The sequence below is a fragment of the Bradyrhizobium ottawaense genome, assembly GCF_900099825.1.
In the GTDB taxonomy this organism is placed as follows: Bacteria; Pseudomonadota; Alphaproteobacteria; order Rhizobiales; family Xanthobacteraceae; genus Bradyrhizobium; species Bradyrhizobium ottawaense_A.
Window position 1 is genome coordinate 5540926 of the sequence record NZ_LT629693.1, and the last position, 57106, is coordinate 5598031.

Genomic DNA, 57106 nt, shown 5'->3' on the forward strand with positions numbered 1-57106 from the left:
CCGGATATGCGGTGGCGGAGAAGCAACCCTGCGCGCCGGCGCTGGTGCTGCCGATGCTGGCGCTGTTCGTCGCCGTCATCACGCTGCTGCGTTACGACGTCGGCGCCGGCAATGGCTTGTTCACGGCTATACCGATGCACGAGCAAACCACTGTCGGTGTCCCGACCGAGGGCCCGAGCTGGATCGGGTTGTTGCACGAGGGCGGACCGGTCTACCTGTTGCTGGCGATGAGCTTCGTGCTCTGCGCCTGTATCTGCTATCCGGTCGGCCAGCTCTGCGGCAAGTTGCTTCACAGCGCCGACGCGCTGAAGGCCTACGGCCTCAACCTGATCGGCAGCATAATCGGCGTCGTGGTGCTGTGCGCGATGAGCCTGTTCTGGCTACCCCCAGTGGTCTGGTTCACCGCGGTCGGCGGCATCCTGCTGTTTTTCGTGCTCTCGCGCGATACGCGACTGCCCTTGGGGGTGGCCAGTTTTTGTCTGCTGCTCACGGTGCTGTCATGGCCGGTTCAGCCTGAAATCCAGCGGATCTATTCGCCCTATCAATTGCTGGAGCGGATGGCCAAGTCCGACGGGCTGATGAACCTGCTGTCGGGCGGCGCCTATTATCAGAAGGTCTTCAACCTTTCGGAGAGCAATCGCGGCCACGAGCCGGAAGAGGATCGCTACGTCCGCGCCTATTACGAGTTTCCGTTCAGCTTCAAGAAGAAGCCCGAGCGTGTCGCCATTGTCGGCGCCGGCAGCGGCAACGACGTGGCGGCGGCGCTGCGCATGGGCGCTTCGCATGTCGATGCGATCGAGATCGATCCCGCCATTGCCGATCTCGGCAAGCACTATCATCCCGAGCACCCCTACGACGATCCGCGCGTCACGCTGCGCATCAACGATGCCCGCAACTTCTTTCGCACGGCCCACCAGCAATACGACCTGATCATCTATGGCGTGCTGGATTCCCATACCGCGCTCAGCCACGCCTCCAACCTCCGGGTCGATTCCTACGTCTATACGCGGGAGGGAATCGAGGAGGCATTCAAGCTGCTGAAGCCCGATGGCGTGATGTCGGTGGCATTTGCGCTGCCGAATGAATCGCTCGGCTTCAAGCTGTCTCACATCCTTCAGGATATCCCCGGCGCCGGAAAGCCGCTGGCGGTTCGCGTGCGTTATGATGCGAGCACGACCACGGCGTTCATCACCCAGAAGGGCAGCAACGTCGCCATGCCCGAAATCGGCGACCTCGCCGCGATCGGATTCACCGACGTCTCCGCCCACTTCGCGCAGCCCTATCCGGCAGCCAGCGTCCCGACCGACGACTGGCCGTTCTTCTACATGATCGAGCGCACCTATCCGGTGAGCTACATGATCGCGCTCGGAATGGTGCTGGTGTTGAGCTTCATGTTCGTGCGCAAGACCATCGGCCTGCGCGGTACGGTCGAGCGCGGCTACCTGCCGTTCTTCTTTCTCGGCGCCGGCTTCATGCTGGTGGAGACCAAGGCGATCACCGAACTGGGGCTGCATCTCGGCGGCACCTGGTTTGTCATCGCCGCGACCATCATCCTGGTTCTGGGCATGGCATTCCTCGCCAATCTGATGGTGCGCGGAAAGGTCTTTCAGCAGGCCGGGCTTGCCTATTTCGGGTTGCTGGTCAGTCTGCTCGTCGGATATTTCTACGCCCGCAACCACGGGCTTGTCGTTTTCGGTTCGCCGCTGGCCAGTCTGGCGCTCAGTTGCGTGCTGCTGACGCTGCCGTTGTTCTTTTCCGGTATCGTTTTCTCGAGCCTGATCGGCAGATCCGACGTCAACATCTCGACCGCGCTTGCCTACAACTTGATGGGCGCGCTGTTCGGCGGCCTGATGGAATACAACTCGATGTATTTCGGATTTGCCTTCCTTTATCTGCTCGCCATGGGATTCTACTTCCTCGCCTGGATGCTGTCGTGGAATCCGGCGGCGGTGTGGACGCGGCGGCGGCTGGGTCTTCTCGGCGAGGGCTCGGTGCCCTAGCGTTTTTGATGACTAACGTCGCGTCATCGGCTATTTGAGGCCATGACCGACACCCCACTGATCCTTCTGGCCGCCGGCGGCACCGGCGGCCATCTGTTTCCGGCCGAGGCGCTCGGCGTCGAACTGATCCGGCGCGGGCTGCGTGTGCGGCTGGCGACCGACGCGCGCGCGCTGCGCTACAGCGGGCTGTTCACCCCTGACAATATCGACGTGGTGCCGAGCGAAACCGTGCGCGGCCGCGATCCGGTGTCGCTCGCGCGCACCGCCTTCATGCTCGGCTACGGCACGCTGGTTGCTGCCAAACTGGTGCGGCGGCTGAAGCCATCAGCCGTGGTCGGTTTCGGCGGTTATCCGACGGTGCCACCATTGATGGCTGCAAAACTGCTCGGCGTATACAGCGTCATTCACGACGCCAACGCCGTGCTCGGCCGCGCCAATCGCTTTCTCTCGGGCCGCGTCGACGCAATCGCGACCTCGCTGCCCGGCGTGCTCGATCGCGATCCGTCGTTGGCAAGCAAGACCACCACCGTCGGCACGCCGATGCGCCCCGCCGTCCTTGCCGCCGCCGCGGTGCCGTTTGCCTCGCCTGAGGCGAACGGGCCGCTGCGTCTGCTTGTCGTCGGCGGCAGCCAGGGCGCGCGGGTGATGAGCGACATCGTGCCATCAGCCGTCGAGCGGCTGGAGCCGACATTGTGGAGCCGTCTGATCCTGACGCAGCAGGTGCGTGACGAAGACATGGCGCGGGTGCGCGCGGTCTATGACCGGCTCAAGATCAACGCCGAACTGGCGCCGTTCTTCAGCGATCTGCCGGCGCGGCTGGCGTCGAGCCATCTGGTGGTGTCACGCTCCGGCGCCGGCACGGTGGCCGAACTCGCCGCGATCGGCCGGCCTTCGATCCTGGTGCCGCTGCCCGGCGCGATCGATCAGGACCAGTTCGCCAATGCCGGCGTGTTGTCGCAGGCCGATGCGGCCTTGCGGATTCCGCAGAACGAATTCACGCCCGACCGGCTGGCGTCTGAAATCTCGGCACTGGCCGCCGAGCCGGCGCGGCTGGCCGCGATGGCGACCAAGGCCCGCAACGTCGGCCGGCTCGATGCCGCCGAGCGGCTGGCCGATCTGGTGATGAAAGTGGCCGGAATCTGACGTCTCGTCGTTCCGGACAGGCCGCGAAGCGGACTGATCCGGAATCTCGAGATTCCCCGGGGTGCAATTGCACCCCTGAGGTTCGATGCTTCGCATCGCCCCGGAATGACCGGAAAAAGCCCTTGTCATGCCCCGCGAAAGCGGGGCATCCAGTACTCCGCGCAGCTGATTTGAGCTTCGGCTTCGCGGAATGCTGGATCGGCCGCCCTGGTGCGCAAGGGCGCACAAGGCGGACGATGACGACAGGAAATGCACCATGAGACTGCCGCGCGAGATCGGACCCATTCACTTCGTCGGGATCGGCGGCATCGGCATGAGCGGCATCGCCGAGGTGTTGTGCAATTTGGGCTATACCGTGCAGGGCTCGGACGCGTCCGAAAGCGGCAACGTCGCGCGGTTGCGCGAGAAGGGCGTCAAGGTTTCGGTCGGCCACAAGGCCGAGAATGTCGACGGCGCCGACGTCGTCGTGGTCTCGACCGCGATCAAGCGCGACAATCCGGAATTGATGGCGGCGCGCGCCCAGCGCATTCCGGTGGTGCGACGCGCCGAAATGCTGGCCGAACTGATGCGGCTGAAGAGCTGCGTCGCGATTGCCGGCACCCATGGCAAGACCACGACGACCACGATGGTGGCAACCCTGCTCGGTGGTCTCGATCCGACCGTCATCAACGGCGGCATCATCAATGCCTATGGCTCCAATGCGCGCCTCGGCGCCGGTGACTGGATGGTGGTGGAGGCCGACGAAAGCGACGGCACGTTCCTGAAGCTGCCGTCCGACGTCGTCATCGTCACCAATATCGACCCCGAGCACCTCGACCACTTCAAGACGTTCGAAGCTATACAGGACGCGTTCCGTAATTTTGTCGAGAACGTGCCGTTCTACGGCTTTGCGGTGATGTGCATCGATCATCCCGTGGTGCAGACTCTCGTCGGCAAGATCGAGGACCGCCGCATCATTACCTATGGCGAAAACCCGCAGGCCGATGCGCGGCTGGTCGATCTGACGCCGATGGGCGGCGGCTCCAAATTCAAGGTCGTGTTCCGCAACCGCAAGACCGACGCCACGCACGAAATCGCAGACATCGTGCTGCCGATGCCGGGACGGCACAACGCCTTGAACGCGACCGCGGCGATCGCCGTCGCCCGCGAGCTCGGCGTTTCCGACGACGCCATCTGCAAGGCGCTTGCGGGCTTTGGCGGCGTCAAACGGCGTTTTACCAAGACCGGCGAATGGAACGGCGTTAAGGTCATTGATGACTATGGTCACCACCCCGTCGAGATCGCGGCGGTGTTGAAGGCGGCGCGCGAATCGACCGACGGCAAGATCGTCGCCGTGGTGCAGCCGCATCGCTACACCCGCCTGCAATCGCTGTTCGAGGAATTCTGCACCTGCTTCAACGATGCCGACGCGGTCGTGGTCGCCGACGTCTATCCGGCGGGCGAGGCGCCGATCCCGGGCATCGACCGCGACCATTTCGTGCTGGGTTTGCGCGCGCACGGTCATCGCGAAGTGATCCCGCTGCCGAACGCGGGCGAACTCGCCAAGGTGGTTCATGGCCTTGCCGGCCGCGGCGATCTCGTGGTCTGCCTCGGCGCCGGCAACATCACGCAATGGGCCTACGCGCTGCCGGGCGAATTGAAGGCGCTGGGCTAGCCGTGGCTTTTCCCGACATCACGCCCGACCTCAAAGCCGCGATGCCGCAATTGCGCGGGCGGCTGCTGGCGAACCAGCAGCTTTCGGAGTTGACCTGGTTTCGCGTCGGCGGTCCGGCGCAGGTGCTGTTCACGCCGGCGGATGAGGGCGACCTCGCTTACTTCCTGAAGCATCTGCCGAAGGAGTTGGCGGTCTACGTCGTCGGCGTCGGCTCCAACCTGATCGTGCGCGACGGCGGCATCGCAGGCGTCGTGATCCGGCTGTCGCCGCGCGCGTTCGGCGAGACCAGCGCCGAGGGCGACACCGTCAGTGCAGGCACGGCCGCGCTCGACAAGCGGGTGGCGGAAACTGCGGCGGCCGCCGGTATCGGCGGCATGGAATTCTTCTTCGGCATTCCCGGCACCATCGGCGGCGCGCTGCGCATGAACGCCGGCGCCAACGGAAGCGAGACCAAGGACGTCCTGATCGAGGCGGTCGGCATCGGCCGCGACGGCGCCCGGCACGTCTTCGGCAATGCCGACATGAAATTCGTCTATCGCAACAGCGGCGTCGATCCCTCGATCATCTTTGCTTCCGCGCGATTTCGCGGAGCCATCACCGATCCCGAGATCATTCGCGCGCGGATGAACGAGGTGCAGACCCATCGCGAAACCGCGCAGCCGATCCGTGAAAAGACCGGCGGTTCGACCTTCAAGAATCCGCCCGGCCATAGCGCATGGAAACTGGTCGATGCCGCCGGCTGCCGCGGCATGCGCGTCGGCGGTGCGCAGGTTTCGGAAATGCACTGCAATTTCCTCATCAACACTGGCAACGCCACCGGGCATGATATTGAAACACTGGGCGAAACCGTACGTGAACGGGTTAAAGCTAATTCCGGAATCGAGTTACATTGGGAAATCAAGCGGATCGGGAATTTCAAATGACTGTCATTCCGGGGCGATGCGCAGCATCGAACCCGGAATCTCGAGATTCCGGGTCTGGTGCTAGCGCACCATCCCGGAATGACGACAGAACCTAATCAGCGGAAAGACACGATGCGGACGACCATTCTCTTCGGCGGCACCAACAAGGAGCGTCTGGTCTCGGTGGCGAGCGCGCAGGCGCTGCACCGGGCGTTGCCGGAGGCCGACCTCTGGTTCTGGCACGCGGCCGACACCGTGCATGAGGTGAAATCCGAGACCCTGCTCAATCACAAGCGACCGTTCGAGGACGCGTTCGAGCCCGGCCATCGCGGCGTCGGATTCGAAGCTGCGCTCGACCAGGCCAAAGCCGAAGGTCGCCTGCTGGTGCTCGGCCTGCATGGCGGCAGGGCGGAGAATGGCGAGCTGCAGGCGGCGTGCGAAATGCGCGGCATTCCGTTCACGGGATCCGGTTCGGCGTCCTCGAATCTCGCCTTCGACAAGACCGCGGCCAAGCGCTTTGCGGCGATTGCCGGCGTCATGGCGCCGGAGGGCATCGCGCTGGAAGATATCGACGCGGCGTTTGCCGAATACGGCAGACTGATTGCGAAACCGGCGCGGGACGGATCGAGCTACGGCCTGATTTTCGTCAACGCCAGGCAGGATCTTGTTGCCGTCCGCAATGCGGCGAAAACCGAAGAGTATCTGATCGAGCCGTTCGTCTCCGGTGTGGAAGCCACCTGCGGCGTGCTGGAGCGCTCGGACGGCACTATCCTGTCGCTGCCGCCGGTCGAGATCATTCCGGGGGAGGGCGCGTTCGACTACACCGCCAAATACCTGCTGAAGTCGACCCAGGAGATCTGCCCGGGACGATTTCCCCCCGACGTCAGCGCCGCGATCATGGAGCAGGCGCTGCGGGCGCACCGGGCACTGTCCTGCAGCGGCTATTCCCGCACCGACTTCATCATCTCGGCCAAGGGGCCGGTCTATCTGGAAACCAATACCCTGCCGGGTCTGACGGCGGCCTCGCTCTATCCCAAGGCGCTGAAGGCGCAGGGGATCGAATTCGCGGATTTCCTGCGCGACCAGATCGTTCTGGCCGAAAAGCGCAGCCGGGAGCGGATTTGACCACGGCGCCAAGGCCTTAACAGGACCTTGGGCCGGGAACCGGCCCGGCCATGAGAATTATTACTAAAATCCTAACCAATGTCCGGCAAACTACTCAGAAGACGGACCAAAACGCGCGTCCATCGCCCCCAATTTACCCTTTGTTTACCAGGAAGTCCGAAGGTTAACGCTGGCGGCGCATGTGGCGCTTGGCTGCCGGGGCGTTCGCTGTTCCGACTTTAAGGTCAGCACTTGAGCCCGGCATCACCGAGAGTCATCTGCGCCAGAACTCGCAAAAATGCTTGCGGGAACAACACTTGACGAGCTCGTGCAATGGATGGTGCAGGACGCCTCGCTCGATCGCTGAGATCGCTGGGGCCCCAAGCTGACCTGAAAGCCGCCGCCATCGGAGCGGTGGTGTTGCTGCGCGAGCGGTTGGGCCTTCGTGCCCGGACCCGACCCACGATCGATCGCACGCCGCCAAACCGGCTCATCCTGTGGCTGGAGCGCACCCTTCCGAACCGCACCGGCGTCGCCCTGACCGTACTGATGCTGCTCGGCAGCGCCGGCCTCGGGATCGTCAAGGGCGGCCATCTCGACGCACTGACGGCCACGCTCAGCGATACCCGCAATGCGCTGGCCAATTGGGCCGGGTTCCGCATCACCGCGGTTGCCATCAACGGCCGCAAGCAATTGAGCCAGGACGAGGTGCTCGCGATCGGCGGCGTCAACGGCCGTTCCTCGCTGCTGTTCCTCGATGCCACCACCGTGCGCGACAAGCTCAAGGCCAATCCGTGGATCGCCGACGCTACCATCCTGAAGCTCTATCCCGGCCAGCTCCAGATCGACATCGTCGAGCGGTCGGCGTTCGCGCTGTGGCAGCAGGACGGCCGCCTGTCCGTGATCTCCGAGGACGGCGCGGTGCTGGAACCGTTCGTGGCGCGCCGCTTCGTCTCGCTGCCGCTGGTGGTGGGCAAGGGCGCCGACGGCAAGGCGCGTGATTTCCTCGCGCTGCTGGACCGTTACCCGCAGGTCCGTTCGGTGACCAAGGCCGCGATCTTCGTCGGCGAACGGCGCTGGAATTTGCGGCTGAAAGACGGGCTCGACATTCGCCTGCCGGAAAACGACGTCGGCAACGCGCTGGCCGTCCTGAGCAAGCTCGACAAGGACGACAAACTGTTCTCGCGCGACATCACAGCCGTCGACATGCGCCTGCCTGATAGATTGACGGTGCAGCTGTCGGAAGACGCTGCCAAGGCCCGCGACGAACTGTTCAAGGACAAGAAGACCAAGAAAAAGGCCGGTGACGCATGACCGGCCTCGATCGCAACCAGACCCCGAAGACGCGGCCGATGGACCAGAAGCGCACCGCGCTGGTGGCCTCGCTCGATATCGGCACCAGCAAGATCGCCTGCATGATCGCGCGGCTGAAGCCGTGCCCGCCCAATGACGCCCTGCGCGGCCGCAGCCACGCGGTCGAACTGATCGGCTACAGCCAGATCCAGTCGCGCGGCGTCAAGTCGGGCTCGGTGGTCGATCTCGCCGAATGCGAGCAGGCGGTGCGCCAGGCGGTATCGATGGCCGAACGCATGGCCAAGGTTCGCGTCGAGTCGGTGTTGCTGTCGGTTTCCGGCGGCCGACTGCAGGGCCAGCTGGTCGAGGCCGCCGCCGACATCAAGGGTGGCTCGGTCACCTCCGACGACGTCACCCGCGTCACCTCGACCGGGATGCGCCATGCCACCGGCGAGGGCCGCACCGTGCTGCACGCGCTGCCGGTCGGCTATACGCTCGACGGCGTCAAGGGCATCCGCGACCCCAAAGGCATGGTGGCGCGGCAGTTCGGCATCGACATGCAGGTGGTGACGGCGGACGCCACCGTCGCCCGCAACCTGATGCTGGTGGTCGAACGCTGCCACCTCAACGTCGAGGCCATGGCGGCGAGTCCTTATGTCGCGGGCCTTTCGGTCCTGACCGACGACGAGGCCGATTTGGGCGCCGCCGTGGTTGAAATGGGCGCCGGATCGACCACGATCGCGACCTTTTCGGGGGGCCGCTTCGTCCACGCCTCGGGTTTTGCGGTCGGCGGGCAGCACATCACGATGGATCTTGCACGCGGCGTGGGCGCATGCATTGCGGATGCCGAGCGAATCAAGACGTTATACGGCACAGTGCTGACCGGCGGGTCGGACGCGCGCGAGTTGATGTCCGTACCGACGTCAGGCGACGAACGTGACGCGCCGCAGATTGTTTCGCGCGCCACGATCGCAAACATCGTCCGGCATCGCGCCGAGGAGATTTTTGAAATGGTTCGGGACCGGCTCGCGGATTCTCCCTTTGCGGCAGAGCCGAGGGCGCGGGTTGTCTTGAGCGGCGGCGCGTCCCAGCTCACCGGCACCGTCGAGCTCGCCACCCGTATTCTCAACCGGCCGGTCCGGATCGGCCGTCCGCTCGGCTTCGGCCGGCTGCCCAACGAGGCCAAGAGCGCCTCGTTCGCGGTGCCTGCGGGCCTGCTGGTTTATCCGCAATACGCTCATCTTGAGCATGTCGAACCGCGGCATACGCGGCAGGTCAGGACAGGGACTGACGGCTATTTCGGAAAGGTCGGACGATGGCTTCGCGAGGGCTTCTGATGACCGATCCTGTGACCAAACGACTTTCACCAACTCCCGCGGCCGCCGGCCGGGGCGAACCAACGCGCGCGTCGTAATCGAGAGGCAACCATGGCACTCAATCTGACCCCCCCTGACATCAGCGAGCTGAAACCGCGGATCACCGTCTTCGGCGTCGGTGGCGCAGGCGGCAATGCCGTCAACAACATGATCACTGCCGGGTTGCAGGGCGTCGATTTCGTCGTCGCCAATACCGACGCGCAGGCGCTGACCATGTCGAAGGCCCAGCGCATCGTGCAGATGGGCACGCAGGTCACGCAAGGCCTCGGCGCCGGATCGCAGCCCGATGTCGGTGCGGCCGCGGCCCAGGAGGTCATCGATGAACTCCGCGACCATCTCACCGGCGCCAACATGGTGTTCGTCACCGCCGGCATGGGCGGCGGCACCGGCACCGGCGCGGCCCCCGTCATCGCCAAGACCGCGCGCGACATGGGCATCCTCACCGTCGGCGTGGTGACCAAACCGTTCCACTTCGAAGGCCAGCGCCGCATGCGCACCGCCGAGGCCGGCATTGCCGAACTGCACAAGGTGGTCGACACGCTCTTGATCATCCCGAACCAGAACCTGTTCCGGGTCGCCAACGAAAAGACCACTTTCGCCGACGCCTTCGCGATGGCCGACCAGGTGCTCTATTCGGGCGTCGCCTGCATCACCGACCTGATGGTCAAGGAAGGCCTGATCAACCTCGACTTCGCCGACGTGAGGGCGGTGATGAGGGAGATGGGCAAGGCGATGATGGGCACCGGCGAAGCCACCGGCGAGAAGCGCGCGCTGACCGCGGCGGAAGCCGCGATCGCCAACCCGCTGATCGACGATAGCTCGATGAAGGGTGCGCGTGGCCTCTTGATCTCGATCACCGGCGGCAAGGACCTGACCCTGTTCGAAGTCGACGAAGCCGCGACGCGGATTCGCGAGGAAGTCGACCAGGACGCCAACATCATCGTCGGCGCCACCTTCGACGAATCGCTCGACGGCATCATCCGCGTCTCGGTCGTCGCCACCGGCATCGAACAGGCGCTGATCGCCCGCAACGCGACGCCGGCCGCGCCGGCCGTCGCCACCGCAGTGACCTCGGCCCCCGATAGCCGCCTGGCCGAACTGACCGCGCGGCTGCGCGCCGACAATGCCCGGATGGCCGAACGTGCCCAGAAGCTCGAACCCGCGGCTCAGGTCGCAGCTCCCGCACCGGTCCAGCAGCGCCAGTCCAGCAATGTCGAGCGCGCCGCATTGGCCGCCATTGCCGCCGCCGTCGCAGCCCCCGAAGCGCCGCAGCAGGCGCCGCTGCAGTCCGCGTCCTATGGCGACGTCACGGTTCGCCCGATCGCCCAGAAGCCGACCCTGTTCCCGGACCATCACGACGCGCCCCGCGCCGAGACCGAGGAGCCGGTGATGCCTGATACCTTCATCCCGCAGGCGGCCGAACGTGCGCCGGTCCGCACCCCCAGGATGCCGAAGTTCGAGGACCTTCCGATGCCGGCGCAGGCCGAAATCCGGCAGGCCCGCGGCGACGCCGAGGAAGACCATCCCCAGAAGACCCGGCTGTCGCTGCTGCAGCGGCTGGCCAATGTCGGCCTCGGCCGCCGTGACGAAGAGACCGAGCCGCCGATCGCGGCCCGCGCCTCCGGTCCTTCGATGTCGCCGTTGCCGCCGCTCCCCGAGCGCAAGCCGCAGCGCACCGTCTCCCAGCAGATGGGGAACGAGCCGGTATCCGAGTATGCGCGACGTCCCGCACCGCAAGGTTTGGACACCCACGGCCGCCCGGCACCTGTTGCACCGGCGCCACAGGGCGACGACCATCTTGATATCCCGGCCTTCCTGCGCCGGCAGGCCAACTGAAGATTGTTACAATTCTGACGACCCGAAAGGCCCCGGCTGATCCAGCCGGGGCCTTTTTCTTGGGTGTCGCGACGAGGCGTGGCTGGGTAGCCAACCACCTGATTTTAAATCATTAATTATGTATTCCTGATCAGATGGGGCAGCCAGAATGGTGTCCAACCGGTTCGGAATTTGTCTAAGCCTTGGCGCGAATGCGGCAGAGATAGGGTAACAATCGGTAAAAAAGCGTGAGTTGGCGCGCTTTCAGGCTGTGACTATGGTCTGCCGTGACTTGGGGATGCCTAAACTTCGAATCAGCGTGCAAGCGTGGTTCCAGTCTTGGGTTAAGTCGGGTAGTGGGCAGTTATCGTATGAAATTCAGCCGTCAAACCACGCTTCGGTCGCAAGCCACCGTGACTGGCGTCGGCGTACATTCCGGTCTGGCTGTTAATCTCACCATTGGACCTGCACCCATCGATGCAGGTTTTATTTTTGTCCGCACCGGTCTTGAAGATGCCGACCGCGAAGTTCCGGCGGTCGCGGGATCCGTGATCGCCACCGACCTCGCGACCGTTCTCGGCGATAGCGACGGTCCGCTGGTTTCCACCGCCGAACATGTGCTCGCGGCCTTGCGCGGCATGGGCGTCGACAACGCCATCATCGAAGTCGATGGTCCCGAAGTTCCGATCATGGACGGCAGTGCGGCCGCTTTCGTCGCCGCCATCGATCAAGCCGGCATCGTCACCCAGTCCGCAACCCGCCGTTTCATCCAGGTGCTGAAGCCGGTGCAGGTTGTGATCGGCGACAGTTTTGGCGAGTTGCGCCCCCATGCCAGCGGGTTCCGCGCCGAGGTCGAAATCAACTTCGCCAATCCCGCGATCGGCCACCAGAATTTTGCGTTCGATCTCTGTCCCGAAAGCTTCCGCCGCGATGTTTCGCGCGCCCGCACCTTCGGCTTCATGAACGAAGTGGCGCGGCTCTGGAACGCCGGTTTCGCGCGCGGCGCGTCCTTTGAGAATACGGTGGTGTTCGACGAAGCCCGGCTGCACAACGCCGAAGGCCTGCGCTACGCCGACGAATGCGTCCGTCACAAGGTGCTCGACGTGATCGGCGATCTCGCGCTGGCCGGTCTGCCGCTGCAAGGCGTCTATCGCTCGGTGCGTGGCGGCCACAAGCTCAATCACGCCGTGCTGACGGCCCTGCTGGCCGATCACAGTGCCTGGCGAGTGGTCGAAGCCGAACCGGCGCGCCGTTCCCGCAGTCATGCCGAGGCAGGTGCCGGCATGGTGGGCGGCATGATCGCCCCGGCCTACGGCCCGGACGTGTCCTGACTTTCGACTTCGAAATGTCCTGACTTGCGCCTTCGCAATGTCCTGACTTTCGACTTCGAAATGTCCCGACTTGCGCCTTCGCAATGTCCTGACTTTCGGCTTGGAAATGTCCTGACTTTCGATTCTCTGATTCCCTGACTTTCGGCTTCGTGAGGGGCGCCCGCGCGCCCGATCCGGTATGCTCCACCGGACGCATCGACAGGAGCCCCGCCATGCTCGCCTCGATCATTTTCAATGTCGTCATTATCGCCGTCATGGTTTGGTGCGGGCGTTTCAGCGCCAAATACGCGGAGCGACGCGGGCGCGCCCGGCGCCCCTGGTTCCTGCTGGGCGCGCTGTTCTTTCCGATTCCATCGATTGTGCTGGCGCTTTTGCCGCCCCGCGGCGCCCTGTGACGATCTGACGTGGCTGGCGCGTTTTCCGTAGTAACCACAATTGGTAACGATGCGGTCCTGCCGCCTTAATCCGGGCGAATTGGCCCCGTATTCGGTTGGTTAACGATTGTTTTTCGGCTACACAGGCCTTGCGGTTGCGCCATCTCGCGCCGCGAGGCCTTTGAAGAGTTGGGCTTGGGGAATAGGCGTCCATGACCGCGGTTCATGGACGGGCGGGCGGATAGCCGCCGCATCACCATCGACCGCAACAAATGCGACCGCACCAGAGGCGTCAGGTCTTAACTTCATGTCGGCACAGCGTATGACGCTCGAACCACGCAAATCATCCGGCTATTTTGGCTTCGACGGGTCCTTGGCCCGCTCGTTGCGGCTGGCGGCGGGATTGATCGCGCTGGCCATCCCCTTGAGCGGATGCGGCACCGGCGCGCTGTGGGACAAGTTCACCGCCAAGGACGACACCTTCGTCGAGGAACCCGCGGACAAGCTCTACAATGAGGGCTTGTTCCTGATGAACCAGCGCAAGGATAACAAGGCGGCGTCGAAGAAATTCGAGGAAGTCGATCGTCAGCATCCTTATTCCGACTGGGCGCGCAAATCGCTGCTGATGTCGGCCTATGCGTTCTACAATTCCGGCGACTATGACAATTGCATCGGCGCCGCGACCCGTTACGTCACGCTGCATCCCGGCAGCCCCGATTCGGCTTACGCGCAGTATCTGATCGCGGCGTCGCATTACGACCAGATTCCGGATGTTTCCCGCGACCAGGGCCGCACCGAGAAGGCGATCGCGGCGCTGGAAGAGGTGATTCGCAAGTATCCGACCTCGGAATACGCCACCTCCGCCAAGGCCAAGCTGGAAGGCGCGCGCGACCAGCTCGCCGGCAAGGAAATGGACGTCGGCCGCTACTACCTCGAAAAGCACGACTATCCCGCTGCCATCAACCGTTTCAAGACCGTGGTCACCCGCTATCAGACCACGCGGCATGTCGAGGAGGCGCTGGCCCGGCTCACCGAGGCCTATATGGCGATCGGCATCGTCGGCGAGGCGCAGACCGCCGCCGCGGTACTTGGGCACAATTTTCCTGACAGCCGCTGGTACAAGGACGCCTATAATCTTGTAAAGTCCGGTGGTCTCGAGCCGAGCGAGAATCAGGGTTCCTACATTTCCAGGGCCTTCAAGAAGATAGGTCTCGGCTAGGAATTTACTTGGCATGCTGGCCCGTCTGTCGATCCGTGACATCGTCCTGATCGAACGGCTCGATATAGAGTTTTCCCGTGGCCTCGCGGTGCTGACCGGCGAAACCGGCGCGGGCAAATCCATCCTGCTCGATGCGTTCGCGCTGGCGCTCGGCGGCCGCGGCGATCAGGGTTTGGTTCGCCATGGCGCGGAGCAGGGCCAGGTCACCGCGACCTTCGATGTGCCCAAGGACCATCCGGCGGCAAAGATTCTTTCCGAGAACGGCCTCGACGATACCGGTGAAATGATTCTGCGCCGCGTCCAGCTTGCCGACGGCCGCACCCGCGCCTTCATCAACGACCAGTCGATCTCTGTGCAGACCCTGAAGGCGGTCGGCGCGGCGCTGGTCGAGATCCACGGCCAGCATGACGAGCGCGCGCTGGTCGATGCCTCGACGCACCGCCAGTTGCTCGACGCCTTCGCAGGCCTCGAGAAGGAGGTCAGCGCCCTGGAGACGCTCTGGGAGGCGCGGCGCTCCGCCAACACGGTGCTTGAGGCGCATCGCGCCAGCATGGAGCGCGCGGCGCGCGAGGCGGATTACCTGCGCCACGCCTCGGACGAGTTGAAGGCGCTGCGGCCAAAGGACGGCGAGGAGAGCGCGCTGGCCGAACGCCGCACCACGATGATGCAGGGCGAGAAGATCGCCAGCGATTTGCGCGAGGCGCAAGAGGCGGTCGGCGGCAATCATTCGCCGGTGCCGGCGCTGGCCGCCGCGGTTCGCCGGCTCGAACGCCGCGCCGGCAATCTGCCGCATCTGGTCGAACCGGCGGTGAAGGCGATCGATATCGCCATCAATGCGCTGGAAGAGGCCGAACAGCACCTCAACGCCGCTTTGGCCGCCGCCGATTTCGATCCGGCGGAACTGGAACGCATCGAGGAGCGGCTGTTCGCGCTGCGCGCGGCCTCGCGCAAATATTCGACGCCGGTCGATGGCCTCGCAGCGCTGGCTGCGAAATACGCTGCCGACGTGGCGCTGATCGATGCCGGCGCCGGCCAGTTGAAGAAACTGGAAGCGGCGGCGGCCGAGGCCGACAAGCTCTACGGTGCCGCGGCTGCCAAGCTCTCCGCGGCGCGGACCAAATCCGCCGAAAAACTCAACAAGGCCGTCAACGCCGAGCTGGCGCCGCTGAAACTCGAACGCGCCAAATTCATGACGCAGGTCGAGAGCGACGCCAACGCGCCGGGGCCGCAGGGCATCGATCGCGTCGAGTTCTGGGTGCAGACCAATCCCGGCACCAAGCCGGGCCCGATGATGAAAGTCGCGTCCGGTGGCGAACTGTCGCGATTCCTGCTGGCGCTCAAGGTGGTGCTGTCCGATCGGGGTTCGGCGCCCACGCTGGTGTTCGACGAAATCGATACCGGCGTCGGCGGCGCGGTGGCGGATGCCATCGGCGCCCGGCTGGCGCGGCTGGCCGGCAAGGTTCAGGTGATGGCGGTGACGCACGCGCCGCAGGTCGCGGCCCGCGCCAGCCAGCATCTACTGATTTCCAAGGACGCGCTCGACAAGGGAAAGCGCGTCGCCACCCGCGTCAATGCGCTCGCTGCCGACCTCCGCCGCGAGGAAATCGCCCGCATGCTGGCCGGCGCCGAGATCACCGCCGAGGCAAGGGCCGCGGCGGACCGGCTGCTGAAGGCCGCGACGGCGTAACTCTCTCAACGTCATTCCGGGGCGATGCGCAGCATCGAACCCGGAATCTCGAGATCCCGGGTTCGTGCTTCGCACGCCCCGGAATGACAGCCTTAGTTATGGACGGACTCATTGGCAGATCGACTCGTACAAATCATCCCACGCCGGATTCTGCGCCTCGATCAACTGGACCTTCCACGCCCGCTTCCATTTCTTTAGTTCTTTTTCGCGGGAAATTGCGGAAACCGGATCGTCGTAGATTTCGAACCAAACCAGCCGTGTGATATTGTACCTGGATGAGAAGCCGGGGACGGCCTTGGTGCGGTGCTCGTAAATCCGGCGCACAAGGTCGTTCGTTACGCCGATATAGGTCGCTCCGTCCTTTCGGCTCGCCAGGATGTAGACATAGTAGGACATGACTTTTATCGTCGGATTTTCAAACGGTGTCATTCCGGGATGGTCCGAAGGACCAGACCCGGAATCTCGAGATTCCGGGTTCGTGCTTCGCACGCCCCGGAATGACAATTCATAGTTGCATGATGGTCAAATCCAGGAAAGCCGTTCTTCCCGACGTCGCCAAGCTCACCAAGCCGCAGGCCAAGGTGGAGCACATGCGGCTGGCGCTCGAGATCGAGGCGCACAACGAACGCTATTACCAGAAGGACGCGCCGACCGTATCGGATGCGGCCTACGACGCGTTGCGTCAGCGGCTGGAAGCGATCGAGGTGAAATTTCCCGATCTCGTTAGCAAGGATTCGCCGACACAGAAGGTCGGCGCCGCGCCGGCGCGCGGTTTCGCCAAGGTGCAGCATGTCGTTCCCATGCTGTCGCTCGGCAATGCTTTCAGCGACGAGGATGTCACCGAGTTCGTCGAGCGCATCCGGCGTTTCCTCAAGCTCGACGCCGACGAGATGCCTGCGATCACCGCCGAACCCAAGATCGACGGGTTGTCGCTGTCGCTGCGCTACGAGAACGGCGAGCTGGTGCGCGCGGCAACCCGCGGCGACGGGTTTACCGGCGAGGATGTCACCGCCAATGTCCGCACCATCAAGGATATTCCGCACGCGCTGAAGGGCCGTAACATTCCGGCCGCCTGCGAGATGCGCGGCGAAGTCTACATGCTCAAGAAGGATTTTCTTGAGCTGAACTGGAGGCAGGCCGAAGCCGACGAGACGGTGTTCGCCAATCCGCGCAATTCGGCGGCGGGCTCGCTGCGCCAGAAGGACGTCTCGATCACAGCATCCAGGCCGCTGAAGTTCTTTGCCTATACCTGGGGCGAGATGAGCGAGCGGCCGGCCGATACCCAGCACGGCATGCTGGAGTGGATGGACAAAGCAGGCTTTGCCGTCAATCCGCGCACCAAACTGTGCAAGAGCATCGACGATGTCTTGAAGTTCTACCGCAAGATCGGCGACGACCGCGCCTCGCTCGGCTACGATATCGACGGCGTGGTCTACAAGGTCGACCGTCTCGACTGGCAGGACCGCCTCGGCTTCGTGTCGCGCAGCCCGCGCTGGGCGATCGCGCACAAGTTCGCGGCGGAGCAGGCGACGACCGTCCTCAACGGCATCGACATCCAGGTCGGCCGCACCGGCGCGCTGACGCCGGTGGCGCGGCTTGCGCCGGTCACGGTCGGCGGTGTCGTGGTGCAGAACGCCACGCTGCACAATGAGGATTACATCAAGGGGATCGGCAACGACGGTGGCCCGATCCGCGATGGCGTCGATATTCGCGTCGGCGACACCGTGGTGGTGCAACGCGCCGGCGACGTGATTCCGCAGATCGCCAACGTGGTGCTGGACAAGCGGCCGGCCAACGCGAAGCCGTACAAGTTTCCCGAGGTCTGCCCGGTGTGCGGCAGTCATGCCGTCCGCGAGGAGGATGAGGCGGTGCGCCGCTGCACCGGCGCGATGATCTGCCCGGCGCAGGCGACGGAGCGGCTGAAGCATTTCGTCTCCCGGCTGGCGTTCGATATCGACGGCCTCGGCGACAAGCAGATTCAGGAATTCTACGAGGATGGCCTGGTGATGTCGCCGGTCGATATCTTCACGCTGCAAAAGCGCGATGCGCGTTCTTCCAGCAAGCTGATGCAGCGCGAGGGTTATGGCGAGACCTCGGTGCGTAATCTCTTTGCGGCGATCGACGCCCGTCGCAGCATCGAGCTGCACCGGCTGATCTTCGCGCTCGGCATCCGCCACGTCGGCGAGGGCAACGCCAAACTGCTGGCGCGGCATTACGGCACCATCGAGAATTTCCGCGACGCGATGCTGGCCGCCGCCAAGGGAGCTGAGGCCGAGGAAAACGAGACCGAGGCCTATCAGGATCTCAACAATATCGGCGGCATCGGCGAGATCGTCGCCGATGCGGTGGTCGAATTCTTCGCCGAGCCGCGCAACGTCAAGGCGCTGGGCGAACTCCTGCGCGAGATCGAGGTGAAGCCGGCCGAGCAGCCGAAGAAGAGCTCGCCGGTGTCGGACAAAACCGTGGTGTTCACGGGCTCGCTGACCAAGTTCACCCGCGACGAAGCCAAGGCGGTGGCCGAGCGCCTCGGCGCCAAGGTCGCAGGCTCGGTGTCGAAGAAAACCGACTATGTCGTCGCCGGCGAGGACGCCGGCTCCAAGCTCGCCAAGGCGCGCGAGCTCGGCGTGGCGGTGCTGACCGAAGACGACTGGCTGCAGCTGATCGGGGAGTAGCCGTTTACTTTCGTCATTGCGAGCGAAGCGACTTGTTCGCCGAAGCTCAACGAGCGAAGGCGGAAGCAATCCATCGCACGGCGTAAAGAAAGAATGGATTGCTTCGTCGCTGCGCTTCTCGCAATGACGACTAATTCAGCTTCCTCGGCCCGTCACTGACCAGTCTCAGGTCGATCCTGCCGATCAGCTCCGAACGATGAGCCTCGGCGGCGTTGATGGCGGCTGTGGTCTGTTGCAAGGTGCTAGTGTTCGATCCGAGCGACACGATACCGCCCAGCACCGCAGCGATCGATCCGAGGGCAGCGGTGGCGCCGGACCCGAACAGGCCGAGCATCATCACCAGCAGCAAGAGGGCGCCGGCAGCGATCGCTGTCTTCGACACCATGATGATCTTCCGGCAGCGTTCGGCGCGCTCGGCAAGCGCCTCGAGCCGTGCTTCAAGCTGTGAAATCTCGTCGGTCGGGTCGTCTTCTTCAGCCATCATGTCCAGGATTGAGCCCCATTACACGTCATTCCGCGGCAAGCTCCAACGGCGCTTCGCGCGGCATGACGATCGCGTTGTCCTGCCAGATGAAAATGATTTTGCAAATGATTCAATGGGCATTCCCGCTCCCTATGATGCCGCTGTAAGCCGATTGCGTCCGGGCGCGATCCGTCAGATCTCCAGGATTGCGCCGACACATTGTCGCTGCAATAAAATGGGTATAAGATCTCAGTCACTCGGCTTTTTCGGATACCGGCCTTTCGTTCGCTCCTTGGTTGCATCGCAAAAAGGACCACAACATGCCGATTACGACGCTGAAGGTTCTCTCGACTATCCTGCAATTGCATGGACCGGGCGCAACAATCCAGAGCGATCACCAGGGCATCGACGCGTTGCTGAGTGATCTGCGCGGGCAAAATGCTGCAGAGCCGACCCAGGTCTATTTTCGGCGCGGCGGTTTCCTTCGAGGCGGAGGCTACGGCGGCGGCTTTCGCAGAGCGGGATACGGCGGTGGTGGCGGGTTCCGCAGGGGCGGCTTTATCCGTTACTAGGTCTGCTTCGTAGTGGTGTCCCCACCCGGTATCGGCATGTCGGCTGACGCTCAAGATGCTTTGCCAGATGCTTTGGGCTTCCAGGAGCAGCCAATCTCGCAGCTGTTGGTCAAGGTTGCTTCGAGATGCAACATCGACTGCTCTTATTGCTACTGGTTCCGCGACGCGTCGGTTTATGACAAGCCGAAGCTGATGAGTTCTGAGGTGCTGCTTCAGTTGTTGCAGCGCATCGAAGAGCACGTCGCCAGGCATTCCCTGATCGATTTTCCCATCATTCTGCATGGCGGCGAGCCCCTGCTGTGGGGAATCGATAATTTTCACCGCATTGCGGCGGCGTGCGAAGGCATAACGTCACGAACGGGCTGCGACATACCCATCGCGGTGACCACCAATGGCGTGTTGATCGACGATGAGTGGCTGAACTGTTTTGAGGCTCGCAACATCCAGGTCGCGATCAGCCTGGACGGTCCGGAACATATTCACGACCTGCACCGGAAAACGTTTCAAGGCACCGGCACCCACGCCGCGGCAGAGCGAGCCGCCCGGATGCTGGCGTCACGCGACATCGCCATGAGCGCGCTGGCCGTCTGCAATCCCGCTTACCCGCCAAAGGAATACGTCGAATTTTTCGCGAGTTGCGGAATTGCCAACTACGACATCATGATCCCTGATGCGACGGTGGATGAGACCCCCGCATCCGTTGGTTCGTTCTACAAGGGGCTGTTCGATCTGTGGCTGGAGGCCAACCGCAGCAAGCCCACGGTGAATATCCGGATCATTGCCGACATGATCACCGCCATGCTCGGCAACAATTCGCCGACCGAGGGCGTCGGCTACAAACCCATCGAACTCTGCACGGTCATGACTGACGGTTCGGTCGAGGCGCATGATGTGCTGCGGATTGCCGGCGACGGATTCACGACCACGAAGTTCAACATTTTCGAGCATGCGATCGACGACGTCAGGAACGAGCCCCGCTGGAAAGCCGCGCGTGATGCTTCCATCCAGCTTTCCGGGAAATGTCAGCAGTGCAAGTTCATGAACGCCTGCGGCGGCGGCTATCTTCCGCATCGCTTCTCCAGGAAGAACGGATATGACAATCCGTCAGTCTATTGCGACGACCTCTATTCGATGTTCGAGAACATGCAGTCCGTGCTTGAAAGCCACCTTTACGTCAGCAAGCCGGACGGGGAACGTCTCGGCGTGCGGGACGCGCTGGCGGGGCGCGTAGCAGGTTAATCGGGTTCCGTTACGCGTCATTGCGCGGCAAGCTCCGGCGGAGCCTCGCGCGGCACCACGATCCGGATTTTCGTGCCCGCGCCGGGCCTGGTCTCCAGCTGGATCCGGCCACCCAGACGATTGGTCACGATGTTGTGGACGATGTGCAGTCCGAGGCCGGTGCTGCCGTGGTCGCGCCGGGTCGTGAAAAACGGGTCGAACACCTGGCGCCTGACCTCCGGGCTCATGCCGCAGCCGTCGTCGGAAAACAGTACTTCGATGTTGTTCTTGCCCGACGCTTGCGCCGCAATGTGGACGGATCCGCGTTCGCCATCGGGAAAGGCATGCACCGCGGAATTGAGAACCAGGTTGGTGATCACCTGGCCGTAGGGCCCGGGATAGCTGTTCATCGCCAGATCGCCTTCGCATTCGACGTCGACCACAAGGTCTCTGCGCAGGCTGAACCGCAGTCCCTTGACGACCTGTTCGGTGACCTCGCCGAGATCGAAAGCCCTGCGGTCTGAAATGTTGCGATCGGTCGCCACCTGCTTGAACGACTGGATCAGGTCGATGGCATGATTGAGGTTGATCATGACTTGCGATGCCGCTTCCCGGTTCGCGGCGACGAATTCAGTCAGGGTCGAGCGGCGCACGTCGCCCGAGGCGACAACGGCTTCAAATCGATCGGTCTTTTCGATCAGCGTCGAGGCAACCGTCAGGCTGGTGCCGATCGGGGTGTTGATCTCGTGCGCAACACCAGCCACCAGCCGTCCCAGCGCGGCGAGCTTCTCGGTCTGCACCAGACTGTCCTGCGCGGCGCGGAGGTCGTCGAGCGATTGCGTCAGTTGCTGGGTGCGCTCCTGCACCTCGGCGAACAGCCGCGTATTCTCGATCGCGATCACCGCCTGACCGGCAAAGGTCCGCAGCAGTTCGACCTGCGTCTTCGGAAACAGCTGCGGTTCGAGCCGCATCACCGCGATCGCGCCGATCGCGACATCGTCGCGCAGCATCGGCACGACGAGGATGCTGCGATAGCCGGAAGTTCGCTGCAGGTCGCTGTATCCGCCCGAGATCAGCACATCGGGCTCGTGCACGACCCGGCGCTCGCGCAGCGCGACCGAGATCAGGTTCTTGCTGGCGAGCGGGGCAGGGTAGGCCTTCCGCACCGCCGCCACCGATTCCGGAGAGAACTTGTCGTGCGCGACCAGGTGGACCTGCTCGCCGTCGCGGCGATAGACGGCGCTCAACACGCTCTGACAGAGCCGTGCGGCGTTCTTGACGATCCGGTCGAACACCGGCTGCAAATCCGTTGGCGCGTCCGCAATCAGGGTCAGCACCTCGGCCGTCGCGGCCTGCCGCTCCCTGGCCTCCCCGAGTTCGCGGGCAAGCCGTTCAGCGTCGGCCTTCGCAGAACCGCTGATTTTTGCAGGCCGAGACACGCGCGCAGTTTTGGGCGCAACGCTGGGCTTTCGCGTCGTCGTCTTGCGGCTCCGCGATTTGTTGGGTCCGCCGGCTGCTTTCATTGCCTCCCCCGAGTCGAGCCAGGCTATGATTCGGGATATCGTAGCGGACGAACTGGCCATGGGAAATGGGTTCGCGGCCGGCATCTGGGGGCTGCACCGCCCAACCCGTAGACTGTCCGACGGGCAAATCACCCCCGGATATGGGTCCAGCCCTTCGCAAAAAAATAAATCGCTGGCGCCGTCGGGCAAATCAGTCGTTCAACTCCCGCCATCCTGTCCCACCAGAGCAACTGTGCTGAAGTAGACCGGTGATCGGCTGGCCTCAAGGCTGGCGCGAGGCGCGCCCCCGCCTTCGGCGGCTTACGGCCTTGACGCCGTCCGCTCCCCGGTCTGTTGGCTAGGCATGCGCTCGGTCGAGGACCGAGCGCGGTGAAGTGCGCTCGCTCAATTCAGTGCGTAACGGCTGGGATCCCATTTCTGCCGGCGTGCGATCATTGTGTTGAGGATGATGATCAGCTTTCGCATGCAGGCGACGAGCGCAACCTTCGGCTCCTTCCCCTTGGCAAGTAGCCGTTGATAGTAGGCCTTGAAGACAGGATTGTTCTGTGTGGCCGCGCCGAGGCACGGCATGTAGAGGGCGTTTCGGACCCAACGGCGGCCGCCCTTGATGTGGCGTTCGCCGCGGCGCTTTCCGCTATCATCGTCATAAGGGGCAACGCCTAACAACGCCGCGGCGATCTCGTCGCTCACTTGGCCAAGCTCCGGCATTCCAGCAATGAGGTTCGCTGAGCTCGTTTCGGCAAAGCCCGGCACGCTCTCGACGATCTCGGCGCGTTCGGCAAGATGAGGTGTGGCCCTGACCTGGGCCGAGATCGCGACTTCGAGCTTGGCAATTTCCTCGAGCAAGCTCTTCAAGATACGGGTCCGCGCTTTCCGAGCCTGTCCTGGTGCAGCATGCTCGTTTTGAGCTTCCAGTCGTATCTTGAGATCGACCAGATTGAGACGAGCTTTCACCAGCGCCTGCAGCTCTTCGCGCGCGGCATCGTGCACTTGGCCCGGCGCCTCGCTGAACGTCTCTGCGAACCAAGCGATCATCTCTGCATCAATCGTATCGTTCTTGGCCAGGCGTCCGGCCGACTGCGCAAAGCTGCGGACTCGCTTGGGGTCGACGATCCGTACGGCGATGCCGGCCAGACGGAGCACCTTCCCCCAATCGCGCTCATAGCCGCCGCTGGCCTCCATCACCGCCCTGTTCACCTTGTGCTTGCGAAGCCAGGCAACCAGCTTGCGATGACCCTGGGCAGTGCTCGGATACGTCTGCCGCAGCGCCAACTCGCGAATGCACGCATCGACCTTGTCCTTTGCTACATCGATGCCGACGACAACGAGACCATTTTGTGCCATCATCCACTCCCTTCCTTGCTCGGTACGGGCTCAACGGCCCTTGCAACTGTTCGGGTTGAGGAAGACACCGGAGCTGTCCCTCGCTCTCATACAGGCTCTGCCGCTTTGGGGCGTTACGGGCTCAGTTCCAGCAACGGGCGGTTCTGCTTCAACCGCCCGTTCGCACATTCTGCCAGTTTTTGCCGACACAAGGGGCGTTGGCCATCGTCGCGAACGAGGGGCGGGGAGCGGTGGACGTGAGGCAGCGACTGACGAGCGCGGCACTTGCGTACGGCGAAATCGTTTGGGTCCGACGCCCCGGTGCTGGCGTCAAGTTGGCGGAAGCGAAAGCTGAAGCTGATGATGGTGGCAAGAAAGCCGGTCACCAGGACGATCTCGTATAAGCCGTAAAGCCATTGCGCAGGGAAGGCCGGGTGTTCTCCGCTGAACCTGTATGCTCGTGTGCAGCATTCCTTGATGCACATTGCACGCGAGACCGCGGGTGCAGCGCGCATCCGGTCTTCCCTGCGCCCTCTGATTTCGAGGGCAAGGTTTTCTTGCAAAACTCCGGGCGCACCGCGCCGCGAGAATGCAGACGCTTACCCTCCCCTGGTGGGGTCCGAGACGAGCGAAGCTCGCTCGTGGGTCGACGTCGCGAACAGTGCCCGAGTGGAGAGATCACCCCACCCCGTCGAGCATTGCGCTTCGCTTCATGCTCGCCGACCCTCCCCCTCCAGGGGAGGGTGAAGCAAGGCGAGAAACGATGGCTCTACAGCATCCCCGACTCTTCCTCCTCCGCCTGCTCGATCAACGCCTCGCTGACGATCACGGTCCGTCGCGGCACGATGAAGATCATGGTCGAGGCGCAGGCGATCGAGATGACGAAGATCGCGGCCGTCAGCGGCAGCGTGGTGGTGGAGTGGCCGCCAAGATAGGCGCCGAATTGCGAGACCAGGGCGCCTACGCCCTGTTGCAGGAATCCCATGGCGCCGGAGGCGGTGCCGGCGGCTTCGGGGCGGACGCTGATGGCGCCGGCCGCGGAATTCGCCATCACGAAGGCATTGGCGACCATCACGATCATCTGGGTGCCGAACAGGATCGACGGCGCCTGGTTGATCCCGGTGACGCTCCAGACGACGTTGAGCAGGCTGCCGCCGAGCTGCAGCGCCAGTCCGAACCAGATCAGCCGTTCCAGCGCGTGGCGCGGCGCGAAACGCACGCAGAACAGATTGCCGACCAGATAGGCAAATGCCGTGGTCGCAAACCACGCGCCATATTCGGCGCTGTTGCGGCCCATCTGCGTCACCACGATGTAGGGCCCGCCGCCGGCAAAGGCGAAGATGATCTGCGACGCCAGCACCTGGCACAGCACATAGCCGATGAAGGCGCGGCTTCGGATCAGGCTGCCGACGTCGCCGCGAAAGCTGGAGCCGTCGATGCGGTTGCGGCGGGTTTCCGGCAGCATGAATGCGATCATGATCGTGATCGTCAGCGACGCCGCGGTGATCAGATAGAAGATCGCGCGCCAGCCGAACGCGGTTTCCAACAGGCCGCCGGTCAGCGGCGACAGCATCTGCGCGATCATCATGACCGCGATGACGAGGCTGATCATGGAAGAGATGCGGTCGCGGCTGTAGAGATCGCGGATGATGGCGCGGCTCACCACCATGCCGGAAGCGCCGCCGAGCGCCTGCAGGAAGCGGGCGGCGATCAGTTGTGGCAGCGTCTCGGCGAAAATGCAGGCCGCACTGGCGGCGACCATCAGGCCGATGCCGCCCAGCAGCACCGGGCGGCGGCCGAACCGGTCGGACAACGGTCCCATGATGATCTGCGAGCAGGCGATGCCGACCATAAAGAGCGACACCGTCATCTGTGCGACGGAGATGTCGCGGCCGAACGTGGTCGCCAGTACCGGCAGCGCCGGCACCAGCATGTACAGCGAGATCGGCGCCACGCCCGTCATCAGGACGAGCAGCAGCAGCATGGTCCGGGAATTCGCGGGGCCGCCTGCCTCCGTCGTAGCGCCAGGCGGCTGGCCCATCACGCCATGCATTCAGGTCTGATCCTCTGTGTGGTCAGAACTGTAGCGTTATCGCCGTGGGCGAATACGGCCGTTTCGGCATGCGGGTATGCTGATTTGGGGAGGCGAGGGACGATGTTTCGCCCTGCGCAACATATGCCGATGTCATCACCCGCGAAGGCGGGTGATCCAGTATTCCAGAGGCAGTAGTGATTCAGATCGATAGGCCGCGGCGTACTGGGTCCCCTGCCTTCGTGTTTGGTCCCGGAAGATTGGTTGGACGGAATCGGTGTAGAACGAGGCGTGGCCTTTATCAGGGAGCGCCTCGAGTCATGGAACTGAACCTGCACGCCAATGCTACGACGACGCCAAAGACGCGCGGCTACATCCAGCGCAGCAGGAAATCAGTCGTCCAATTGGCCGCGGAACTCGGGGTTAGCGAGACCACCATTCGTCGCTGGCGCGGACGAACGACGGTCGCGGACCGCTCGCATCAGCCGCGCAACCTGACGACCAGCCTGTCGGCTGTGGAAGAGAGGGCGGTTTGCGAGCTGCGGACGTCGCTGCAATTGCCGCTGGATGACATCGTCGAGGTGATGCAGCGCTGCATTAATGCCAAGCTATCCCGCAGCGCCATCCACCGCTGTCTGCAGCGAAATGGGATTAGTCGGCGTCCCAAGCCGGACAAGCCAAAGGCCGGCGTCTTCGAGACCGCCAGTGTTGGGTTCATCCATATCGACCTCAAGCATCTGCCGGCCCTGCAGCGTCGCACGAGTTATGCCTTTGTCGCCATCGATCGCGCCACTCGCTACGTCTATGTCGAGATCCACTCCAGGCGGGACAGCGAGACTGCGGCCGGCTTCCTCCAGCGCTTCCTGGCCCACTTCCCGCATGATGTTCACACCATCCTGACCGACAATGGCGCCGAGTTCACCGACCGTTTCGCCGTCGACAAGAAGAACAAGCCGCCCGGTCGGCCTTCCGGCAGTCATCCCTTTGATCGGCTCTGCAAGCAACACGGCATCGACCATCGCCTGACCAAGCCCTACCACCCGCAGACCAACGGTTTGGTCGAGCGCTTCAATCGCCGCATCGCCGAAGCCATCGGCCGCGAGGAAAAGCGCGGCAGCGCCCGCCGCACATTCGCCGACCATGCCGATCGCGACGCCTTCCTCGGCAAGTTCGTCCACGATTACAATCGAACCCGCCTCAAATGCCTTGGATACAAGGCCCCCATCCAGGCCCTCACCAATCTTCCGGGACCAAACACCTTCGCAGGGGACGACAGATCCCTAAATCACCAACAGCGCCGCCGTCGCTTCATCCAGCCACAGCTTCGTCGCGTTGTCGTCGAGATGCGGGCGCACCTCGCGGTTAACGCGGCTGTGGTAGTCGTTGAGCCATTTCAGTTCCGTCGGGCTCAACATCGCCACGTCGATCAGGCGGCGATCGATCGGCGCCAGGGTCAGCGTCTCGAAGGCGTTCACCGGCTTCTCGGCACCGACGATATCGGCGCCGACGACGAGTTCCAGGTTCTCGATCCGGATGCCGTAGGCGTCGGTCTTGTAGTAGCCGGGCTCGTTCGACAGGATCATGCCGCGCTTCAGCGGCGTGGTGCCGAGTTTCGAAATCCGCGCCGGGCCTTCGTGGACCGACAGATAGCTGCCGACGCCGTGGCCGGTGCCGTGTTCGAAATCGAGGCCGGCCTGCCAGAGATGTTGCCGCGCGAAACTGTCGAGTTGCGCGCCGGTGGTGCCGTCGGGGAAAACCGCGCGCGCAATCGCGATATGGCCGCGCAGCACGCGGGTGAAACGGTCGCGCATCTCTTCGGTCGGTTCGCCGATCGCGATGGTGCGGGTGACGTCGGTGGTGCCGTCTTCATATTGCGCGCCGGAATCGATCAGCAGCAGATCGCCGGAGACAATCCGCCGGTTGCTCTTGCGGGTGACGCGGTAATGCACGATGGCGCCGTTCGGCCCGGTACCGGCGATGGTGGGGAAAGAAACATCCTTCAGCGCGCAGGTCTGGCGGCGAAAGGTTTCCAGCGCCTCGACGGTGTCGATTTCGGTCAGCGCGCCCGAGGGCGCCTCGCGGTCGATCCAGGCGAGGAACCGCACCAGCGCCACCGCGTCGCGCTGGTGCGCGGTGCGTGTGCCCTCGATCTCGGTGAGGTTCTTCACCGCCTTCAACAGGCTGACCGGATCGTTGCCGCGCACCGGCTTGCCGCCGGCGGCCGCAATCAGGCGGCTCAGCGCATCGGCCGCGGTGGCGGTGTCGAGCGCGATGGCCGCGCCGCGTCTGGCGAGCTCCATCAGCGCCGGCGTCAGCGCCTCGGGGTCGCGGACGTCGGCGGACTGTTCGAGATGATGGCGCGACAGGTTCGACAGCTTGCGGTGATCGACGAACACGGTGGGGCGGCCTTCCTTCGGCACCAGCGCATAGGACAGGGGCAGCGGCGTATGCGAGACGTCGGCGCCGCGGATGTTGAAGGTCCAGGCCACCGCGTGACTGTCCGACAGTACCAGCGCATCGACGCCGAGCTTGTTGATCTCCAGCCGGATCCGCTTGAGCTTCTCGGCTTCGATCTCGCCGGAAAACTGCGTGCCGTGGATGGCGACCGGGCCGAGCGGCGGGGCCGGTCGCTCGGTCCAGACCTGGTCGAGCGGGTTGGTCTCCACCGCCACCAGTTCCGCGCCGGCCTTGGCGCAGGCGGCGGCGAGGCGTTCGGCTGCCGCCGAAGTGTGCAGCCAAGGGTCAAAACCGAGGCGGTCGCCGGCCGAAAGGTGCCGCCCCAGCCAGTGTTCCGGCGGCGGATCGACCAGCGGTTCGATATGCCAGGCCTTGCGGTCGACCTGTTTGGCGGCCTGCAACGTGTATCGGCCGTCGACGAATACCGCCGCCTCATGGGCGAGGGCGATGGCAAGGCCGGCCGAGCCGGTGAAGCCGGTCAGCCAGGCCAGCCGCTCTTCCGAGGGCGCTACATATTCATTCTGCTGCTGATCGGCGCGGGGAATCACGAATCCCGTCAGCTTCCGGCGCGCCAGCTCCTCGCGGAAGGCGGCCAGCCGCGCGCTCAGCGCCACGCCGCTTTCGGGCTCTTCGAATGTCTGGAAATGGGCTTCGAACATGGCCTGAACACTCTAGGGGTGGGGGGAGCGGTCCGCAATCCGATCCAGATCAACTCGATCTGGCATAATCTATGCTTGAATTTTGTGGTCCGCGTTAGATCGGACGGAACGGGTTGCGGTGCAAGCCGTTCGTCTAGGGTACAGGGGGGCTCCAGGAGTGTCTCAACTCAACGAAGAGGGGATACACGATGCCTGCTTTCACGTTTGAGAAGATTTCGCCGCCGGTCCACCGCGCTCCGATTCCGCCGATTGCGAACAAGAAGCAGCGTGGGGTCATCGTCCAGATGCTGGACCGGTTTGTCGAGGCCCGCGTCAAGCGCGGCGTGCCCGATGATAAAAGCGTGCTCGCCCGCAATCCCCACCGACCTCCCGATTAGCGGGAGGCCAATTTCATCATCTGCGAACGTGCGGGTCCGGTTCATGCCGGACCCGTTTCGTTTAGGCCCGGCGCAGTCATTTGACACGGCGCAGCAGCAGGCTGCTCCAGCCATCGATGCGCAGATGCCGCAGCGGGACCAGTCCCCGGGCACGGTACGCGGCGATGACGGCGGGCGCCTGATGCGTCAGCAGGCCCGACAGGATCACCAGCGCCGACGGCGCCAGATGCCGCGCCATCGGCGTCGCCAATTGCCGTAGCGGGTTGGCGAGGATGTTCGCCAGCACCAGGTCGAACGGACCGCGTTGCGCGAATTCGGGTGCAGCGAATCCGGTGGCGTGGATCATCTGCACGAGATGGCCGGTCCGGTTCGCCCGCGCATTCTCGCGTGCGACAACAACCGAGAGCGGGTCGATATCGCTCGCCAGAACGCCCTCCTGCAGCGCCTTGGCCGCAGCAATCGCCAGCACGCCGGTGCCGGTGCCGAGATCGAGCACGCGCCGCGGACGCCAGGCCTTCAGCACATGGTCGAGCAGCAGCAGGCAGCCCCGCGTGGTGCCGTGATGGCCGGTGCCGAACGCCAGCGCCGCCTCGATCTCGATGCCGAGCTTGTTGGGCGCGATGCGGTCGCGGTCGTGCTGGCCGTGGACGACGAAGCGGCCGGCCGGGACCGGGACCAGATCTTCCAGGGTTGCCTTGACCCAGTCCCTGGCTTCGACCGTGTCGAAAACGATGCCGCCTGCGGCCTCGGCACCGGCGGCGTTGGCCACGAGTTCGCGCACCAAAACCTGGTCGGGCGGATCGGCGAAATAGGCCGTAACGTCCCAGCGCCCCTCCGGCCGCTCGAACGCGGCGATTGCGGCTTGGCCTTCAAAAAAAATTTCAGTGAGGACGTCGACCACGCGTTTGGCGGTGGATTCGTCCCCGATCGCAAAGCCGGCGCGATGGGTGGGAGGGGTGGTGTAAGTCATTGGAAAACCGAAAAAAAGTGGAACCGAGATGGAACCGGGAGGGAACCCAAGCAGGCCGTTTGTCTCAAATTTGAGCAAATTTCATTTCGCAATATCCCGAAAAGTTACATGTGCGCCGTTATAGCAACCTTAGATTTCTGGCCGTAGTTTCACGTGCGGAACTTAGGGAACCCTCTGTTCCGAGGCACAAAAAACCGAGGTCGGAACCAGCCATGAAGTCGCTCATTTTGTCTTTCCTCAAGAACGAATCCGGTGCCACGGCCATCGAGTATGGCCTGATTGCAGCCGGCATCGCCATTGCCATCATCACCGCCGTCAAAGGCGTCGGCACCTCGCTGAGCACAACCTTTGACAGCATCAGCACCTCACTGAAATAAACGCATCATTTCGAGACATTCCAGAGACCGGACGCGGCAGCGCCCGGTCTCTTGCTGACAGCCTGTCGGCCGCTCATACAGGGGTTATTCACAGGCTTATACACCAAGGCTCCCCAGGCTCTCGCGCCGGCTTTCCCGCCCCTGCTACCGCCTTGTCCACAGCGTCTTCGAGCGCTTTTCCACACTCCATCCCCGGGATCATCCACAGCCGCCCGCGCAGTGCCGGCCGGGCCAAGACCCTATTCGATCCCTATTCGATCACCTGATCGGCGAGGACCAGCAGGCTTGGCGGAATGGTCAGCCCCAGCGCGCGGGCGGTCCTGAGGTTCACGTTCAACTCGAATTTGGTCGGGAGCTGAATCGGCAGATCACCGGGCTTCTCGCCTTTCAGGATGCGGTCGACATAGCCGGCAGCGCGGCGGAACAGGTCGCCAAGGTCCGCGCCATAGCTGAACAGGGCGCCGGCCCGGGCGATGTCGCCGTACTCGCCTATGACGGCGATGCGGCCATTCAGCCCGGCCTTGCAGATGTCATCCCCGAGCGCGGCCGTCAGGAAGTCGCGGATCACGATCATGGCGGTGCCGCCCTTGTCGGCGAGCTTGCGAAACTGCTCGGCGACCGGCGCGGTTTGCGACGGATCCAGCCCCAGTTGTACCGGTTCGATCCCCTGTTTGCGTGCGTCCTCCATGGTCCGCTCGCCCCAGGCGCGGAACATCGGGTCGGTTGCATTGTGCATCACGCCCAGGGTCTTCAGGCCAGGTAGAATCTCCTTCAGCATCTCGATGCGCTTGGCGGACATCTCTTCGCCAAAGGCCGAGAAGCCGGTCAGGCTGCCGCCGGGATGGGCGAGGCTTGAAAACAACCCGGGCTCGCTTTGCGTGGCCGGCAGCGCGACCGCGACCACGGGGATATCGGTCTTGCGAACAAGGGCGCGAGACACCGCAGGGCCCGGCGAAAGGAAGACGTCGACCGGCAGGGCCACCAATTCGGCGATCAGGGCGTGACCACGGTTGACGTCGCCGTCCGCGTTGCGAGTTTCAAGGATGATCGTGCTGCCCTCGGTGTAGCCGAGTGTTTTGAGGACTTCTCGAAACGGTAAAATGGCTCTGTCGTCTACGGCGGACGAAGCCAGCCCCACAAAGCCGACACGCGGCACGCGCCGGGTGCCCGATTCTCGTTGAGCTCGCGCTCCGAACGGCCACGCCGTTGCTGCGCCGCCAAGTATCGCTATGAAATCGCGCCTTCGCATTCGGTCCTGCTAGCTTTGAAAGACTATATCGCCTGAGATCGGATCGACGAAAGGGCGATTGCGTCATCCAAACAGCGCCCGGTGATCCCCCAAAATCACCCGCGCGGCGTTGTGGCCGGGAGCGCCGGTGACGCCGCCACCGGGATGGGCGCCGGAGCCGCAGTGGTAGAGGCCCTTCAGCGGCCCGCGATAGTCCGCATGGCCCAGCATCGGCCGCGCCGAGAACAATTGATTGAGCGTCAGCGCGCCGTGAAAGATGTCGCCGCCGAGCAGGCCGAACTGCCGCTCCAGATCGAGCGGCGACAGGATCTGGCGCCCGATCACGCTCGCCGCAAAGCCCGGCGCGTATCTGTCGACGGTAGCTATCATGAGATCGGCGACCTCCTCGCGGTGGTCGTCCCATGATTTTCCGTCCGGCAATTCCGGCGCGACATGCTGGCAGAACAGGCTCGCGACATGCTGTCCTGCGGGCGCGAGCGAGTCGTCGAGGGTCGAGGGGATCAGTACCTCGACCACGGGCTCGCGGCTCCAGCCATGGCTGCGGGCATCCTGCCAGGCGCGATCCATATAGGGGAGACTCGGTGCGAGGATGATGCCGGCGGTGAGATGATCGCCCATGCCTGATAGCGCCGAGAAGGAGGGCAGTGCGCTGAGCGCGACATTCATGCGGAACGTTCCGGAGCCGTTGCGCCAGCGTCCGATACGGTCGAGAAATTCCGGCGTCAGCGCGCCCGGCGGCATCAGCCGCGTGTACAGCAATTTCGGATTGACGCCGGATGCCACATATTTCGCGCGGATGGTTGTGCCGTTGTCGAGCACGACGCCGACCGCGCGGCCGCGCTCGACGATCACTTCGCGCACACCGGCGTCGGTTTCGATCTCGGCGCCATGGCCGCGCGCGGCACGCGCCATCGCCTGCGTGATTGCGCCCATGCCGCCGATGGCGTGGCCCCAGACGCCTTTCTTGCCGTTCACTTCGCCGAAGGCGTGGTGCAGCATCACATAGGCGGAGCCTGCGGCATACGGACTCGCATAGTTGCCGACAATGGCGTCGAAGCCGAACAGCGCCTTGACCAGATCGCTTTCAAAGCGATCGTCAAGCATCTCGCCGGCCGAGCAGGTGAACAGATCGAGCAGGTTGCGCTGGGCTTCCAGCCGCAGTGTTCGCAGAATGTTGGCGGTGCCGAGCGCGTTGACGGCCTCGCGAATGGCGCCGACGCCAAGGCCTTCGACGATGTTCGGCGGCGCGCGCAGCACGAATTGCCGCAGCACGTCGGCGATGGTCTCCAACTCGCGCGAGAACGTCTCGATACGGTCGGCATCGCGCGGGCTCAGTTTGGCGACCGACGCGCGGGTGCGGCCTTCGCCGGTCAAGAGATAGCTGCCATCGGGCGCGGGCAGGAAATTCTGGGCGCGGCGCTCGACGATCCGCAGGCCGTGATCGGCCAGTTTCAGGTCGGCGGCGATCTGCGGATTGAGCAGGCTGACGGTATAGGCCGCTACAGAATTGCGGAAGCCGGGGTGGAATTCCTCGGTGACAGCAGCGCCGCCGACCGCCTTGCGGCGCTCGACCACCTTCACGCGCAGCCCGGCCATCGCGAGATAGGCCGCACAAGTGAGGCCGTTATGCCCCGCACCGATAATGACGACGTCCGCTTCGTTCATGTTCGCTTCAAGAAGGTTTGATTAGTGTGGCGCGCGTCATTCCGGGATGGTCCGCAGGACCAGACCCGGAATCTCGATGTTCCCCGGCGGTTCGATGCTGTGCATCGCCCCGGAACGACACGTCTTATCCCGCATTGCTCGGCAAGTTGCCATATGCTCCACTCAAGGCCTCTGGCACAACCCTGCCAAAATTCCCGCCGCCGGCGCCCGCCGGGTTCTAGCCGGAGCTTTCATGACTTCTGAGCCATCTGTCGTCACGGACCAGTCGTCCGCCGCGCGAAACCGGCTGATCCTGGTGGTCTATACCGCCGCGATCTTCGTCAGTGCGCTGCTGCTGTTCTCGGTGCAACCGCTGTTTACCAAGATGGTGCTGCCACGGCTCGGCGGTTCGCCGGCGGTGTGGTCGGTGGCGATGGTGTTCTTCCAGTCGCTGCTGCTCGGCGGCTACGCCTATGCGCATTTCCTGATGCAGATCAAAAACCGCGCGATTCCGGTGGCGGTTCATCTGGTGCTGCTCGCGGTCGCGCTGCTGACACTGCCGCTGTCGATCGCAACCGGGTGGGGCGAGCCGCCGACCTCGGGTTACGCGTTCTGGCTGCTCGGCCTGTTTGCGGTCTCGATCGGGCTGCCGTTCTTTGCGCTCGCTGCCAACAACCCTCTGCTGCAGGCCTGGTTCGTTCGCACCGGTCATCCCAACGGCCCCGATCCTTATTTCCTCTACGCCTCCTCGAACATCGGCAGCTTTCTGGCGCTATTGTCCTATCCGGTGCTGCTGGAGCCGATGTTCACGCTGCGCACGCAAAACCTGATCTGGACCGGCGGCTATGGGCTGCTGATCGTCCTGATCGCGGCGTGCGGCATCCTGCTGCTGCGCTCGCCGGCCAATGCCGCCGCGTTGAACATGCCGGCCGACGACGCCAATGCGCCGGCGCCATCCTGGACGGTGCGCGCGCGCTGGATCTTCCTGGCCGCGGTGCCGTCGGGCCTCCTGATCGCCGTGACCGCGCATATCTCGACCGACGTCGCCGCCGCGCCCTTGCTGTGGGTGTTGCCGCTGTCGCTCTATCTGTTGACCTGGGTGCTGGTGTTCCAGTCACGGCCGCTGCTGCCGCACAAGTGGATGCTGCTGGCGCAGCCGCTGGCGATCGCCGGCGTGGTGATCCTGCTGGCGGTGGGCGGCGAGCAGAATCTACTGCTGACGCTGGGCGGGCATCAGCTCTGCTTCTTCGTCATCGCGATGGCCTGCCATGGCGAACTGGCGCGAACCCGGCCGGCGGCGAAATATCTCACCGGCTTCTATGTCGCGCTGTCGTTCGGCGGCATGGTCGGCGGGTTGTTTGCTGGCCTGATCGCGCCGTTCACCTTCTCCTGGGTCGCCGAATATCCGATCCTGCTGGCACTGGCGGCGTTGTGCCGTCCGTCCGGGAATGAGCGCCTGCCACGCTGGAGCGCCTGGTACTGGCCATTCCTCGCAGTGCTGGCGGTCGCATTGATCGCGCCGTCCTATTCCACCGGCAAACTGTTCAGCTGGATCGATGATCACAGGGTGTGGGTGATCGGCGCGGTCGGCGTGCTCTCGGCGTTGCTGGCGCTCGGCCTCAACGTCAGCCGCTGGAAGATTTTTGCCACCGTCGCCGTCGCCCTGCTGCTGCTGCGGGCCTATCCTTCCGACGACGGGCGGGTGGAAACCGTGCGCAGCTTCTTCGGCGTCCACAAGATCGTGGTGACGCCGAACGGGCAGTATCACGTGCTGATGCACGGCACGACGATACACGGCGCGGAAAAATTCAAGAACGACGACGGCACCCCCGTCACCGGCCGGCCCGAGGCGATCACCTATTACCACAAGGACGGCGGCATCGGTCAGGCGATCACGGCGGTGCGCGAGCGCAAGGGGGCGCCGCTGCGCGTGGCGGTGATCGGGCTCGGGTCGGGCACGCTGACCTGCGCGTCTGAGCCCGGCGAGGACTGGAAGTTTTTCGAGATCGACCAGTCGATGGTCGATACCGCGCGCGATCCGAAATACTTCACCTATATCCAGAACTGCGAGCCGAACCTGAAGCCCGTGATCGGCGATGCGCGCCTGACGTTTGCGCGGGAGCCCAACGGCATCTACGACCTGATCATCGTCGACGCCTATTCGTCGGATGCGATCCCGATTCATCTCGCGACCGAAGAGGCGATGGAAATCTATAAGGAAAAGCTGGCGCCGCAGGGCGCGGTGGTGATGCATGTTTCCAACCGGCATCTGGAACTTGCCAGCGTCATTGTCGGCATTGCCGATGCCAACGAGATGAAGAGCTGGGTCTACAGCGAGGATTCCGGCCGCGACAACGAGTACATCTTCTCGACCTCGGTCGTGGTGTCGGCGCGGGAAGAGGCCGATGTCGGCAAGCTGGCGTCGTCGGACGTGTGGGCGCTGACCGAGGCCGAAGACAACCAGCGGGTCTGGACCGACGACTATTCCAACGTACTCGGTGCGGTCTGGCGGCGGCTGCGCGACGGGGAGCAGTGAACGGCGCAGCCGTTGCAGGCAGCGCGGCCACTGTAAACGGCGTTGCCATTGTACAGGGTGCGCCTATGATTCAGCGGGCCAACCTAACAAACGGAAACCTGCTATGGCCAATTTCACACCCCTGTCGGCCGCGATCGGCGGCGTGCTGATCGGCGTTTCCGCCGTGCTGCTGATGCTGCTGACCGGCCGCATCGCCGGCATCAGCGGCATTTTCAGCGGCCTGCTCAATCTGCGCGGCGAGGACAAAGGCTGGCGCATCGCCTTCATCGCCGGGCTCATCCTGGCACCCATCATCGCCGGCTGGATCGGCTACGGGATGGCGCCGCCCAAACTGCCGGCGAACTGGGTGATCATAACAGCCGCGGGACTGCTGGTCGGCTTCGGCACCCGGCTCGGCGGTGGCTGCACCTCGGGTCACGGCATTTGCGGGATCGGGCGGTTGTCGATGCGCTCGATTGCAGCCACCATCGTCTTCATGGCGACGGCCGTGATCACGGTCGCCATCACGCATCATATTCTGGGAGGTTGAGCCATGTGGATCATTGCGCCTCTGGTGTGCGGTCTGATCTTCGGGGCGGGCCTGCTCATTTCCGGCATGGTGCAGCCGACCAAGGTTCTCGGCTTTCTCGATATCTTCGGCGCGTGGGATCCGAGCCTTGCCGTGGTGATGGCTGCGGCGCTCGCGGTTTCGGTGCCCGGCTTCATGCTGGCCAACCAGCGCCCGCGGCCATGGCTGGCCAAACAATATTTCTGGCCAAGCAAATCGGAGATCGACCTGCCGCTGGTGGCCGGCGCCGCGATGTTCGGTATTGGATGGGGCCTTGTCGGCCTGTGCCCGGGACCAGCGCTGGAAAGTCTCGCGACGCTGTCGCCCGGCGTCATCGTCTTTGTCGTCGCGATGGCCATCGGCATGGCGCTTCACGAAGTCTCGCAGAAATCGCGGCTGACCGCCCAGCGCAACAGCCCGCTTGCGAGCGCGACGGACGGATGAGGTTGCGATCGGAGTGATGCTGCGATCGCTGGGAGTGCAGTCGGCTAGTCCTGATAGGTGAACAGCCCGCGCGGCTGATATTGCGGTCGTGGTTGGTAGTAGCCCTGCGGCGCCGGAGCGTAGCCGCGGTTACCGTAATATTGCTGCTGCTGATAGGATTGAGTGTCGTAGACGCGGCGGCTCGGCGGCGCCGGATAGCGCGCTTCGTTGGAAGAGCCGTCGGCCGGATAGATGTAGCCGTCATCGGCGCGCTGCACCGGCACCGTATCGGCGCGCTGTATCGGCACTATGCGCTGTTGTGGCGTGATCACGACGGGATCGCCGGCGGATTCATATTGCTGGTCGATCTGCGGCTGTGGGTCGCGGCGCGCGACGGCGTTGTTGGTGCGCGGCTTCGGATTGCGCGCCATCGCGACCTGGGCCGAGCCGGTCAGCGTCACCGTGGTGTTGAGCACGCCTTCCTGCTGGACCAGCGCATACAGCGTCGAGGCGTTGTCGCGCGACAGCCGCACACAGCCATGCGAGGCGGGAGTGCCGAGACGGCTCACGGAATCGGTGCCGTGAATGGCATGGCCTTGCTTGGTGAAGAAGATCGAGTGCGGCATCGGCGCGTCGTCGAATTCCTTGGAGAAGTGGTCTTCTTCCATGCGGAAGGCGCGGAAACTGCCGCCCGGCGTCTCACGTGAAGGAATGCCTGACGATACCGGCCAGTGATAACGCTCGACGCCGTCGACGGCGACGGTCATCCGCTGGTTATCCTTGTCGATGGTGATGGCGACTTTGGCCTGCGCGGCGCCCGACGTCAGCAGCGTCAGTGCGGTGAAAGCAATGAGGAAGGAACGCATTTTACCTTTGGCCTCCGGGCCAGCTGCAGCACCGCTTCTCTCCGTCCCCCGGCATCCAATATGCCCGGAATCCGGCTATGTTTCCAGCAGGCTGCAACTGCATCGTTAATGCGTCCCACGGCGCAATCAAGGCGGTGCCGGGGCCGATTGGGGTCGCCGCCGCTGACTTTTTCGCGAGCGGCGAGGCAGTGGCTTCACTTCCCGGGTAGCCGCCGCGCAACTTTTTCGCCTGTCCCGCGTTGGAAAGTCCCGCTTCCCCGGTCGTAAAACGCTGGCTTCCCAAGGAACGAAGATAACGAAGATGAAGAAAATCAGGGTCAAGACGGCAGCGCTGCCTGTGGGCTTACCGGTCAGGTTCTGGCTCGCGATGGCCGCCATTGTCCTCGCGCTATCGGCGCTTCCCCATGCCGGACACGCCCAGGGCATCGTGCGCGGGGCGCAGGAAGGCTCCTACGAAGGTAACCGGGTCGCCGGCCCGGTAGGCGGCGTGGTCGGTGGTGCGGTCGGAGCCGGCGTCGGCGGCGCCATGGGCGCGGTCAAGGGCGTGTTCGGAATACCCGATAGTGGATACCGGCGCGGCTATCGCTGCCGCGGGTACTACAATCGCTACGGTCATTTCCGGTGTTATCGATAATTCAGTCGTCTGTACGCCAAGTAAGATCGTCATGCCCGGGCTTGTCCCGGGCATCCACGTCTTAGAGCAGGCGTAAGGTAAGGCGTGGATGGCCGGGCATAGGCGAGCGGAAGCGACGCCGTCCTCTGGACGGCTATGCCCGGCCATGACGGAGAAATATTCTCGGCGTCAATTCTTCAGCCGGTATCCGGTCTTGAAGATCCACCACACCAGAACCATGCAGATCGCAAGGAAGCCGAGCGTGACGCCGATGCTCAAACCGACGCTGACGTCGGCGATCTCGTAGAAGCTCCAGCGGAAACCCGAGATCAGGTAGACCACCGGATTGAGCAGCGTGATGGTGCGCCAGCCCGACGGCAGCATGTTGACCGAATAGAAGCTGCCGCCGAGGAAGGTCAGCGGCGTCACCACCAGCATCGGGATCATCTGCAGCTTTTCGAAGCCGTCGGCCCAGATGCCGATGATGAAGCCGAACAGGCTGAAAGTCACCGCCGTCAGCACCAGGAAGGTCAGCATCCACCAGGGGTGATGGATCTGCAGCGGTACGAACAGCGCCGCGGTGGCGAGAATGATCAGGCCGAGGATGATCGATTTGGTCGCGGCCGCCCCGACATAGCCGATCACGATCTCGAAATAGGAGATCGGCGCCGACAAGATTTCATAGATGGTGCCGACGAACTTCGGAAAGTAGATTCCGAACGAGGCGTTGGCGATGCTCTGGGTCAGCACCGACAGCATCACCAGCCCCGGCACGATGAAGGTGCCGTAGCTGACGCCTTCGACCTGGGTGATGCGCGAGCCGATCGCGGCGCCGAACACCACGAAATACAGCGAGGTCGACACCACAGGCGAGACGATGCTCTGCAGCAGCGTGCGCCAGGTGCGCGCCATTTCGAACAGATAGATTGCGCGGATCGCCCGGAAATTCATGGCGCCCTCACCAGGCTGACGAAGATGTCTTCAAGCGAGGATTGCCTGGTATCGAGGTCCGAGATCCGGATGCCGGCACTCCTGAGGTCGCTGAGCAGGCTGGTAATGCCGGTGCGATCGCCCTTGGTGTCATAGTCGTAGGTCACCGCGTGGCCGTCATCGGACAGTTCGAGATTGTAGGCGTCGAGCGAAGCGGGGATGGCGTCGATCTTGCTCTGCAGGTGCAGCTTCAATTCCTTTTTGCCGAGCTTCTGCATCAGGCCGGCCTTGTCCTCGACCAGGATGATCTCGCCCTTGTTGATGACGCCGATGCGGTCGGCCATCTCCTCGGCTTCCTCGATGTAATGCGTGGTCAGGATGATGGTGACGCCGGAGGCCTGGAGTGTGCGCACCACCTCCCACATGCCCTTGCGCAATTCGACGTCGACACCTGCGGTCGGTTCGTCGAGAAACAGGATCTGCGGCTCGTGCGACAGCGCTTTCGCGATCATCACGCGGCGCTTCATGCCGCCGGACAGCGTGACGATCTTGTTGTCCTTCTTGTCCCACAGCGAGAGGTCCTTCAGCACCTTCTCGATGTGGGCGGGGTTCTTCGGCTTGCCGAACAGGCCGCGGCTGAAACTGACGGTGGCCCATACCGATTCGAAGGCGTCGGTGTGCAGTTCCTGCGGCACCAGTCCGATCAGCGAGCGCGCGGCGCGATAATCCCGGTTGATGTCATGGCCGTTCACCAAGACCTGGCCTTCGCTCAGGTTGGCGATGCCGCAGATGATGCTGATCAGCGTGGTCTTGCCGGCGCCGTTCGGGCCGAGCAGCGCGAAGATTTCGCCGCGATTGATGTCCAGATTGATGCCGTTCAGCGCCTTGAAGCCGGAGCCGTAGGTTTTTGACAGATTCGAGACAGATATGATGGGGGACATGGAGAGCATGACAATATGAGTCGCAAATGCGGGAAGCGATCAAAAGGCGCGGCAGGCCTGATCTGGGGGCGAGTTTCCACAAATAGGAACTCGGATGCGGCCGCGCAAGCGCCACTCCGCCAGGAAACCGATCCGACAGCAACAGCTTGCCTTACATGAGGGCTGCCACAATTCAGTGCGGTGCAGGCTGTCTGGCCGGCAAAATCCGGGTCTGATATTTCAACGCGCCGCAAGCGCGGGCGTCTTGGTACCGGGGGTGGCATCCCCGGAGGTGTTGCGAGATTGATAGGATTTCAGGACGTCGCGAGATGTCTCGATGTTGAGGCGGCCGAACTCGCCTTCCAGGCCCTTCAATTCTCGCGCGCCGATACGGTAATCCCGGGCGCCCAGAAAAAGCAGGGACATTGTTGTCGCCCACGAAAAGCCGAGGGCTTTGAACAGTACCAGCAGCGTTTCCCGGTTGGTGTCCGACAGGGCGCGCTCGATCGCATCTTCAGGCAGCTTGCTCAGCAGGCCCATACCGATCGTGACTTCTTCAAGCCTGCGGGAGCGTGCATAGCCGGAAATGGTGTTCTCATTCAGCTTGCCCTGTCGATGCAGGGCGGTCACGGCTAGCTTCGCGATGGCGTAACTCTTCGAAGCCGGGCCGAGCTTGGACTGCAGTTCGTTCGCGACATTGGCCACCGTCGACTGAATCGGTTGGACCATATCGGGGCGTTCGCGGTGCAGCCGCTTCTTCACCTCGTCCGACGCTTTTGCGACCAACTGCTCGAAAACATGTCGTGGAATGTCGGCGCGCAGACCGAGCCGCTCGGCGAGAATGGAATCGCTCTCGGCATGCTCGATCATGTGCCGGAACCCGGCCTCAGAGAACCGCGCGCCCTCGTTGGAGGCGACGGAGGTCACGACTTCCTGGTTGCCGTGGGTCACCAGCACATCGGTGACCATCTCCACCAGGGTCTCCCGTTTCGATATCGCGAGCAGATGCATCTGGCTCTTGAGGCAGACATTGGCGACCATCGCATAAGGCTCGAGTCGCTCGGACTCCAGCAGGATGGGAGCGGCCACATTGATCGAATCATCGAAAGCGAGCTTGTGAATGACGTTGATCGGCGCGTCGTTGAAGCGGGCCAGCCGTTTTGCGAGCTGCGCGCGGGCCGCGACCTCGATCTCGTCCGCGAGCCGGCCGATCACGACGCCGAAGGTCCAGATTTCGTCTTCGCTGTAACGGCCCGCCATCATCAGATCGGTCGTATGCCACAACGCCCGCGCCCGGCTTCCCGGGGTGCCGCGCGCGACGACCTCGTCGAGATCGCTGAGAAATGGATTTACCTTGGTCATTTCTTGATAACTCTGATGAACGGACCCAACGATCGCTGGGCCGAAGGCTATTCCGGCACCTGCGAGTTTTCGGTCTAACAATTCATTCAAATGCCGCGCAGTTGGCGGGCTGTTCCGGCCGGGGCGGCCGCGAGGGGGCTACACCCGCTCCACAAAACTATCGACCACCTTCTTCTCGCCGGCCTTCTCGAACGCGATCGTCAGCTTGTTGCCGTCGACCTTCACCACATGGCCGTAGCCGAATTTCTGGTGAAACACGCGGTCGTCGAGCGAGAATTCGGAAACGGTGCCGGTGGATTTCGCGACCAGTTCGCCTTCGATCACCATCGGGCCGCGCTTGTTGCGCGCGAAACCGCCGGTCTCGCCGCGCGAGCTGCCATAGGATGACTGGGCCTCGTCGAAGCCGCCCCGCGCCTGTCCGCCGCCGCCACGATTTTTCGCGCGATTGGCCTGCGCCCGCTGCCAGCCCGGCGTCGTGTAGCTGGAGCCGAAGGATTCGACGTTGTCGAAACGCGAGGCGCCATAGCCGCCGCTGCCGCCCCAGCCGGAGCCGCCCTTGGACTCCGTGATCTCGACATTCGGCGACGGCAATTCGTCGAGGAAGCGCGACGGGATCGTGGTCGACCAGGTCCCGTGAATGCGCCGGTTGGTGGCGAAATACAATTTGGCGCGGCGGCGCGCGCGGGTCAGGCCGACATGGGCGAGGCGCCGCTCTTCCTCGAGGCCGGCGCGGCCCTGTTCGTCGAGCGTGCGCTGGCTCGGAAACAGGCCTTCTTCCCAGCCGGGCAGGAACACGTTGTCGAATTCGAGGCCCTTGGCGGAATGCAGCGTCATCAGCGACACCGCTTCCTCATCCGGCCCGCCGTCGCGGTCCATCACCAGCGAGATATGTTCGAGGAAACCCTGCAGGTTCTCGAACTCCTCCATCGAGCGCACCAGCTCCTTCAGGTTGTCCAGCCGCCCGGCGGCGTCGGCGGAGCGGTCCTTCTGCCACATGTCGGTGTAGCCGCTCTCGTCGAGCACGATTTCGGCGAGCTCGGTATGCGAGGTCACCTCGCGCCGGGCGCGCCAGCGGTCGAAATGCAGGATCAGCTCGCGCAAGGAGCCCCGCGCCTTCGGCTTCAACTCGTCGGTTTCGACCACCGCGCGCGCGGCTTCGAACAGGGGGATGCGACGCTTGCGGGCATGGTCGTGCAGCATCTGTACGGTGGCGTCGCCGAGGCCGCGCTTGGGCACGTTGACGATACGCTCGAAGGCAAGATCGTCGGCGGGCGAATTGATCACCCGCAGGTAGGCGAGCGCATCGCGGATTTCGGCCCGCTCATAGAACCTCGGACCGCCGATCACGCGGTAGGACAGGCCAAGCGTGACGAAGCGATCTTCGAACTCGCGCATCTGGAACGAGGCCCGCACCAGGATCGCGATCTCGTTGAGATTCTCGCCCGATCGCTGCAGATCCTCGATCTCCTCGCCGATGGCGCGGGCTTCCTCTTCCGAGTCCCAGGAGCCGGTCACGGTGACCTTTTCGCCGTCGACATCCTCGGTGCGCAGCGTCTTGCCGAGCCGGCCTTCGTTGTGCGCGATCAGGTGCGAGGCGGCGGCGAGAATGTGGCCGGTGGAGCGGTAATTGCGTTCCAGGCGGATAACCTTGGCGCCGGGAAAATCGTGATCGAAGCGCAGGATGTTGTCGACCTCGGCGCCGCGCCAGCCGTAGATCGACTGGTCGTCGTCGCCGACGCAGCAGATGTTCTTGAGGGGGGCCTGCGGAGGGGATGTCATTCCGGGATGGTCCGGAGGACCAGACCCGGAAGCTGGGGATGAGCCTTCTCCATCTCGACCTTCCGTGTTCACGCCTTCGGCGTGCCCTGGAATGACGGGCGAGGCAGCATTCTCCGCGACAACTGCAGTATCTGTCGCACCCGGAATAATCGCCGAAAGCGGCACACCGGCACGCGACGGCGCCTGCGACAGCAGCCGCAGCCACAGATATTGCGCGACGTTGGTGTCCTGATATTCGTCGACCAGAATGAACTTGAACCGGTTCTGGTACTGCCGGAGCACGTCGGGATGCTCGCGGAACAGGCGGATATTCTCCAGCAGCAGATCGCCGAAATCGGCGGCGTTGAGGATCTTCAGCCGCTCCTGATAGCTGGCGTAGAGCTTGCCGCCCTTGCCGTTGCCGAACACCGCGGCCTCGCCGGCGGGAACCTGCGCGGGCGTCAGTCCGCGGTTTTTCCAGCCGTCGATCAATCCGGCCAGCATGCGCGCCGGCCAGCGCTTGTCGTCGATGTTTTCGGCTTGCAATAGCTGTTTGAGCAGCCGGACCTGGTCGTCGACGTCGAGCACGGTGAAATTGGACTTGAGCTGCACCAGTTCGGCATGGATGCGCAGGATGCGGCCGCCGATCGAATGGAAGGTGCCGAGCCACGGCATGCCTTCCACGGCCTGGCCGAGCATCTGGCCGAGGCGGAGCTTCATCTCGCGCGCCGCCTTGTTGGTGAAGGTCACCGACAGGATCTCGTGCGGCCGGGCCCGGCCCTGGCTCAGGATGTGGGCGATGCGGGTGGTCAGCACCCGGGTCTTGCCGGTGCCGGCGCCGGCCAGCACCAGAACCGGTCCGTCCAATGAGACCACCGCCTCGCGCTGCTCCGGATTGAGGCCGGTGAGATATTGCGGACCGGCCGCCGCCCGCGCACGCGCAGCGATGCCGCCAGCCGCAGGCTGGTGCTCGGGGACGCCGTGATGAGGCAGTTTGCTCGGCTCGGTCATTCGCGAATCGTGTTGTCCCCACGATGGCACCGTGGGGCGATGAAGGGGAGCCTTCATAACAGGGATTACGGGCCATATAGGGCCTGATCGGCCGTTTTGACAGGTTTTATCCCAGCGTTCTTGAAGGCTGGCTTTCGAGCGGCCTCACGGTTTGGTTCCGCGCGAATCGTCAAATTTCGGGGTTTCGCCGCCAGGAACCTTCGTTCCCGGCCTGGATTATTTCTGCAGCCGATGAGCGACGGTTTCGGTCGCTGCCATCGCAGGAGAAACCGACAACAGAGGTCCTGTCATGCTGAGCTGGGTTGTAACGTTTTTGGTCGTCGCACTGATCGCGGGCATTTTGGGCTTCGGCGGCATCGCCGGCGTCTCCATCGAAATCGCCAAGACGATCTTCTTCATCGCCGTGATCCTGTTCCTGGTCTCGGCCGTGGTTGGGCTGGCGCGCGGGCGCAGCCGGGTCTAGCGATCTATTTCGAGGGCATCGCGACCTTGCGTCCGGTGCCCTCGGGCTGTGGGACGGCCGCGTGGCTATCCACCACAGCCTGGATGCGGGCGCGGATGTCGGGCGGGAAGGGCGCGACCTTTCGCGCATTCATGTCGATATGAACGGTCATGTTCTCCGACGTGGCCGAGATCCAGCCTTCGGTGGCGTGCCGCAGTTCCTCAAACGTGTGGATGCGCTTTTCATCGGCGGCCAGCAGATAGACCGAGACCTGCACGGGATTGCCGAGGTGAATCTCGCGCAGATAGCGCACATGGCATTCGGCGGTGAAGGTCGAGCCGTGGCGCTCCTTCATGTAGCCGGGTCCGATCCCGAGCTGCAGCCACATCTCGTCGATCGCACGGTCCATCATCACATTGTAATAGGCCATGTTGAGATGGCCGTTATAGTCGATCCATTGCGGCTCGATCTGCATCACCGATGACAGGAACGGCGCCGGCGGCAACGGCATATCCTTCAAGCGGTTCCTGGTGGCGGCATCCGTCGTCATCATCCATCCCTTTGTTCTCTTGACCCCCTTTATATCCTTTGCCACGGTCGTCTCAAAGCCGGGAGGAATTTTGCGTGGCGATGACGATTTCGAACAATCCGACGCGGCCGGAGCCGCAGGCGCTGGCGAGTGCGATTGAGGCGCTGGCGGCGCGGTTCGGCAACCGGTTGATTACCTCGCAAGCGGTGCGCGAACAGCATGCCCATACCACCACCTGGCTGCCGACCCAGCCGCCGGACGCGGTGGTAATGGCGCAGGAAACCGCGGACATCCAGGACGTGGTGCGGATCTGTTCCAAGCACAGCGTTCCCGTCATCGCCTTCGGCACCGGCACCTCGCTGGAGGGCCAGGTCAATGCGCCCGCCGGCGGCATCTGCATCGACCTGCGCGACATGAACAAGGTGCTGGAAGTGCACGCCGACGATCTGGACTGCGTGATCCAGCCCGGCGTTACCCGCAAGGCGCTGAACGAGCATCTGCGCGACCAGGGTGTTTTCTTTCCGATCGATCCCGGCGCCGACGCCTCGCTCGGCGGCATGGCGTCGACCCGTGCGTCCGGCACCAACGCGGTCCGCTACGGCACCATGCGCGACAACGTGCTGGCACTCAAAGTGGTGCGCGGCGACGGCGAGATCATCACGACGGGGACGCGGGCGAAGAAATCCTCCGCCGGTTACGACCTGACGCATCTGTTCGTCGGCGCCGAAGGAACGCTGGGCATCATCTCCGAACTGACGATCAAGTTGCGTGGCATTCCCGACACCATCGCGGCCGCCGCCTGTTCGTTCGAGACCGTGCGCGGTGCCTGCCAGGCGACGATTTTGGCGATCCAGACCGGCATTCCCGTCGCGCGTATCGAACTGCTCAATGCCGAGCAGGTGCGCGCCTGCAATGCCTATTCGAAACTGACCCTGCCGGAGACGCCGCTGTTGCTGTTGGAATTTCACGGCAGCGCCAATGATGTTGCCGAGCAATCGAAAAACTTCAAGGAAATCGCCGGCGAATGCGGCGGCGGCGATTTCACCTGGACCACCAGGCCGGAAGATCGCACCAAGCTCTGGCAGGCGCGGCACGACGCCTACTGGTCGGTGAAGGCGCTGCGTCCCGGCGCCGGCGTGGTCGCGACCGACGTCTGCGTCCCGATCTCGCGGCTGGCCGATTGCGTCACCGAGACCGAGGAAGACCTGAAACGGCTCAACCTGCTGTCGCCGATCGTCGGCCATGTCGGCGACGGCAACTTCCACTGCTCGCTGGTCTGCGACGTCGACGATGCCGACGAAATGGCCCGCGGCGAGGAGTTCATGCATCGCTTGGTCGAGCGCGCGCAGTCGATGGGGGGCACCTGTACCGGCGAGCACGGCATCGGCCAGGGCAAGCAGAAATACCTCAAGGCCGAACTCGGCCCCGAGGCGATCGACGCCATGCGCGCGCTGAAGCAGGCGCTCGACCCGCAGAACATCTTCAATCCCGGCAAGATCGTGCCGGCGGTTTAGCTCGCCGGTTGGGTCTTGCCGGCCAGCGCATGGATTGCCTGGTCGACGCTGTGGAAGATGCAGCCCTTCGGCAGCACGTCGTAAATCCCGAAGCGCGCGAACGCTTCCTGCGCCCGCGTCGATTCGAGCCGGGCCATGGCGACGGTGACGCCATCCTCGCCACATTGCTTGATGAGATCGAGCAGGATCTGCGCGGCGGTGAAGTCGATCTCCAGGATGCCGCTGGCTTCCAGCACCAGCAACCGCGGCTTTGGCGTCGAGGTCCTGATGACGTGCAGCACGTCGGACCGGAAATTCGAGGCGTTGAGAAACGACAGCGGCGCCTGCAGGCCGACCACGGCGACATCGGGGCTGCGTTCGCCGGGCATGTGCGGATTGGCCGGCCACCAGATCGTGGTATCCGGCACGCGATCGAACTGAACCAGGCGTGCGCGTGTCGTGCTCCAGATTCCGTGCAGCAGCGATAGCGCGATGCCGACGGCGACGCCCTGTTCGATCGGCAGCACGATGATCGCGGCTGCCGTCGCCACGATAAGCAGGAATTCGCCGAACGACTGGCGATAGATCGTGACGATCTGGCCGAGGCGAATGATCCGCAGCGCCACGAACAGCAGCACGCCGCCGAGGGCGGCTTCCGGCACGTGCTGCAACAGCGTGGCGCCGAATGCCAGCAGCGCCAGCACGATCGTGGCGGCGAACAGCCCGGAGATCTGGGTTCGTCCGCCGGTCTCCGACACGATGCCGGTCCGTGGTGGACTGGCGTTGACCGGAAACGCGCCGAACAGGCCGGCAAGGATACTGCCGGCTCCGGCACCGAGAAAATCACGATCGACGTCGGCCGGCTTGTCCGGATCGGAAGGGAAGGAGCGCGTGGTCGCTGCGGTCTGCACCATCACCACGATGGCGATCAGGAACGCCAGCGGGACCAGCTTCACCCAACGCTCGGGCGCGAGTTCGGGAAGCGACGGCGTCGGCAGCGTGCCCGGCACGACGCCGACCACGCTGACGCCCTTGCTTTCGAGATGGCCCAGGATCACCGCCGCCGTCGCCGCGATCAGGCCGATCAGCGCGCCGGGAATTCGCGCACTGATCTTCTCCGATCCGGCGACGACGGCGAGCACGCCGAAGCCGATGATGAGCGTGTAGAGGTTGCTTTCGCCGAGATGCTGCGCAAGGGCCGCGATCTTATCCAGCGTCGGCCCTTTCGGCGATGGCAGTCCGAGCACGCCGGGCATTTGCGAGACCAGGATGTGCACGGAAATGCCGGCGAGGAAGCCGACCGTTACCGGCGTCGAGAGCAGATTGGCGATCCAGCCAAGACGAAAAAGGCTGCCGACGACGAGAATGACGCCGACCAGCAGCGCCAGCGCGATGGCGAGCGCCTGATAGTCAGGCGAGCCGGATGTCGCCAGCAGTGCCAGGCCGCCGGCGAAGATCGGCGTGATGGTGGAATCCGCGCCGCAGGACAGGAAGCGGTTGCCGCCGAGCATGGCAAAGCCCAGCGAACCCGCGATGAACGCGAAGAAGCCGATCTGCGGCGAGAAACCGCCGAGCCGTGCGGTGGCCATCTGTTCGGGGATCGCGATCGCGGCCAGGGTCAGGCCCGCGATCAGGTCGCCCGGCAGGTCGCTCGGGCGGAACGACGCCAGCGAACGGAACACCGGCCAGCTGGTTTTGGTAAGTGTGCTCTCGGTCATCAAGTCAGGCTCTCTGCGCAGCAGCAAGTCGGGCAACCTTCCAATATCGCGCGCCGAAAAGCCAGCTTTGTGCAAGGCTTCCTTTATGCAGACTTCGCCAGACGTCTATTGCGCGTGCGAACAGGATGGCGTTGTCAGCCGTGCCGCTCGGTGATGGCCTTGCGGATCGCCGCGAGCGGCGCGGCATCGTCGAATTCGAGGTTCTCGCCCTGCAATCTCAGCCCGAGATCACGCCACAGCGCCGCGAGGTCGGGCGTTACCGGTTTAGGTCCCATCTCGTTGTGAAGACGCGTCAGCACGTCGACGCCGACCGCCTTGTCGGCGGTGGAAAGAACGCGATCCAGCGACCAATCCTTCTCGTGATTGCCGCCGGCCGACAGGACGCCGCGCATCGCATCCTGCAGGCCGAGGCGGTTGTCGGTCCGTTTGCGGATTTCGATATCGGCGAGCAGGCAGAACATCGCGCCGCCCCAATATTTGCGGCCCCAAGTGTCGGTATTGTCGAGGCCCTGGTCGCCGCTCTCCGGCAAGCCCTTGGGCATGTCGCGCATGATATCCCGCCAGACGGCGCGCGCCGACAAATCGCCGGCCTGCACCCGCGCGATTGGTTCGACATAGACGGCCAGGCCTTCCGACAACCAGTCATAGCGCTGGTCGAGATCGGGCAGGGCGGTATGCACCATCTCGTGCACCATGACCCAATCGCGCCGCAGCACATCCTCGGTGGAATCGCGGCCGAGTGGGATGCGGATGGCGGCGCCGCGATAGCCCCACGTGGTGCCGCCGCGTATGCGCGCGCCATCGATCGGCACCAGCAGCAATCTCAGCGAGCTGACGGGAAAACGTCCGTAATAGGTCGAGACCGCCTTGGCCGACATCCGGATCCAGTCCAGCACCTTTTCCTTCGGCAAAGCAATGTCACCGGGCGCGAACGCAACATGGATGGTGCCGCCTGCGATTTCGAGATCGGTCTTGGGCAGGGCGTCGAAGGCATCGTAGGGCATGCGATTGCCGCGCATATATTCCGATTGCGCGTCGGCGCGGAAGGATATGACGCTGGCCAGCATGGCCGCGATGACGGCGCCAGCCGCGATCCAGCGAAGGGCGGTGGCGTTCCTCATCGCGACGGGCTTTGCATCGTGGCGGGTTTCGGTTCGGCGGCAGGTGGCTTTGCGACGAAAGCGGCAACGTGCTCGTTGAGGTCGTCGAGCATGGCGGCCAGCAACATCTCGCCCTTGGCCGATGTCGCCAGCGTCGGATCGCCATAGCTGCCGGAACGGCTGTAGTTCGGCGAATTCGGATCCGACGGCGTCAGCGGACCCGGCGTGTCCTGGGTCATGGCCGGGCTCGCCTCGGCACGCGCCATATCGACAAGGTGCGGCGCCAGCGCCAGCATCAGCGAGGTCTCGAGCTCGTCGGCGTGGCTGCCGTGGCCCTGTTGCGCCAACCCTTTCGCAACACGGGGATAACGCGGGCCTCCGTGGGTCCACACATGCATCACGCGGCTGGTGTTCAGGCGCGCCAGCGCGCGATCGACCGGGGCCAGCGTGCTGATACCGGTATTGAGCACGAGCAGCTTTCCGCATCCGCCGCCGAGAATCCCTGCCGCGACTTCGTGCACGAGCGTCTCGAACGTCGCCGCCGACAGGCTGCTGCTTCCGGCATATTCGACGAAGGCCGGATAATGGCCGTAGGTCAGCGTCGGCCAGATCAGGGCGTCGACAGGTTCGGCAATCCTGGCGGCGAGCCATTCGGCCTGAAGGCGATCGGTATTGAGGGGAAGGTGGAAGCCGTGCTGCTTGGCGGCGGCACCGATCGGCAATATCGCTGCCGCGCCGTCACCGATACGACGGGCGACTTGCTGCCACGTCATTCGCTCGATGAAATGGCGATCGGTGTCCGCGCCCATGGCCGGCCTTTCATCTAAGCGCCGATGGAAACACCCGTCAAAAGTCCCGATGTAATCCAGCCGTGCAGATAGCCCGCGCCGCGCGCCGCCGCGCCATCGGGGTCGTCATAGGTCGCGAGCATTTCGCAGAGCACGCCGAACGGAACGCCGTTCGCGGCTTCATCCCACATCATCGCTTCCTCAGTCGAAAGCTCGCGGAACATCGGCGTCGTGTCCTGACGCCAGATCAAGAGGCGCGCGGGCTCTTCCAGCACGGCCGCGTCGGGCGGGGTCTCTTCGTTCTTGAGCGCCAGCCACACCGCAGACGCGTTGGTCGCGAGATCCAGCCTCGAGGCGCTGGGGTGCGGAACGAATTCGAGATCGGGCCAGGCTTCCGGCGAAAAGCCGGCCATGGCGGAAAGATCCACCACCGGGCCTTCCGCGGCGTCGAAGGCGTCGTTGAGGTTTTTTTCCAGCGCGGCGAGATCGGACAGCACGGGATGGTTTGAATAGGGCTCCGCCGATTTCAGGAAATCCGGCAGGCCTTGCGAGAACCAGCGCAGGTTCGGGTGCTCGGACGGGTGCGCCTTGACATAGGCATGCCCCATCTCGTCGAACATCTCATCGCCGAGATAGAGGTGCAGCAATCCGTGATCATTGCGCATCGCATCGACCAGCCGCGAGCCGTAGGCATAGCGATAGACGCCGAACAGCGTGTCGCGCTTTTCGCGGGGGCTATCGAGAATTTCTGATAGCACCGTATCGTCGTCGGTCAGGATGCCGCGCTGAAATTCAGCTTGCTGTCGCGCGAAATCGCTCATCCCGGATGGGTTACTCATCCTACATGCTTGCCCGTCGCCGGCAACACCTTGTCGGCGATCTCCCGGGTCCGGTTCACTTCCTCGAGCAATTCGGCAAGCGGCGGAATGTTGTCGTCGCGCTCGATCATGGTCGAGACCCGGCCGAACCGCTTCAGAGCCGCGACATAGAGATCCCAGACATCCTCGCACACCGGATGATCGTGGGTGTCGATGATATGGGTGCCCATATGGCTGTGGCCGGCCATATGGAACTGGACCACGCGATCCGCCGGAATTCCGTTGAGAAAGGTCAAGGGATCGTAGCCATGGTTGAAGGCGCTGACATAGACGTTGTTGATGTCGAACAGTAACCAGCAGCCGGAGCGGCGCGACAGTTCCGAAAGGAACTCCCATTCCGTCATTTCAGAATTGTTGAACTGGACGTAGGTCGAGACATTCTCGAGCACGAGCGCGCGGCCGAGCAAATCCTGGACCAGCTGAACGCGGCTGACGACGTGGTCGAGCGCTTCGGAGGTGTAGGGGATTGGCAGCAGATCGTGCAGGTTCTTGCCGTGCACGCCGGTCCAGCACAGATGGTCCGAAATCCATTTCGGCTCGACCCGCCTGGCGAGGTCTTTCAAGCCTTGCAGATATTCGAAATTGGGCGGCGCGGTGGAAGCGATCGACAGCGAGACGCCATGCATCACGACCGGATAGCGTTCGCGGATTAGGTCGAGCGTGCGCAGCGGCTGGCCGCCGGGGATCATGTAATTTTCGCTGATGACCTCGAACCAGTCGATGTCAGGATTTCCGTTGAGGATTTCGTCGTAATGCTGGTGGCGAAGCCCGAGACCGAAGCCAAGGAAGGCCGGCTTCGCCGTTTGCATCGGGCGGTCTGCAAGCGCCGCGGCCGAACTGTCTGGCAATCTGCTTGCGACGTTCATGTCGTCTCCGCTCGAACGGTACCGCCAAACGAACCGGGAGGTTCCAAAGCTGGCGATCAAATTACCACGGAAATGAGGCCCGGCCTACACCGGGCCTCGCTCCGGATCGCCGCAGCGTTACGCCGGTTCGAACTTGCCCTTGGCGGCGTCGCACTTTTCCTTGGTCATGGCCGAGAAGCCCTGACCCTTGCAGGCGTTCTGACCCTTGCAGGAATGGTTGCCGCCCTTGCAGGCGCTCTGGCCCTTGCAGGCGTTGGCGCCGATGCAGTGGCCTTCGCCGGCGGCATAGGACACGGTCGACATGGTGGCGCCGGCCAGGAACAGAGTGGCTGCAGCGGCGGCAATGGCGGCGCCGGACTTGGAAGTCATCTTCATGTTTATCCTCCAACAATTGTGTCGATGCATCGCCCGCGAGCGCGACCGTTTCGGCTCAAGAGTGCACCTGGTGAGAGCTACGCTTCCAATTTGTTTTGGTTACACGGCCAGCTTAATTTTTTTTAATCATCGGCCGCAACCCAGAGGGGCCCGGCATGAATGCCGAGCCCTGTTTTGCATTTGGCGATCAACCCTTGACGTAAGCGCCGCCCATGGCAGCGCACTTGCCGGGCGAGGTCATCGAGAAGCCGGTGCCCTTGCAGGCGTTCAGGCCCTTGCAGGAATTCGTACCGCCCTTGCAGGCGCTCTGGCCCTTGCAGGCGTTGCCGGCCATGCACTTGCCCTGCGCGGCGTTTGCCGGGCTCGACGTGGTGGTGGCGACTGCGCCGGCGAGGAACAGGGTAGCGGCGGCGGCTGCGAGCGTGGCGCCGGACTTGGAATTCAACTTCATGACGATCTCCTCGATGATTGTTTGAAGACAAAAGGTGACGCCGTGAGCATCCGATGATCTGGGATCATCCGAAGGATGACCCGAGGGATCACAGACCCGCACAACGCAGGGGAAGTATCGGAAAACAATCATACCGCGGTGGCGGCGCCGGAGGACGTCGTCTCCGTGGTCTGAGTGCTCATCCAGAGACAGCTACGGGGCATCGGGCGATTTGGTTACAGAGTTTCGAGAGAAAATTTTCTTTTTTTGCGATTGGACGACCCGTCCATGTCTAACCCCGCCACGTCGGCAGTATTTCGTTGCGCAGCCGGAACGCGTTCCGGCTGCGCAGAAATTGCGTCGTGCAGTCGATTAGGCAGCAGGTCTGACGATTTCGTTGCAATGCACAATGACGTTCAGTTCAGCGCCGCCCGTGTTGGCTTCAGCTTCGCCATCTGCTTCACCGTGGCCTGCAGTTCCTCGGCAGTGAACGAGGGGAACGAGCAGATACGGTTGCTGCAGGCAAAGGCTGCGGGTTCGCCGAGATCGGGATACTCGACGTCGGGATTGGGCAATTTGCCTTCGCGCAGATCCAGCCATTCGAGACGCTTGTACCGGGCCGGCAACGCGCGTGCGATGGCGTGCAAGGCCTGTGCCTTCGGATCGTCCTTGTGTCCGACGACAGTCATATGGGTCGGCTCGACCGCGAGTTCTTCGTCGGCGAGCAATACGCCGGGCAGGGGACGTATCATCTCGGCCGATGCGCTGGCGAGATAGCGCATCGCGTGTGAAGCCTGCTCGCGATAGCTCGCGTTGCCGTAGTAGCGATCGAGCAGGTTCATGAAGCGGGCAACCTGCACCTGATCGTCCATCAGCTTGGCAGGCTTGACGAACACACTGGTCTTGCCTTCCGACGTCTTCGACGTCAGGAAGCCGCCGGTGTCATCGCGGAAGGTTGCGACGAAATCGCCGGCCTTGGCGGCGGAAGTCAGCCAGTCGCGATTTCCGGTCGCGGCGTAAAGATCGAGGAAGGCCTGACCCATTGCCAGGGTGTCACCGAGGAACGGGCCGCCGCGATCCTTGTCGCCGTGGCGGAATCCGCCATTCTGCAGCGCGCGGTTGTCGATCACCCATTTCGCTGATCGGACCGCGATCTCAAGCGCCTTGGGATCGTTGGCGATGTCGTAGTAGGCCGCCAGTCCCGAGATCGCCCAGCCGTTTTCACGCGCGTACAAATTCTTGTCGATGCGCGGCATTCCCAATTTGCGACGATCGCCATCCGACAGCGCATAATATGTGTGGCCGTCCGTGTCGTGATCGAGATCGGCGTCCTGGCTGACATAGAATGCGCCGTCGGGGCTGGTCAGGAAGGCGGCGAGATAGCGTTCGATGTTGCGGGCGGCAGCGAGGTATTTCGGATCCTTCCACAGCGCATAGGCCTGGCTGTATTGCCGTAGGTATTGCGCCTGGAACGACATGATCTTCTCGAAATGCGGATGGCTCCAGGAGCCGGCCTCGGAGTACTGGAACACACCGCCCCAGACCGGATCGATCAGTGCTGTGGCGGCGTCCAGCGTCTGCCGGGCGCGCTTGACCGCGGTGGTGTCGCCGCTCTCGGCGCGGGTGACGGCGAGATCCAGGCTGTCGGCATCGATGTATTTCTGGCTATCGCCCCAGCCGCCAAGATTTTCCTCGTAGGATTCGTTGACGTTCTTCGTCAGCTCCGCGCGCTGTTCCTTGTTGAGGAAGGCGGAAGTCGATGGCTTGACCTCGAACGCTTCGCCGACGGACGGTCCCGGCGAGGGATCGTCGATAATGGCCTTGAGCAGCGCCTGCATCCGCTCCGGCTCGATATATCCCCTGATCTTGGCGATCTCGGTGCCATCGGGACCGAACACGATCGTCGCCGGCCAGCCCCAGTCGCCGTAGCGGCTGGACAGATCGGGGTTGGCGTCCTGGTCGACGCGGACCGGCAGATACTTCGAGGCGAGCAGTTCCTGAACCTGCGGGTTCGCATAGGTCGTCTTTTCCATGACGTGGCACCAGTGGCACCACACCGCTTCGAGATCGAGGATGACGAAGCGTTTCTCGGCCGTGGCGCGGGCGAACAACTCGTCGTCCCAGCCGCTCGATCTCGGCCCGCCTTCGGCAAACGAGGGCGACGCCGCAAACGCGGCAATGGCAAGTGTGGCAATGCGGAAGAGTTTCATGGCGGCTCCCGGAGCTGACGTTGAGAGAGCTACGGGCGCGGAAAAATCCAAGCTCACACTTTGCACGATGTCACGGGATCGTGAGATATGACTCAGGTCGATGCCTCGGGGTGCCCCGCAGCATCAACCAGCAGCCGATCCAGCGAGGCCTTGCCGGGACCGCAGATCGCGAGCCACATGAAGGCGGCGAAGTAGGTCATTTCCTCGAAACCGAGCAACGTTTCCAGCGAATCGACGTCGCCCCATTTTGCCGATTTGATCGCGACCAGCATGACCACCGCCAGCATCGCGGCCGGGATCCGGGTGAACAGGCCGAGGATCAGCATGGCGCCGCCGAAGCATTCCACGCCAGAGACAAACGGCGTGAGGATCTTGGGGAATGGAATCCCCCATCCGACGAAATTCTCGGTCACCTGCTCCAGGTTGGTGAGCTTGCCCCAGCCGGTCAGCATGAAGGTGTAGCCGACGATCAGCCGCATCAGCAGCGGTCCGGCCCAGGAAAAATACGACGCGATCCGTGCGGGCAACAGGATGAGAAGATTGACGATAAAATTCATGCGAACCCCCCTTCAAGTATCGAGACGTGAAACCGCGGCCTGCGGCCTCTTCGATCCAGCGCGAACGAAAATGCCGCGGCCGCGATCGCGGCAACCTGGTTCTGGCAGGAGTTTCGCAATGGCCGGGCCGCTTGTTACGGGGCCTTAGCCGAAATTTTGCAATGCGGGGAAAGTCTCCAGCAACCAGATGCTGATGCTGGAGACGGTGCCGGTCAAGAAGCCGATGCCGGTGATCACCATCAACACGCCCATGACGCGCTCGACGGTGTCGAGATGGCGCTTCATCCGCGCGAACAACGAGGAGAACTGCTCGATCATGAAGGCGGCCAGCAGGAACGGAATTCCGAGCCCGGCGGAGTAGACAGCCAGCAGTCCCGCGCCCTTGGTCACGGTAGCCTCGGCGGCGGCCATCGACAGGATCGCCGCCAGAATGGGACCGATGCAGGGGGTCCAGCCGAAGGCGAAGGCAAGCCCCATGACATAGGCGCCCCACAGCCCGACGGGTTTGGGCGCCGTCAGCCGTCCCTCGCGCATCAACAGCCCGATCCGGGTCAGCCCGAGGAAATGCAGGCCCATGATGATGATGACGATGCCGGCGACCACAGACAATTGGGCCGACCAGGCGCGGATGAAGCTGCCGACAAAGGAGGCGCTGGCGCCAAGCGCCACGAACACGGTGGAAAAGCCGAGCACGAACATCAGCGCCGAGGTCATCACCGCGCGCTTGGAGGCCTGGGTGGCTCCGTCATTGCTGACCTGCTCGATGGTCGCGCCGGTCAGATAGATCAGATAGGGCGGCACCAGCGGCAGCACGCAGGGCGACAGGAAGCTGACGAGACCGGCGATCAGGGCCGCCGGGATGGAAACATCGTGCATTGCATGACCTTCGAGAACTGCGGCCGAGAACTACGGCAGGGCATAGCGCCGTCTTGGCTTGTACGGAACAGGCAATCCAGAAGTTTCGTCGCCAACCGCTTCAACTCCGGTCACAGGGCCGTGTCCGGCACCCCGGGGATGCCGTGTCCGGCAGCCCGGGGATGCCGTGTCCGGCACCCCGGGATGGCGTAGATAGCGAAACAAAAGCTAGTATCGCTCCGTATTGCGGTCACGAGTCCGCCAACTGGGATACCCATGCGCATCGGCATCCGCAGCGCCATTTCCGCCCTGGTCCTGACGTCGATCGTCGTCAGCGCCGTCGGCGTGCATCTGTTGTGGTGGCGCACCGCCCAGCGGGTCAGCCAGACCCTGGCCGATACCATCAACGACCAGATCGTGTCCGCGGTCGGCGACGAACTGCAGTCGATCACGTCCGAAGCGCGG

49 protein-coding genes and 4 pseudogenes (2 of these 53 running past the window's edge) are annotated in these 57106 nt (G+C 63.6%); 26 read left to right on the forward strand and 27 right to left on the reverse strand.

Annotated elements, in window-relative coordinates; all coding sequences use genetic code 11:
• The 13 genes and pseudogenes from BLR13_RS25855 to recN all read left to right on the forward strand — a co-directional run.
• Nucleotides 1-2000: the 3' portion of a hypothetical protein gene (locus BLR13_RS25855; RefSeq protein WP_074818026.1), read on the forward strand. Its footprint begins 442 nt before the window's first position; the window shows 2000 of its 2442 coding nt (coding positions 443-2442); its start codon lies off the left edge, out of view; its stop codon occupies nucleotides 1998-2000.
• Between the two features lie 42 nt (nucleotides 2001-2042).
• Nucleotides 2043-3143 carry an undecaprenyldiphospho-muramoylpentapeptide beta-N-acetylglucosaminyltransferase gene (gene murG, locus BLR13_RS25860; RefSeq protein WP_074818025.1) on the forward strand — a complete coding sequence of 367 codons (1101 nt, stop codon included), beginning with the start codon at nucleotides 2043-2045 and terminating at the stop codon, nucleotides 3141-3143.
• Between the two features lie 256 nt (nucleotides 3144-3399).
• Nucleotides 3400-4797, forward strand: coding sequence for a UDP-N-acetylmuramate--L-alanine ligase (murC, locus tag BLR13_RS25865; RefSeq protein ID WP_074818023.1), 1398 nt, complete (start codon nucleotides 3400-3402; stop codon nucleotides 4795-4797).
• A gap of 2 nt (nucleotides 4798-4799) precedes the next feature.
• Complete coding sequence (gene murB, locus BLR13_RS25870; RefSeq protein ID WP_074818021.1) at nucleotides 4800-5720, forward strand: UDP-N-acetylmuramate dehydrogenase; 921 nt, start codon at nucleotides 4800-4802, stop codon at nucleotides 5718-5720.
• A 111-nt stretch (nucleotides 5721-5831) separates the two neighbouring features.
• Complete coding sequence (locus BLR13_RS25875; RefSeq protein ID WP_074818020.1) at nucleotides 5832-6824, forward strand: D-alanine--D-alanine ligase family protein; 993 nt, start codon at nucleotides 5832-5834, stop codon at nucleotides 6822-6824.
• 85 nt (nucleotides 6825-6909) lie between these two features.
• Nucleotides 6910-7170: pseudogene (locus BLR13_RS41845) on the forward strand (D-alanine--D-alanine ligase); the annotation flags it as partial.
• On the forward strand, nucleotides 7137-8117 hold the full coding sequence (locus tag BLR13_RS25885) for a cell division protein FtsQ/DivIB (protein WP_074818019.1): 981 nt from the start codon (nucleotides 7137-7139) through the stop codon (nucleotides 8115-8117). The pseudogene BLR13_RS41845 and the gene BLR13_RS25885, both read left to right, overlap by 34 nt.
• Nucleotides 8114-9433 carry a cell division protein FtsA gene (ftsA, locus tag BLR13_RS25890; RefSeq protein ID WP_074818017.1) on the forward strand — a complete coding sequence of 440 codons (1320 nt, stop codon included), beginning with the start codon at nucleotides 8114-8116 and terminating at the stop codon, nucleotides 9431-9433. Before BLR13_RS25885 ends, ftsA begins: the two co-directional genes overlap by 4 nt.
• Before the next feature lie 90 nt (nucleotides 9434-9523).
• Complete coding sequence (gene ftsZ, locus BLR13_RS25895; RefSeq protein ID WP_074818015.1) at nucleotides 9524-11308, forward strand: cell division protein FtsZ; 1785 nt, start codon at nucleotides 9524-9526, stop codon at nucleotides 11306-11308.
• Nucleotides 11309-11658: 350 nt separating this feature from the next.
• Nucleotides 11659-12618, forward strand: a complete 960-nt coding sequence (gene lpxC, locus BLR13_RS25900; protein WP_074818013.1) for a UDP-3-O-acyl-N-acetylglucosamine deacetylase — start codon at nucleotides 11659-11661, stop codon at nucleotides 12616-12618.
• Between the two features lie 212 nt (nucleotides 12619-12830).
• Complete coding sequence (locus BLR13_RS25905; RefSeq protein WP_074818011.1) at nucleotides 12831-13013, forward strand: hypothetical protein; 183 nt, start codon at nucleotides 12831-12833, stop codon at nucleotides 13011-13013.
• A gap of 286 nt (nucleotides 13014-13299) precedes the next feature.
• Nucleotides 13300-14211 carry an outer membrane protein assembly factor BamD gene (locus BLR13_RS25910; RefSeq protein WP_074818009.1) on the forward strand — a complete coding sequence of 304 codons (912 nt, stop codon included), beginning with the start codon at nucleotides 13300-13302 and terminating at the stop codon, nucleotides 14209-14211.
• 13 nt (nucleotides 14212-14224) lie between these two features.
• Nucleotides 14225-15898 carry a DNA repair protein RecN gene (recN, locus tag BLR13_RS25915; RefSeq protein WP_074818007.1) on the forward strand — a complete coding sequence of 558 codons (1674 nt, stop codon included), beginning with the start codon at nucleotides 14225-14227 and terminating at the stop codon, nucleotides 15896-15898.
• A gap of 108 nt (nucleotides 15899-16006) precedes the next feature.
• On the opposite strand, the gene BLR13_RS25920 is transcribed toward recN, so the two are convergent.
• Complete coding sequence (locus BLR13_RS25920) at nucleotides 16007-16294, reverse strand: GIY-YIG nuclease family protein (RefSeq protein ID WP_074831110.1); 288 nt, start codon at nucleotides 16292-16294, stop codon at nucleotides 16007-16009.
• 101 nt (nucleotides 16295-16395) lie between these two features.
• On the opposite strand from BLR13_RS25920, the gene ligA reads away from it, so the two are divergent.
• Nucleotides 16396-18570 (forward strand): NAD-dependent DNA ligase LigA, encoded by a 2175-nt coding sequence (gene ligA / locus BLR13_RS25925; RefSeq protein ID WP_433994230.1) that lies wholly within the window; start codon nucleotides 16396-16398, stop codon nucleotides 18568-18570.
• Nucleotides 18571-18700: 130 nt separating this feature from the next.
• Here ligA and BLR13_RS25930 read toward each other — a convergent pair whose 3' ends face one another.
• The gene (locus tag BLR13_RS25930; protein ID WP_074831109.1) at nucleotides 18701-19051 is read right to left on the reverse strand and encodes a hypothetical protein; all 351 of its coding nucleotides are present in this window, start codon (nucleotides 19049-19051) and stop codon (nucleotides 18701-18703) included.
• Between the two features lie 302 nt (nucleotides 19052-19353).
• Between BLR13_RS25930 and BLR13_RS25935 the strand changes: the two genes are divergently transcribed.
• Together BLR13_RS25935 and BLR13_RS25940 are read left to right on the forward strand one after the other, a co-directional pair.
• Nucleotides 19354-19605: a hypothetical protein gene (locus BLR13_RS25935; RefSeq protein WP_074818003.1), complete on the forward strand. Its 252-nt coding sequence runs from the start codon at nucleotides 19354-19356 to the stop codon at nucleotides 19603-19605.
• A 36-nt stretch (nucleotides 19606-19641) separates the two neighbouring features.
• Complete coding sequence (locus tag BLR13_RS25940) at nucleotides 19642-20844, forward strand: radical SAM protein (RefSeq protein ID WP_074818001.1); 1203 nt, start codon at nucleotides 19642-19644, stop codon at nucleotides 20842-20844.
• A 17-nt stretch (nucleotides 20845-20861) separates the two neighbouring features.
• Here the strand turns inward: BLR13_RS25940 and BLR13_RS25945 are convergent.
• The 5 genes and pseudogenes from BLR13_RS25945 to BLR13_RS25960 form a co-directional block, all read right to left on the reverse strand.
• Nucleotides 20862-21713, reverse strand: a pseudogene (locus tag BLR13_RS25945) (sensor histidine kinase); the annotation flags it as partial.
• A 54-nt stretch (nucleotides 21714-21767) separates the two neighbouring features.
• Nucleotides 21768-22430: pseudogene (locus tag BLR13_RS41850) on the reverse strand (GAF domain-containing protein); the annotation flags it as partial.
• A gap of 300 nt (nucleotides 22431-22730) precedes the next feature.
• Nucleotides 22731-23693 (reverse strand): IS110 family transposase, encoded by a 963-nt coding sequence (locus tag BLR13_RS25950; protein ID WP_091976312.1) that lies wholly within the window; start codon nucleotides 23691-23693, stop codon nucleotides 22731-22733.
• 110 nt (nucleotides 23694-23803) lie between these two features.
• A complete protein-coding gene (locus tag BLR13_RS25955; protein ID WP_074817998.1) occupies nucleotides 23804-24184 on the reverse strand; it encodes a hypothetical protein in 381 nt (126 codons plus the stop codon).
• Nucleotides 24185-24438: 254 nt separating this feature from the next.
• Entirely contained in the window at nucleotides 24439-25722 is a 1284-nt protein-coding gene (locus BLR13_RS25960) for a multidrug effflux MFS transporter (protein ID WP_074817995.1), read from the reverse strand.
• A gap of 299 nt (nucleotides 25723-26021) precedes the next feature.
• Between BLR13_RS25960 and BLR13_RS42620 the strand changes: the two are divergent.
• Nucleotides 26022-26873 (forward strand): annotated as a pseudogene (locus tag BLR13_RS42620) (DDE-type integrase/transposase/recombinase); the annotation flags it as partial.
• A gap of 108 nt (nucleotides 26874-26981) precedes the next feature.
• On the opposite strand, the gene BLR13_RS25970 reads toward BLR13_RS42620, so the two are convergent.
• Entirely contained in the window at nucleotides 26982-28817 is a 1836-nt protein-coding gene (locus tag BLR13_RS25970) for an aminopeptidase P family protein (protein WP_074817993.1), read from the reverse strand.
• Between the two features lie 188 nt (nucleotides 28818-29005).
• Between BLR13_RS25970 and BLR13_RS25975 the strand changes: the two genes are divergently transcribed.
• A complete protein-coding gene (locus BLR13_RS25975; RefSeq protein ID WP_074817992.1) occupies nucleotides 29006-29194 on the forward strand; it encodes a hypothetical protein in 189 nt (62 codons plus the stop codon).
• Between the two features lie 76 nt (nucleotides 29195-29270).
• Here BLR13_RS25975 and BLR13_RS25980 read toward each other — a convergent pair whose 3' ends face one another.
• On the reverse strand, nucleotides 29271-30164 hold the full coding sequence (locus tag BLR13_RS25980; protein ID WP_074831107.1) for a 50S ribosomal protein L11 methyltransferase: 894 nt from the start codon (nucleotides 30162-30164) through the stop codon (nucleotides 29271-29273).
• A 212-nt stretch (nucleotides 30165-30376) separates the two neighbouring features.
• Between BLR13_RS25980 and BLR13_RS25985 the strand changes: the two genes are divergently transcribed.
• The gene (locus BLR13_RS25985; RefSeq protein ID WP_074817990.1) at nucleotides 30377-30541 is read left to right on the forward strand and encodes a Flp family type IVb pilin; all 165 of its coding nucleotides are present in this window, start codon (nucleotides 30377-30379) and stop codon (nucleotides 30539-30541) included.
• Nucleotides 30542-30791: 250 nt separating this feature from the next.
• On the opposite strand, the gene BLR13_RS25990 is transcribed toward BLR13_RS25985, so the two are convergent.
• Together BLR13_RS25990 and BLR13_RS25995 are read right to left on the reverse strand one after the other, a co-directional pair.
• A complete protein-coding gene (locus BLR13_RS25990; RefSeq protein ID WP_074817989.1) occupies nucleotides 30792-31697 on the reverse strand; it encodes an ABC transporter substrate-binding protein in 906 nt (301 codons plus the stop codon).
• 156 nt (nucleotides 31698-31853) lie between these two features.
• Entirely contained in the window at nucleotides 31854-33455 is a 1602-nt protein-coding gene (locus tag BLR13_RS25995) for a phytoene desaturase family protein (RefSeq protein WP_074817987.1), read from the reverse strand.
• 232 nt (nucleotides 33456-33687) lie between these two features.
• Between BLR13_RS25995 and BLR13_RS26000 the strand changes: the two genes are divergently transcribed.
• The 3 genes from BLR13_RS26000 (at nucleotide 33688) to BLR13_RS26010 (ending at nucleotide 36961) form a co-directional block, all read left to right on the forward strand.
• Nucleotides 33688-35970 carry a fused MFS/spermidine synthase gene (locus tag BLR13_RS26000; protein WP_074817986.1) on the forward strand — a complete coding sequence of 761 codons (2283 nt, stop codon included), beginning with the start codon at nucleotides 33688-33690 and terminating at the stop codon, nucleotides 35968-35970.
• Nucleotides 35971-36073: 103 nt separating this feature from the next.
• Nucleotides 36074-36499: a YeeE/YedE family protein gene (locus BLR13_RS26005; protein WP_074817984.1), complete on the forward strand. Its 426-nt coding sequence runs from the start codon at nucleotides 36074-36076 to the stop codon at nucleotides 36497-36499.
• Between the two features lie 3 nt (nucleotides 36500-36502).
• Nucleotides 36503-36961 carry a DUF6691 family protein gene (locus tag BLR13_RS26010; RefSeq protein ID WP_074817982.1) on the forward strand — a complete coding sequence of 153 codons (459 nt, stop codon included), beginning with the start codon at nucleotides 36503-36505 and terminating at the stop codon, nucleotides 36959-36961.
• 44 nt (nucleotides 36962-37005) lie between these two features.
• Here BLR13_RS26010 and BLR13_RS26015 read toward each other — a convergent pair whose 3' ends face one another.
• Nucleotides 37006-37806, reverse strand: a complete 801-nt coding sequence (locus tag BLR13_RS26015; protein ID WP_074817980.1) for a L,D-transpeptidase — start codon at nucleotides 37804-37806, stop codon at nucleotides 37006-37008.
• Nucleotides 37807-38107: 301 nt separating this feature from the next.
• On the opposite strand from BLR13_RS26015, the gene BLR13_RS26020 reads away from it, so the two are divergent.
• Entirely contained in the window at nucleotides 38108-38440 is a 333-nt protein-coding gene (locus BLR13_RS26020) for a hypothetical protein (RefSeq protein WP_074817978.1), read from the forward strand.
• 168 nt (nucleotides 38441-38608) lie between these two features.
• Here BLR13_RS26020 and BLR13_RS26025 read toward each other — a convergent pair whose 3' ends face one another.
• The 4 genes from BLR13_RS26025 to BLR13_RS26040 all read right to left on the reverse strand — a co-directional run bounded on the left by BLR13_RS26025 (nucleotide 38609) and on the right by BLR13_RS26040 (nucleotide 44400).
• The gene (locus BLR13_RS26025) at nucleotides 38609-39370 is read right to left on the reverse strand and encodes an ABC transporter permease (RefSeq protein WP_074817976.1); all 762 of its coding nucleotides are present in this window, start codon (nucleotides 39368-39370) and stop codon (nucleotides 38609-38611) included.
• The gene (locus tag BLR13_RS26030) at nucleotides 39367-40290 is read right to left on the reverse strand and encodes an ABC transporter ATP-binding protein (protein ID WP_074831106.1); all 924 of its coding nucleotides are present in this window, start codon (nucleotides 40288-40290) and stop codon (nucleotides 39367-39369) included. The genes BLR13_RS26025 and BLR13_RS26030 overlap by 4 nt, the downstream gene beginning before the upstream one ends.
• A gap of 219 nt (nucleotides 40291-40509) precedes the next feature.
• Nucleotides 40510-41631, reverse strand: coding sequence for a DUF2336 domain-containing protein (locus BLR13_RS26035; protein ID WP_074817974.1), 1122 nt, complete (start codon nucleotides 41629-41631; stop codon nucleotides 40510-40512).
• Between the two features lie 138 nt (nucleotides 41632-41769).
• Nucleotides 41770-44400, reverse strand: coding sequence for an ATP-dependent helicase (locus BLR13_RS26040; protein WP_074817972.1), 2631 nt, complete (start codon nucleotides 44398-44400; stop codon nucleotides 41770-41772).
• Nucleotides 44401-44689: 289 nt separating this feature from the next.
• Between BLR13_RS26040 and BLR13_RS26045 the strand changes: the two genes are divergently transcribed.
• A complete protein-coding gene (locus tag BLR13_RS26045) occupies nucleotides 44690-44863 on the forward strand; it encodes a DUF1328 domain-containing protein (RefSeq protein WP_074817970.1) in 174 nt (57 codons plus the stop codon).
• Nucleotides 44864-44867: 4 nt separating this feature from the next.
• On the opposite strand, the gene BLR13_RS26050 is transcribed toward BLR13_RS26045, so the two are convergent.
• Nucleotides 44868-45353, reverse strand: coding sequence for a thioesterase family protein (locus tag BLR13_RS26050; RefSeq protein WP_074831104.1), 486 nt, complete (start codon nucleotides 45351-45353; stop codon nucleotides 44868-44870).
• Between the two features lie 113 nt (nucleotides 45354-45466).
• Here BLR13_RS26050 and BLR13_RS26055 point away from each other — a divergent pair, with 113 nt between their 5' ends.
• Nucleotides 45467-46885: an FAD-binding oxidoreductase gene (locus BLR13_RS26055; protein WP_091976751.1), complete on the forward strand. Its 1419-nt coding sequence runs from the start codon at nucleotides 45467-45469 to the stop codon at nucleotides 46883-46885.
• On the opposite strand, the gene BLR13_RS26060 is transcribed toward BLR13_RS26055, so the two are convergent.
• From BLR13_RS26060 to BLR13_RS26105, 10 genes are all read right to left on the reverse strand, one after another.
• Complete coding sequence (locus BLR13_RS26060) at nucleotides 46882-48582, reverse strand: SulP family inorganic anion transporter (protein ID WP_074817965.1); 1701 nt, start codon at nucleotides 48580-48582, stop codon at nucleotides 46882-46884. The two genes, BLR13_RS26055 and BLR13_RS26060, sit on opposite strands and share 4 nt — an antisense overlap.
• Nucleotides 48583-48716: 134 nt before the next feature.
• A complete protein-coding gene (locus tag BLR13_RS26065; protein ID WP_244524939.1) occupies nucleotides 48717-49703 on the reverse strand; it encodes a hypothetical protein in 987 nt (328 codons plus the stop codon).
• On the reverse strand, nucleotides 49700-50491 hold the full coding sequence (locus tag BLR13_RS26070) for a creatininase family protein (protein WP_074817963.1): 792 nt from the start codon (nucleotides 50489-50491) through the stop codon (nucleotides 49700-49702). The genes BLR13_RS26065 and BLR13_RS26070 overlap by 4 nt, the downstream gene beginning before the upstream one ends.
• A 14-nt stretch (nucleotides 50492-50505) precedes the next feature.
• The gene (locus BLR13_RS26075) at nucleotides 50506-51309 is read right to left on the reverse strand and encodes an HvfC/BufC N-terminal domain-containing protein (protein WP_079585904.1); all 804 of its coding nucleotides are present in this window, start codon (nucleotides 51307-51309) and stop codon (nucleotides 50506-50508) included.
• The gene (gene bufB / locus BLR13_RS26080) at nucleotides 51306-52157 is read right to left on the reverse strand and encodes an MNIO family bufferin maturase (protein WP_074831101.1); all 852 of its coding nucleotides are present in this window, start codon (nucleotides 52155-52157) and stop codon (nucleotides 51306-51308) included. The genes BLR13_RS26075 and bufB overlap by 4 nt, the downstream gene beginning before the upstream one ends.
• Nucleotides 52158-52331: 174 nt before the next feature.
• Entirely contained in the window at nucleotides 52332-52589 is a 258-nt protein-coding gene (gene bufA2 / locus BLR13_RS26085) for a BufA2 family periplasmic bufferin-type metallophore (protein WP_244524940.1), read from the reverse strand.
• Between the two features lie 187 nt (nucleotides 52590-52776).
• Nucleotides 52777-53040 (reverse strand): BufA2 family periplasmic bufferin-type metallophore, encoded by a 264-nt coding sequence (gene bufA2 / locus BLR13_RS26090; protein ID WP_074817960.1) that lies wholly within the window; start codon nucleotides 53038-53040, stop codon nucleotides 52777-52779.
• 395 nt (nucleotides 53041-53435) lie between these two features.
• The gene (locus BLR13_RS26095) at nucleotides 53436-55229 is read right to left on the reverse strand and encodes a thioredoxin domain-containing protein (protein ID WP_074817958.1); all 1794 of its coding nucleotides are present in this window, start codon (nucleotides 55227-55229) and stop codon (nucleotides 53436-53438) included.
• A 92-nt stretch (nucleotides 55230-55321) separates the two neighbouring features.
• Nucleotides 55322-55786: a DoxX family protein gene (locus BLR13_RS26100; protein WP_074817957.1), complete on the reverse strand. Its 465-nt coding sequence runs from the start codon at nucleotides 55784-55786 to the stop codon at nucleotides 55322-55324.
• A 144-nt stretch (nucleotides 55787-55930) separates the two neighbouring features.
• A complete protein-coding gene (locus BLR13_RS26105; RefSeq protein WP_074817955.1) occupies nucleotides 55931-56662 on the reverse strand; it encodes a cytochrome c biogenesis CcdA family protein in 732 nt (243 codons plus the stop codon).
• Nucleotides 56663-56917: 255 nt separating this feature from the next.
• On the opposite strand from BLR13_RS26105, the gene BLR13_RS26110 reads away from it, so the two are divergent.
• Nucleotides 56918-57106: the beginning of an adenylate/guanylate cyclase domain-containing protein gene (locus BLR13_RS26110; protein ID WP_074817952.1), read on the forward strand. It continues 1857 nt past the right edge of the window; 189 of the gene's 2046 nt are visible here — the first part of the coding sequence; it begins with the start codon at nucleotides 56918-56920; the stop codon falls past the right edge of the window.

Bases quoted from the DNA above. Each gene is read 5' to 3' on its own strand.
- BLR13_RS25975 (WP_074817992.1), top strand. From the start codon at position 29,006: ATGCCTGCTTTCACGTTTGAGAAGATTTCGCCGCCGGTCCACCGCGCT.
- murG (WP_074818025.1), top strand. From the start codon at position 2,043: ATGACCGACACCCCACTGATCCTTCTGGCCGCCGGCGGCACCGGCGGC.
- BLR13_RS26020 (WP_074817978.1), top strand. From the start codon at position 38,108: ATGAAGAAAATCAGGGTCAAGACGGCAGCGCTGCCTGTGGGCTTACCG.
- BLR13_RS25950 (WP_091976312.1), bottom strand. From the start codon at position 23,693: ATGATGGCACAAAATGGTCTCGTTGTCGTCGGCATCGATGTAGCAAAG.
- BLR13_RS26105 (WP_074817955.1), bottom strand. From the start codon at position 56,662: ATGCACGATGTTTCCATCCCGGCGGCCCTGATCGCCGGTCTCGTCAGC.
- ligA (WP_433994230.1), top strand. From the start codon at position 16,396: ATGACAATTCATAGTTGCATGATGGTCAAATCCAGGAAAGCCGTTCTT.
- BLR13_RS25910 (WP_074818009.1), top strand. From the start codon at position 13,300: ATGTCGGCACAGCGTATGACGCTCGAACCACGCAAATCATCCGGCTAT.
- BLR13_RS26010 (WP_074817982.1), top strand. From the start codon at position 36,503: ATGTGGATCATTGCGCCTCTGGTGTGCGGTCTGATCTTCGGGGCGGGC.
- bufB (WP_074831101.1), bottom strand. From the start codon at position 52,157: ATGCAAACGGCGAAGCCGGCCTTCCTTGGCTTCGGTCTCGGGCTTCGC.
- ftsZ (WP_074818015.1), top strand. From the start codon at position 9,524: ATGGCACTCAATCTGACCCCCCCTGACATCAGCGAGCTGAAACCGCGG.
- BLR13_RS26025 (WP_074817976.1), bottom strand. From the start codon at position 39,370: ATGAATTTCCGGGCGATCCGCGCAATCTATCTGTTCGAAATGGCGCGC.
- BLR13_RS25980 (WP_074831107.1), bottom strand. From the start codon at position 30,164: ATGACTTACACCACCCCTCCCACCCATCGCGCCGGCTTTGCGATCGGG.
- BLR13_RS25905 (WP_074818011.1), top strand. From the start codon at position 12,831: ATGCTCGCCTCGATCATTTTCAATGTCGTCATTATCGCCGTCATGGTT.
- BLR13_RS26045 (WP_074817970.1), top strand. From the start codon at position 44,690: ATGCTGAGCTGGGTTGTAACGTTTTTGGTCGTCGCACTGATCGCGGGC.
- BLR13_RS26000 (WP_074817986.1), top strand. From the start codon at position 33,688: ATGACTTCTGAGCCATCTGTCGTCACGGACCAGTCGTCCGCCGCGCGA.
- BLR13_RS26005 (WP_074817984.1), top strand. From the start codon at position 36,074: ATGGCCAATTTCACACCCCTGTCGGCCGCGATCGGCGGCGTGCTGATC.
- lpxC (WP_074818013.1), top strand. From the start codon at position 11,659: ATGAAATTCAGCCGTCAAACCACGCTTCGGTCGCAAGCCACCGTGACT.
- BLR13_RS25920 (WP_074831110.1), bottom strand. From the start codon at position 16,294: ATGTCCTACTATGTCTACATCCTGGCGAGCCGAAAGGACGGAGCGACC.
- BLR13_RS26065 (WP_244524939.1), bottom strand. From the start codon at position 49,703: ATGAGGAACGCCACCGCCCTTCGCTGGATCGCGGCTGGCGCCGTCATC.
- bufA2 (WP_244524940.1), bottom strand. From the start codon at position 52,589: ATGAAGATGACTTCCAAGTCCGGCGCCGCCATTGCCGCCGCTGCAGCC.
- BLR13_RS25970 (WP_074817993.1), bottom strand. From the start codon at position 28,817: ATGTTCGAAGCCCATTTCCAGACATTCGAAGAGCCCGAAAGCGGCGTG.
- BLR13_RS26050 (WP_074831104.1), bottom strand. From the start codon at position 45,353: ATGCCGTTGCCGCCGGCGCCGTTCCTGTCATCGGTGATGCAGATCGAG.
- BLR13_RS25940 (WP_074818001.1), top strand. From the start codon at position 19,642: ATGTCGGCTGACGCTCAAGATGCTTTGCCAGATGCTTTGGGCTTCCAG.
- BLR13_RS25995 (WP_074817987.1), bottom strand. From the start codon at position 33,455: ATGAACGAAGCGGACGTCGTCATTATCGGTGCGGGGCATAACGGCCTC.
- BLR13_RS25960 (WP_074817995.1), bottom strand. From the start codon at position 25,722: ATGCATGGCGTGATGGGCCAGCCGCCTGGCGCTACGACGGAGGCAGGC.
- BLR13_RS25885 (WP_074818019.1), top strand. From the start codon at position 7,137: ATGGATGGTGCAGGACGCCTCGCTCGATCGCTGAGATCGCTGGGGCCC.
- BLR13_RS26100 (WP_074817957.1), bottom strand. From the start codon at position 55,786: ATGAATTTTATCGTCAATCTTCTCATCCTGTTGCCCGCACGGATCGCG.
- recN (WP_074818007.1), top strand. From the start codon at position 14,225: ATGCTGGCCCGTCTGTCGATCCGTGACATCGTCCTGATCGAACGGCTC.
- BLR13_RS26030 (WP_074831106.1), bottom strand. From the start codon at position 40,290: ATGTCCCCCATCATATCTGTCTCGAATCTGTCAAAAACCTACGGCTCC.
- BLR13_RS26070 (WP_074817963.1), bottom strand. From the start codon at position 50,491: ATGGGCGCGGACACCGATCGCCATTTCATCGAGCGAATGACGTGGCAG.
- BLR13_RS26040 (WP_074817972.1), bottom strand. From the start codon at position 44,400: ATGACCGAGCCGAGCAAACTGCCTCATCACGGCGTCCCCGAGCACCAG.
- BLR13_RS25985 (WP_074817990.1), top strand. From the start codon at position 30,377: ATGAAGTCGCTCATTTTGTCTTTCCTCAAGAACGAATCCGGTGCCACG.
- BLR13_RS26095 (WP_074817958.1), bottom strand. From the start codon at position 55,229: ATGAAACTCTTCCGCATTGCCACACTTGCCATTGCCGCGTTTGCGGCG.
- bufA2 (WP_074817960.1), bottom strand. From the start codon at position 53,040: ATGAAGTTGAATTCCAAGTCCGGCGCCACGCTCGCAGCCGCCGCCGCT.
- BLR13_RS25935 (WP_074818003.1), top strand. From the start codon at position 19,354: ATGCCGATTACGACGCTGAAGGTTCTCTCGACTATCCTGCAATTGCAT.
- BLR13_RS26035 (WP_074817974.1), bottom strand. From the start codon at position 41,631: ATGACCAAGGTAAATCCATTTCTCAGCGATCTCGACGAGGTCGTCGCG.
- BLR13_RS26075 (WP_079585904.1), bottom strand. From the start codon at position 51,309: ATGAGTAACCCATCCGGGATGAGCGATTTCGCGCGACAGCAAGCTGAA.
- murC (WP_074818023.1), top strand. From the start codon at position 3,400: ATGAGACTGCCGCGCGAGATCGGACCCATTCACTTCGTCGGGATCGGC.
- BLR13_RS25955 (WP_074817998.1), bottom strand. From the start codon at position 24,184: ATGCGCGCTGCACCCGCGGTCTCGCGTGCAATGTGCATCAAGGAATGC.
- BLR13_RS25930 (WP_074831109.1), bottom strand. From the start codon at position 19,051: ATGGCTGAAGAAGACGACCCGACCGACGAGATTTCACAGCTTGAAGCA.
- BLR13_RS26060 (WP_074817965.1), bottom strand. From the start codon at position 48,582: ATGACCGAGAGCACACTTACCAAAACCAGCTGGCCGGTGTTCCGTTCG.
- BLR13_RS25875 (WP_074818020.1), top strand. From the start codon at position 5,832: ATGCGGACGACCATTCTCTTCGGCGGCACCAACAAGGAGCGTCTGGTC.
- BLR13_RS26015 (WP_074817980.1), bottom strand. From the start codon at position 37,806: ATGCGTTCCTTCCTCATTGCTTTCACCGCACTGACGCTGCTGACGTCG.
- ftsA (WP_074818017.1), top strand. From the start codon at position 8,114: ATGACCGGCCTCGATCGCAACCAGACCCCGAAGACGCGGCCGATGGAC.